At 70.1% G+C, this 57,671-nt stretch carries 34 protein-coding genes and 8 pseudogenes (1 of these 42 only partly in view); 25 read left to right on the top strand and 17 right to left on the bottom strand.

Annotated features, from left to right (window positions below):
- Positions 1–310: the 5' portion of an amidohydrolase gene (locus KI385_RS42830; protein WP_238577380.1), read on the bottom strand. The gene continues 1,331 nt to the left of window position 1, outside the view; the window shows 310 of its 1,641 coding nt (coding positions 1–310); the start codon lies at positions 308–310; the stop codon falls past the left edge of the window.
- Between the two features lie 154 nt (positions 311–464).
- On the opposite strand from KI385_RS42830, the gene KI385_RS42825 reads away from it, so the two are divergent.
- Positions 465–1,685 (top strand): Lrp/AsnC family transcriptional regulator, encoded by a 1,221-nt coding sequence (locus KI385_RS42825; protein ID WP_238577379.1) that lies wholly within the window; start codon positions 465–467, stop codon positions 1,683–1,685.
- 406 nt (positions 1,686–2,091) lie between these two features.
- Positions 2,092–2,938: pseudogene (locus KI385_RS42815) on the top strand (Tn3 family transposase); the annotation flags it as partial.
- A 29-nt stretch (positions 2,939–2,967) separates the two neighbouring features.
- Here the strand turns inward: KI385_RS42815 and KI385_RS42810 are convergent.
- Positions 2,968–4,020 (bottom strand): GlxA family transcriptional regulator, encoded by a 1,053-nt coding sequence (locus tag KI385_RS42810; RefSeq protein ID WP_238577378.1) that lies wholly within the window; start codon positions 4,018–4,020, stop codon positions 2,968–2,970.
- 159 nt (positions 4,021–4,179) lie between these two features.
- Between KI385_RS42810 and KI385_RS42805 the strand changes: the two genes are divergently transcribed.
- The 3 genes from KI385_RS42805 to KI385_RS42795 all read left to right on the top strand — a co-directional run bounded on the left by KI385_RS42805 (position 4,180) and on the right by KI385_RS42795 (position 5,965).
- The gene (locus KI385_RS42805; RefSeq protein WP_238577377.1) at positions 4,180–4,902 is read left to right on the top strand and encodes a DJ-1/PfpI family protein; all 723 of its coding nucleotides are present in this window, start codon (positions 4,180–4,182) and stop codon (positions 4,900–4,902) included.
- 297 nt (positions 4,903–5,199) lie between these two features.
- Positions 5,200–5,361, top strand: a complete 162-nt coding sequence (locus KI385_RS42800) for a hypothetical protein (RefSeq protein ID WP_238577376.1) — start codon at positions 5,200–5,202, stop codon at positions 5,359–5,361.
- A 37-nt stretch (positions 5,362–5,398) separates the two neighbouring features.
- Positions 5,399–5,965 (top strand): NUDIX hydrolase, encoded by a 567-nt coding sequence (locus tag KI385_RS42795; RefSeq protein WP_238577375.1) that lies wholly within the window; start codon positions 5,399–5,401, stop codon positions 5,963–5,965.
- 15 nt (positions 5,966–5,980) lie between these two features.
- Here KI385_RS42795 and KI385_RS42790 read toward each other — a convergent pair.
- Positions 5,981–6,385, bottom strand: a pseudogene (locus KI385_RS42790) (ISL3 family transposase); the annotation flags it as partial.
- Positions 6,386–7,378: 993 nt separating this feature from the next.
- Here KI385_RS42790 and KI385_RS42785 point away from each other — a divergent pair.
- On the top strand, positions 7,379–8,098 hold the full coding sequence (locus KI385_RS42785) for an aspartyl/asparaginyl beta-hydroxylase domain-containing protein (RefSeq protein WP_238577374.1): 720 nt from the start codon (positions 7,379–7,381) through the stop codon (positions 8,096–8,098).
- A 387-nt stretch (positions 8,099–8,485) separates the two neighbouring features.
- Here KI385_RS42785 and KI385_RS42780 read toward each other — a convergent pair whose 3' ends face one another.
- Genes KI385_RS42780 through KI385_RS42770 form a run of 3 tightly spaced genes read right to left on the bottom strand, consistent with a single transcriptional unit; the run spans position 8,486 to position 29,520 of the window.
- Positions 8,486–8,713 (bottom strand): MbtH family protein, encoded by a 228-nt coding sequence (locus KI385_RS42780; RefSeq protein ID WP_238577373.1) that lies wholly within the window; start codon positions 8,711–8,713, stop codon positions 8,486–8,488.
- Positions 8,714–8,773: 60 nt separating this feature from the next.
- Complete coding sequence (locus tag KI385_RS42775; protein ID WP_238577372.1) at positions 8,774–15,985, bottom strand: amino acid adenylation domain-containing protein; 7,212 nt, start codon at positions 15,983–15,985, stop codon at positions 8,774–8,776.
- Positions 15,982–29,520, bottom strand: coding sequence for a non-ribosomal peptide synthetase (locus KI385_RS42770; RefSeq protein ID WP_238577371.1), 13,539 nt, complete (start codon positions 29,518–29,520; stop codon positions 15,982–15,984). Before KI385_RS42770 ends, KI385_RS42775 begins: the two co-directional genes overlap by 4 nt.
- 816 nt (positions 29,521–30,336) lie before the next feature.
- Here KI385_RS42770 and KI385_RS42765 point away from each other — a divergent pair.
- Positions 30,337–30,843 carry a GNAT family N-acetyltransferase gene (locus KI385_RS42765; protein WP_238577370.1) on the top strand — a complete coding sequence of 169 codons (507 nt, stop codon included), beginning with the start codon at positions 30,337–30,339 and terminating at the stop codon, positions 30,841–30,843.
- A gap of 67 nt (positions 30,844–30,910) precedes the next feature.
- A pseudogene (locus KI385_RS42760) lies at positions 30,911–31,362 on the top strand (Tn3 family transposase); the annotation flags it as partial.
- A gap of 66 nt (positions 31,363–31,428) precedes the next feature.
- Here KI385_RS42760 and KI385_RS42755 read toward each other — a convergent pair.
- The gene (locus KI385_RS42755) at positions 31,429–32,364 is read right to left on the bottom strand and encodes a LysR family transcriptional regulator (protein ID WP_238577369.1); all 936 of its coding nucleotides are present in this window, start codon (positions 32,362–32,364) and stop codon (positions 31,429–31,431) included.
- Positions 32,365–32,720: 356 nt separating this feature from the next.
- Here KI385_RS42755 and dnaE point away from each other — a divergent pair, with 356 nt between their 5' ends.
- Positions 32,721–36,317: a DNA polymerase III subunit alpha gene (dnaE, locus tag KI385_RS42750; RefSeq protein ID WP_238577368.1), complete on the top strand. Its 3,597-nt coding sequence runs from the start codon at positions 32,721–32,723 to the stop codon at positions 36,315–36,317.
- Positions 36,314–36,517 (top strand): annotated as a pseudogene (locus tag KI385_RS44855) (DUF6300 family protein); the annotation flags it as partial. The gene dnaE and the pseudogene KI385_RS44855, both read left to right, overlap by 4 nt.
- 13 nt (positions 36,518–36,530) lie before the next feature.
- Here KI385_RS44855 and KI385_RS42745 read toward each other — a convergent pair.
- Entirely contained in the window at positions 36,531–36,989 is a 459-nt protein-coding gene (locus KI385_RS42745) for a hypothetical protein (RefSeq protein WP_238577367.1), read from the bottom strand.
- Between the two features lie 447 nt (positions 36,990–37,436).
- On the opposite strand from KI385_RS42745, the gene KI385_RS42740 reads away from it, so the two are divergent.
- Positions 37,437–37,979: a transposase gene (locus KI385_RS42740; protein ID WP_238577366.1), complete on the top strand. Its 543-nt coding sequence runs from the start codon at positions 37,437–37,439 to the stop codon at positions 37,977–37,979.
- 38 nt (positions 37,980–38,017) lie between these two features.
- On the opposite strand, the pseudogene KI385_RS42735 reads toward KI385_RS42740, so the two are convergent.
- Both KI385_RS42735 and KI385_RS42730 read right to left on the bottom strand, forming a co-directional pair.
- Positions 38,018–38,193 (bottom strand): annotated as a pseudogene (locus KI385_RS42735) (IS701 family transposase); the annotation flags it as partial.
- A gap of 82 nt (positions 38,194–38,275) precedes the next feature.
- Positions 38,276–38,839 carry a phospholipase gene (locus KI385_RS42730; RefSeq protein WP_238577365.1) on the bottom strand — a complete coding sequence of 188 codons (564 nt, stop codon included), beginning with the start codon at positions 38,837–38,839 and terminating at the stop codon, positions 38,276–38,278.
- 270 nt (positions 38,840–39,109) lie between these two features.
- Between KI385_RS42730 and KI385_RS42725 the strand changes: the two genes are divergently transcribed.
- The 7 genes and pseudogenes from KI385_RS42725 (at position 39,110) to KI385_RS42695 (ending at position 47,204) form a co-directional block, all read left to right on the top strand.
- Positions 39,110–40,057, top strand: a complete 948-nt coding sequence (locus tag KI385_RS42725) for a LysR family transcriptional regulator (protein WP_238577364.1) — start codon at positions 39,110–39,112, stop codon at positions 40,055–40,057.
- Positions 40,058–40,512: 455 nt separating this feature from the next.
- Positions 40,513–40,905, top strand: coding sequence for a hypothetical protein (locus KI385_RS42720; RefSeq protein WP_238577363.1), 393 nt, complete (start codon positions 40,513–40,515; stop codon positions 40,903–40,905).
- A 307-nt stretch (positions 40,906–41,212) separates the two neighbouring features.
- Positions 41,213–41,962: a dienelactone hydrolase family protein gene (locus KI385_RS42715; protein ID WP_238577362.1), complete on the top strand. Its 750-nt coding sequence runs from the start codon at positions 41,213–41,215 to the stop codon at positions 41,960–41,962.
- A gap of 10 nt (positions 41,963–41,972) precedes the next feature.
- Positions 41,973–42,293 (top strand): annotated as a pseudogene (locus KI385_RS42710) (IS701 family transposase); the annotation flags it as partial.
- Between the two features lie 271 nt (positions 42,294–42,564).
- Positions 42,565–43,719, top strand: a complete 1,155-nt coding sequence (locus KI385_RS42705) for an FAD-dependent monooxygenase (RefSeq protein WP_238577361.1) — start codon at positions 42,565–42,567, stop codon at positions 43,717–43,719.
- Between the two features lie 25 nt (positions 43,720–43,744).
- Positions 43,745–45,283, top strand: a complete 1,539-nt coding sequence (locus KI385_RS42700) for a hypothetical protein (RefSeq protein ID WP_238577360.1) — start codon at positions 43,745–43,747, stop codon at positions 45,281–45,283.
- A gap of 607 nt (positions 45,284–45,890) precedes the next feature.
- A complete protein-coding gene (locus tag KI385_RS42695) occupies positions 45,891–47,204 on the top strand; it encodes an MFS transporter (RefSeq protein WP_238577359.1) in 1,314 nt (437 codons plus the stop codon).
- A 225-nt stretch (positions 47,205–47,429) separates the two neighbouring features.
- On the opposite strand, the gene KI385_RS42690 is transcribed toward KI385_RS42695, so the two are convergent.
- Positions 47,430–47,867: a nuclear transport factor 2 family protein gene (locus KI385_RS42690; RefSeq protein ID WP_238577358.1), complete on the bottom strand. Its 438-nt coding sequence runs from the start codon at positions 47,865–47,867 to the stop codon at positions 47,430–47,432.
- 49 nt (positions 47,868–47,916) lie between these two features.
- A complete protein-coding gene (locus KI385_RS42685) occupies positions 47,917–48,837 on the bottom strand; it encodes a zinc-binding dehydrogenase (protein ID WP_238577357.1) in 921 nt (306 codons plus the stop codon).
- A 151-nt stretch (positions 48,838–48,988) separates the two neighbouring features.
- Here KI385_RS42685 and KI385_RS42680 point away from each other — a divergent pair, with 151 nt between their 5' ends.
- The 5 genes from KI385_RS42680 (at position 48,989) to KI385_RS42665 (ending at position 53,460) form a co-directional block, all read left to right on the top strand.
- On the top strand, positions 48,989–49,939 hold the full coding sequence (locus tag KI385_RS42680; protein WP_238577356.1) for a LysR family transcriptional regulator: 951 nt from the start codon (positions 48,989–48,991) through the stop codon (positions 49,937–49,939).
- 110 nt (positions 49,940–50,049) lie between these two features.
- The gene (locus tag KI385_RS44850; protein ID WP_425357047.1) at positions 50,050–50,340 is read left to right on the top strand and encodes a DUF6333 family protein; all 291 of its coding nucleotides are present in this window, start codon (positions 50,050–50,052) and stop codon (positions 50,338–50,340) included.
- The gene (locus tag KI385_RS42675; RefSeq protein ID WP_238577355.1) at positions 50,270–50,956 is read left to right on the top strand and encodes a hypothetical protein; all 687 of its coding nucleotides are present in this window, start codon (positions 50,270–50,272) and stop codon (positions 50,954–50,956) included. The genes KI385_RS44850 and KI385_RS42675 overlap by 71 nt, the downstream gene beginning before the upstream one ends.
- Before the next feature lie 325 nt (positions 50,957–51,281).
- Entirely contained in the window at positions 51,282–52,208 is a 927-nt protein-coding gene (locus KI385_RS42670; RefSeq protein WP_238577354.1) for a hypothetical protein, read from the top strand.
- A gap of 130 nt (positions 52,209–52,338) precedes the next feature.
- The gene (locus KI385_RS42665) at positions 52,339–53,460 is read left to right on the top strand and encodes an IS630 family transposase (RefSeq protein WP_238577353.1); all 1,122 of its coding nucleotides are present in this window, start codon (positions 52,339–52,341) and stop codon (positions 53,458–53,460) included.
- A gap of 71 nt (positions 53,461–53,531) precedes the next feature.
- Here KI385_RS42665 and KI385_RS42660 read toward each other — a convergent pair whose 3' ends face one another.
- The 4 genes and pseudogenes from KI385_RS42660 to KI385_RS42645 all read right to left on the bottom strand — a co-directional run.
- Complete coding sequence (locus KI385_RS42660) at positions 53,532–53,909, bottom strand: nuclear transport factor 2 family protein (protein WP_238576850.1); 378 nt, start codon at positions 53,907–53,909, stop codon at positions 53,532–53,534.
- 81 nt (positions 53,910–53,990) lie between these two features.
- Positions 53,991–54,656, bottom strand: a complete 666-nt coding sequence (locus KI385_RS42655; RefSeq protein ID WP_238577352.1) for an NADPH-dependent F420 reductase — start codon at positions 54,654–54,656, stop codon at positions 53,991–53,993.
- Positions 54,657–54,718: 62 nt separating this feature from the next.
- Positions 54,719–54,907 (bottom strand): hypothetical protein, encoded by a 189-nt coding sequence (locus KI385_RS42650; RefSeq protein WP_238577351.1) that lies wholly within the window; start codon positions 54,905–54,907, stop codon positions 54,719–54,721.
- Between the two features lie 230 nt (positions 54,908–55,137).
- Positions 55,138–55,296 (bottom strand): annotated as a pseudogene (locus KI385_RS42645) (Helicase associated domain protein); the annotation flags it as partial.
- 399 nt (positions 55,297–55,695) lie between these two features.
- Between KI385_RS42645 and KI385_RS42640 the strand changes: the two are divergent.
- Positions 55,696–55,817: pseudogene (locus tag KI385_RS42640) on the top strand (IS5/IS1182 family transposase); the annotation flags it as partial.
- A 3-nt stretch (positions 55,818–55,820) separates the two neighbouring features.
- On the opposite strand, the gene KI385_RS42635 reads toward KI385_RS42640, so the two are convergent.
- Positions 55,821–56,378, bottom strand: coding sequence for a TetR/AcrR family transcriptional regulator (locus tag KI385_RS42635; RefSeq protein WP_238577350.1), 558 nt, complete (start codon positions 56,376–56,378; stop codon positions 55,821–55,823).
- 88 nt (positions 56,379–56,466) lie between these two features.
- On the opposite strand from KI385_RS42635, the gene KI385_RS44350 reads away from it, so the two are divergent.
- Positions 56,467–57,549, top strand: a complete 1,083-nt coding sequence (locus tag KI385_RS44350) for a DUF2867 domain-containing protein (RefSeq protein WP_342593512.1) — start codon at positions 56,467–56,469, stop codon at positions 57,547–57,549.
- Positions 57,550–57,671: the final 122 nt, after the last annotated feature.

Genomic DNA, 57,671 nt, shown 5'->3' with positions numbered 1-57,671 from the left:
CCAGCTGCTCGCGGGTACGCACCCGTTCCGGGGAGAGGTCCACATGCAGCATCGCCTCCGCCATCGTCGTCGGGTGCTGATGCGCGTCATTGAAACCGGGGACGACGGTGCGGTCGCCGAAGTCGTGCACGGGGGCCTCGGGGAAGCGGGCGCGCAGCTCTTCGACGGTGCCGGCGGCGGCGATCCACTCTCCGACGGTGGCGAAAGCGGGCAGGGCGGCGCCGTCGGCGGCGAGGGTGTGCACGCGGTCAGCCGTGAAGATCCGCGTGGTGAAGGCCTCGGTGGTCCGGCTCTGTGTATGGGGATGCAAGGGTGCCTCCAGGGCGAGGCCGCGTCCGTGGGCGTACGGGCGCGGTGTGGGGGCACTCGCCGGCTGCGCGGGTGCCCAGGACGTCGCCCGATGATGCCCTTGCGGGCGTGCACACCCCTCGATTCGCCCGATCACGTCACGCACAATGGCCCGCATGCACAAGTCCGTGGATCTGACCGAGCTGGACCTCTCGATCGTGCACGCCCTGCAGCTGGCACCGCGCGCGCCCTGGAACACACTCGGCGAAGTCCTGGGCGTCGACCACACGACGGTGGCCCGCCACTGGGCGCGCCTGGAAGAGCAAGGCAGCGCATGGCTGATGGCCTACTACCCCGCCTGGCACGACGGACTGTGCCGCGCCCGGGTGGAGGTCGACTGCGCGGGCGGAGCGGTGGACGCGGTGGCGCAGGCTCTCGTCCACGACCCGCACGTGGTGTCCGTCGACCTCACGCACAACGGCGGTGACCTGCAACTGACGGTGAGCGCCGGCGACATGGGGGTGCTCTCGCGGTACGTCACGGATCGTTTGCACCGGCTGCCCGGTGTGGAGCGAATCGCCGTGCACCCGGTCACCCGGGAGTACGCGGACGGCCGACAGTGGCGGCTGGACGCGCTCAACGCGGAACAGGTGCGGCAGCTCACCGCGATCAGCCCCGCGCCGCATGGCGGGACGGTGCCACCTGGTCCGGAAGAGCTGCGGATCCTGTCGGTGCTCGGTCCGGACGGCCGCTGCTCCTGGACGCAGCTGGCGGAGCGTACGAAAGCCAGCGCTGCGACAGTCCGCCGGAAGGTACACCGGATGATGCGGGAGGGAACGCTCGCCTTCCGATGCGAGGTCGCAGCGCACAGCGCGGGGTGGCCGGTCCAGGTGCTCTATACCGCGCAGTGCCCGGCGAACCGGCTGGAGTGCGCCGCGCGGGAGCTGGTGGTACTGCCCGGGGTCCGCTCGGTGGCGGCGCTCGCCGGTCCGGCGAACCTGGCGGTGACTGCGTGGCTGCGGTCTGCGGCCGACATTCAGCAGCTCGAGGTGCTGATGCTGCGCCGGGGCCAGGAGCTGGTGATCACTCGTCGCTCCGTCACACTGCGGGCGCTGAAGCGGATGGGGCGGCTGCTGGGGGCGGACGGACGCCGCATCGGCTACGTGCCGATGGACGTGTGGAGCGACCCGGTATGCGAGGGGTCCGTCGAACGAGCGTTAAATCGGGTTGCTGAGGTTGCCCGCCGACGCCGAGGACGTCGACCTGTGCATCTGCGGCACCGAGATACAGGTCCGCCGCCCGCGCGCGGGCCGCTTCGGCCGCAGGGCATTCGCCACAACGGAGTAGGTGCGAAGGGGACGTCATTGCAGGCCGTCACCACCCCGCCCGGACGGTGACCGGTCCCCTTCGGCGGGGCGCGCTGCCCGGCCCGCGACTGGGCCGGGAGCCTGCAATCCCCGGCGCCGCAGAGCCACAATGCCTCGGGCGGCTGAGCACCGCGAAGCGGGATGAATAAGGTCGACGCGACGGTCGCAGTGGCGCACACCCGCCGGGACGAGGGCCCGGAGGCCGGAGGCCGGAGGCCCGTACGGAGCGGCCGCCGCGGCCCACTTCGCCCCGGTGACATGCAGGGAGTTTCACTGACTGAGTCAAGCCGCCTGCACGATCGGTGGGGCGGAGGTGAAGACCCTGTTGTCGCGCAGGAGTGCCCACATCACGTCGACTCGTCGGCGGGCCGGGGCATGCCGACGGCCCGAAGGGCACCCCGCCATCAGCTCCGTAAACAGCGAGGCTGCCGCCGGGCTTGTGGAGGTAGATGGTGTCGCGGTCGTTGTTCCAGATGAAGTCGCAGTTGTCGCGGTAGACCGGTCCCTCGCCGAAGTATTACCACTTCAAGCGCGGCATCACGTGGCTGAACGCAGTAAAGGACCAGGTTGCGGGCATCGGGCAGATGGTGGTGCCCGGCACCCCGCGTGACGCCCTGCACCTCCTGGACGCTCCGCTGAACCTGGATGCCGGGGTGAAGCCGGAGACGGTCGCCACCGACAACGCCTCGTACTCCGACATGGTGTTCGGGCTGTTCGAGATGCTCGCCTACAACTTCTCCCCACGCTTCAAGGACCTGGCCGACCAGCGGTTCTGGCGGGCGGAGCTGCCCGGCATCGCCACCGGCGGCTACGGAGCCCTGGAGGCGCTGGCCCGCGACAAGGTCAACCTGAACAAGGTGATCACGCACTGGCCGGACATGCTGCGGGTGGCCGGCTCCCTGGTGATCGGGCAGGTCCGCGCGTACGACCTGCTGCGGATGTTCGACCGTGAGGGGCGGCCGACTCCGCCGGGGCAGGCGTTCGCGGAGTACGGGCGGATCGGCTAGACCCTGCGCCTGCTGCGCGTGGTCGACCCGGTGGACGCCACCTACCGGCGGCAGATGAACCGGCAGCTGACCGTCCAGGAGTCGAGGCACAGGCTGGCCCGGGACATCTGCCACGGCAAGCGCGGGCAGATCATGCAGGCGTACCGGACGGGTCAGGAGGACCAGTTCGGCTCGCTCGGCCTGGTGCTCAACGCCGTGGTGCTGTGGACGACCCGCTACCTGGACGCCGCCGTCGACAAGCTGCGGGCGCTGCCCGCCGACGAGCGCGAGCACGACGCGCTGGAGGAGGACGACGAGGAGTAGGACTACTCCTGAAGCCGGCCGACGGCGGGGTGGCGTGCTGCCTCTCCCGCAGGGGGGATCGGGCTGCCCGCGGTGGGTGCAACCCGGGGAGCGCTGTGGACGGTGCGGTGCTGGCTGGGTGTCGTTCCGTAGTGGTCCAGGAACACCTGCCTCATCGTCTCGGCGGAGCTGAACCCGCAGCGCCTCGCGATCGAAGCCAGCGGCAGTGCTGTGGAGACGAGGAGTTGTGAGGCCGCCTCGGCTCGGGCGGCCCGTACGAACTGGGCCGGTGTCTGTCCGAGCTGGTCGAGGAACAGCCGGGCCAGATGACGTCCGCTGACTCCCGCGTACGCGGCGAGCGCGGTGGCGCTGAGGTCGCTGCCGAGGTGCTCGGTGATGTGCTCGACGGTCCGTTGCACGGTCCGGTGCTCCGGAGCCGGTGCGTCGACGAACATGCTGATCTGGGCCTGGTTGCCCGGTCGTTGGAGGTAGGTCACCATCATCCGGGCCAGCGTCCGGGCGAGGGCCGGGCCGTGGTCCTCCTCGATGAACGCGAGGGTGAGGTCGAGCGCTCCGGTGACCCCGGCCGATGTGCAGACGTGCTCGTCGCGCAGGTACAGCGGCGCGGCGTCGACGTGGACGGCCGGGTGACGCTGCGCGAGGTCGTGCGCGTACGCCCAGTGGGTCGTGGCGCGCCGGCCGTCGAGCAGCCCGGTCGCCGCCAGCACACTCGCGCCCGTGCACACCGACGCGACCCGGCGGCCGATCCCGGCCAGGCGGCGCACATGCTCGACCAGCCGGGTGTTCTGCGCCGCCGCGGCGTGGCCCGGCCCGCCGACGACCAGCAGCGTGTCGACCGGGCCGCGGGTACGCTCCAGCGCTGCCTGCGCGCCCAGGACGAGTCCTGAGGAGCAGCGCACCGGGCGGCCCTGTGGGGTGACCAGGCGGACCTCGTAGGGCGGACTCGCACCGAGGCGGTTCGCCCCGTCGAAGGCGCTGGTCACGCAGGCGATCTCCACGAGTTCCACATCGTCGTAGGCCACGACCACCACACGGTGGCGGACAGCTGTCGTCATGCCTACGACACTATCGAATCCGTCTGCAGGACAGGTATCCCAGAATTTCGGACATAGAGTCCGGTGGTTCCCTCTGCGGTGGCGGCGGTGGGTGAGGGTTGTCAGGGCGGCAGCTCGCCGCCGGCAACCGGCCACCCACCGACATTCAGGAGTCCTGTCATGACCGAAACCTCGCCCGCGCCGTCCGAGGCCCCGGTGAAGACCATCGCCTTCGTGCTGTACCCGGGGCTCACTCCCCTGGACATCGTCGGCCCGCTGCAGGTCTTCGCAGCGTTGGCTGATCTGGTTCCCGGCTACCGCACCGTCGTGGTCGGCGAGCGGATCGAGCCGATGGGAAGCGACACGCCGCTGTCCCTGGTGCCCAGTCACACCTTCGAGGAGATAGCGGATCCGTACGCAGTGATCGTGCCCGGCGGCCTCGTCCCCACCCTTGCCGCGATGGCCGACGAGAATCTGCTGCGGAACCTGCGCGATACCGCGGCGCGGTCCCAGGTCGTCGGCTCGGTGTGCACCGGCGCGCTGCTGCTCGCGGCGGCAGGGCTCCTGGAGGGCCGCCGGGCCACCACGCACTGGATGTACCGCCACTTGCTCGCCCGCTTCGGGGCGACGCCGGTCACCCAGCGCTGGGCCGAGGACGGGCACTTCATCACCGCCGCCGGGGTCTCGGCCGGCATCGACATGGCACTGCATCTCGTCGGCCGCCTCGCCGGCAACGAGGTCGCGCGCATGGTCCAGCTGTGCATCGAGTACGACCCCGAGCCGCCGTTCGGCCCGATCGACTGGACGGCTGCCGACAGCGGCCAGTACGCCCCCTTCGCCCGACAGCTGCTCCAGAGCGCCCTCGCCGACCACCCCACCCTCCTGGCGCACCTGAGCAACTGAGCACCGTGGGCAGCTGGGCGGGAGCGGAAAGGCGGACGGCGCAGTGGTCGCGATGAGAGGTGTCCCGGGTCGGCCGGCGGCCGAATACTCCCGGCAGGCTGGAATGCGTACTCCGGCGGCGTTCACGGGCTCAAGACGGAGAGGGCCCACAAGGAGCCCGGCCGCCCTGCTGGGCGTCTCCCAGTGCAGGACAATCTCCACCCTGGCCCGGTTCAGCCCCAGCACCTGGGCGACTGCCGACTTCAGATCGTCGTAACGGACCTTGCTCCGTGGGATCCCGCCCAGCGTGCGCAATGCGTGCACCTGCCCTTCGAAGAAGGCTTCCTGGCCGCAGGATGCGAAGACCCGGTGGACGGCCTTGCCCGAGTAGGACAGGCGGAAGGAGAAGAGACAGCAGGTCACGAGCTCGCCGGCCAGCCGCACGGTCACGTCGCCGAAGTCGACCGCGTGAACAACTGACGTCACGACTCGGGTTCTGGCTCAACTTCTGTGGCCAGTGACGGTGAGCTACCGGCTCGGCCACCTGTCCGATCCCATCACCCTTGCACCAGGCAGTTGGCGTGTCCGGATGCCATCCGTGAATCTGCGTCATTCGGTGCGCGCGATCATCCTTGACGAGGACGGCTGCATCCTTCTCTGCCGGTTCGCGATTCCAGAGCCGGCAGGAACGGTGGTGTGGGCAGCTCCCGGCGGAGGGATCGAGCCGGACGAGACGCCGCTGGCCGCACTGCGCCGCGAACTGGAGGAAGAGGTCGGCCTCGCGGTCAGGACCGATCCGCCGCACGTGTGGCACCAGGAGGTCGTGGCGCCGGGACATGCCGCGGGCTTCGACGGCGTCGTCAACGACTTTTTCCTCGTGCGCACTGCCAGGTTCAATCCGCGCGGGACGCTGTCCGACGACGAGCTCGCCGCGGAGAACATCAGCAGTCTGAAGTGGTGGCACCCGCGCGAAGTCGCCAGTTATGACGGTCCCGACCTGTTCTCCCCCCGCGACCTTGCGACTCGTTTGACGGCATTGATCGCCTCTGGTGTTCCAGCCGGACCGGTGCTGCTCGGCCTCTGAGCAGACAAGCCCGCGTCATGGCGCGAGCAGGACTCGCTGTCGCAGGAGGGCGAAGCCCGCGCGGCCGAACATCTGGCGTTTGAGCATCTTGATGCGGTTGACGTGTCCTTCGACGACGCCCGAGTTCCAAGGCAGGGTCAGGCGGGCGATAAAGGCGTCCCGGTCGCGGTCGATGCCCGCGGCGAGCGTGTGGAGGCTGGGCAGGTCATCCTGTCTGACCGAGTCGAGCCAGTTCGGCAGGCGCGCGCCCTGGCGCTCGGTGAGCATCTGAGCGAAGGACCGGACGTGGCCAGTGAGAGCGTCAGGCTCGGGGCAGTTGGCCAGGACGACTTTGAGCCGGAGCTGTTCGATCTCGGTCAGCGATTCCGGGCGGCTGAGAATCCATCTGGTCACCAGGCGGGGTGCCGGGGGCTGTGCGGTCATCGAGGTAGGGCATGTACTCGTCCAGAGCGGAGGCTCGGTTGAACTGATATTGACAGAATGTGCCCGTTGGCGAGGACGGAGATACGCACACCGTCCCCAGTCGCCTGTCTTACGATTTCCGGAAGCTCCGGAAGCTCGGCGAAGAGCAGTGGTTCACCACCGGTGAAGCGCACCGCCCTTGGACGCAGAGGCGGCACCGCCGACAGCGCATTCTGGCCAGGATCGTCCGGATCACGATCTTGACACGAACTTCGGATCATCCGAAGCTGGCAGCCCACCCGCCACTTGCTGTAATGACCAATAAAACTTGAGGGAAGGCATGTGGAATCCGCCATTCAACCCCTTTTCACCGGGCGGAACGCCGGGCACCTGAAAGCGGGACGTTTCCCGGAAGGCGCCAGAGCTGCACCACTCACCCGCTTGTGAATTTCCAACAAATGAGGGTGCAACATCTCGGTCAGGGGTCAGAAGAACCCTGTCGCGAGTCTCGGGATCGCCGAAGGGCCGACGTCACGTGCGCGGCACCGGGTCGTCAACACGCCTGCGGCGAAGGGGAATCGGCGCCCATGGCACAACCGACAGCTTCCACGACGAAGAGGACCTCCCGATGAGCCAGCGCGAATCGCTCTCGCCCTCCGTCGACGAGCCGTTACACCCCGGCGGGAGCAAGCCTCTGATCTTCGTCGGCGGCCTTCAAGGGGCCGCTCGACCCGGTAACGGGGCTTCTTCCGGACCGGCACCGCAGCAGGTACCGCGCCCTCATCGATCACTTCACGGGGGCTGGGGGAAGTGCTGCCGCTCGTCGCGGGAGTGCACACCATTGCACCGGTCGGATATGTCACCGTCCAGGATGGCCGCTGCGCCCCTGACGAACTCAACCGGTGCACAGCCGCATTGTCCGGTCCGGTCGTCCCCGCCGGCGGCCGGGCCGAGCTCGCGATGCCGCGCACCTGAGACCGGCAACCGAACCGACGACGCAGGGGTGTAGTTGTGCCGAGAGTTCTTCCCGCGCTGGTGAAGTGGATCGAAAAGCAGATGGTCCACCACTCCCGCTTCGATGACAGCCCGTTCATCTCGGAATCGGAGTTCCCATGGAGTCGAGGGCTCGAAGACAACTGGCGTGACATCAGAGCCGAACTCGACACCCTGCTGAAGCACCGCGACGCGCTGCCCAATTTTCAGGACATCTCGACCGGCCAACGCCACATCACCAACGACAACCACTGGAAGACCTATTTCTTCTACGGTTACGGGTTGCGTTTCGACGCCAACTGCGAGCGGTGCCCGCGGACAGCTGAACTGCTGGCCCACATCCCCGGTCTGAAAACGGCCTTCTTCTCGATCCTCGGCCCCCACAAGCACGTGCCACCGCACCGCGGCCCCTACAAGGGCGTGGTCCGTTATCACCTCGGACTGAAGATCCCGTCTCCCGAGGACTCCTGCGGAATTCGCGTCGGCGGACAAGAGGCGCACTGGCAGGAGGGGGCCGGGATGTTCTTCGACGACACCTACGAACACGAGGCGTGGAACGGGACCGATGAGGACCGTGCCGTGCTGTTCCTGGATGTCGTACGGCCGATGGCCTTTCCGTACTCCCTGGTCAACGACATGGTGATCAAAGGGATCTCTCGGAGCCGGTTCGTTCAGGAAGCCAAGGGAAATCAGGACGCCTGGGAGCGGCGCTTCGCGCAGTTGCTCCAACGCGAGTAGCGGCCCTGCCCCGCTCAAGAGAGGCGCTGCCCGGTGTCCCGCAGTGGCTTGCGGGAACGGATCGGCAGACACGGACAGCCCTCGAACACCGCCCTCGTACAACGACGCAACCTTCATGCTGTATTCGACCGGCGACGGCGCCGCCCTCGGAGTCGGCGCGCCGCGCAGTCCCGGCTCCGAGGACAGACCGGCCATCGTCGAACAACGCCGGACGCACCAGGCCCGTCTGCGGCAGCCCGTCGGCCATCTCAGCGGCGAGCTTGCGGAACTGTTCCGCCTCCTGTGCCGCCGGCTCCAGCGCCACCTCCTCGACACCGCCGATGGAGGGCTCCTGGTACGCCGGCAAAGCGGTTCTCCCCAGGATCCGGTGTGCCAGTCACCGACGGGTCAGGAACCAGTCCCGCCGGCCCCGTCCATGACCTCGACGAGGCTCTTCGGGCGCATGTCGGTCCAGTGCTCCTCGACATAGGCGAGGCAGGCCTCCCGGGAGTCCTCCCCGTGGGCGACCTCCCATCCGGCCGGGACCTCCACGAAGGACGGCCAGAGGGAGTGTTGACCCTCGTCGTTGACCAGCACCAGGTACGTGCTCTCGGGGTTCTCGAAGGGGTTGGTCATGGTGTGCTTCCTTCTTCCTTCTTCTGGTTTCTCCGGCTTTCCGGCTTTCCGGCTTTCCGGCTACCGACCGCGGTAGCCCGATGCTGCGACGTCGCCCAGCCTTTCGGCCACCACGCGCCCGATCTGGGCGAGCGGCACGGGCTTGCACATCTCCTGGTGGGTGCAGTCCACGGCGTACCGCTCCACGCGACCGGTGACGGCGGGCTCCCAGGCAGCCGCGGTCGGCAGCCCCGGCGAGCGTTCGGCGGTCGCCGTGAAGTGCAGGAGGCTCCCGTCGAACCGACCGGGCACGTGCGCCGCAGACAGGCGTGCGTTGTTCGCGACGATCTCGGTCATGGCCACCACGCGGCGCTCCTCCACGTCCGCCAGGGGCCCGCCGCCGCTCCGCAGAATCTCCATGACGTCGGCGATCCGCAGCGGTACGCCGTCCTCGGCGTGGCCCGCGAAGTCGAGCAGGGCCGAGAGGACTTCCTGCTCGTCCGGAAGCGGAACCGCCCTCTGGGGGTCCCGGGGGTAGGAGTCGAGCAGGGCGAGCAGAGCCACCTCTTCGCCTTCGGCCTGGAGGCGGACCGCGACGGCGTGGGCCGCGAGGCCGCCGAACGACCAGCCCAGCAGATGGTAGGGGCCGGTGGCCTGGACCGAACGGATCTGCGCGACGTAGTCGGTGACCAGATGGTCCATCGTCTCCGGGTACACATCCGGCCGCGCCATACCGCGCGACTGCAGCCCGTACACCGGGCGGTCCTGCCCCAGCTGCCGCAGCAGCCCGGTGTAGCACCAGCTCAGGCCATCGGAGGGGTGTATGCAGAACAGCGGCGGGAGCCCGCCGGAGGCCCGTAGCGGCAGGAGGACGTCGAAGGCGTCGCCCGAGACGCCCAGTCGGAGGCGTTCCATCAGGCGGCTCACCGTGGGTGCCGCGAACAGGTCCCGGACGGACAGGTCGAAGCCCAGCGTGTCCCGGATCCGGCTCACCAGCCGGATCGCCGCCAGCGAGTCACCGCCGAGTTCGAAGAAGTCGACATCGATGCCGGTGGCGACCACGCCGACGCACTCGGCGAACAGGCCGCAGAGGATCTCCTCCTCGGGCGTGCGCGCCCGCCACTTGGACACCACCGAGCGCGGGCCCGGCTCCGGCAGGGCCTGCCGATCCAGCTTCCCGCTGTTGGTCAGCGGAATGGCGTCCAGGACGACGACCGTGGCCGGGACCATGAACTCCGGCAGCACCTGGGCGGCGTGGGCCCGCAGCTCGGCCGGTTGCGGCTCGGCACCCGGCGCCCCGACCACATACGCCACCAGCCGCCGCTGTTCGGGCCGGTCCTCGCGGACGACGACCGCGGCCCGCGAGACCGTGGCGTGCCGGGTCAGAGCCGCCTCGATCTCGCCGGGCTCTATTCGGAACCCGCGCAGCTTGACCTGGTCGTCCGCGCGACCGGCGAATTGGAGAACGCCGCCCTCGGTCCAGCGGGCGAGGTCCCCGGTCCGGTACATGCGCTCCCCCGGCGCGCCGAACGGGCAGGCCACGAACCGCTCGGCCGTGAGGCGACGACGGTTCAGGTAGCCGCGGGCGAGCTGTACGCCGGCAAGGTAGACCTCTCCCACGGTGCCCGGCGGCATCGGGCCCAGGCCCGCGTCCAGCACGTAGGCACGCATGTTCCTGACGGGGCGGCCGATCGGCACCGGGCGGCCGTCCGGTGCCGCGGCCGGGATGCGCTCGCAGGTCCCGGACGTCGCGTGGACGGTGGCTTCCGTCGGGCCGTAGAGGTGGTGCAGGTCCACGTCCAGCACGGTCAGGGCACGGTCCCGCAGGTCCGTCGGGAGCGCCTCCCCTCCGGTCAGGACCCGCCGCAGGCTCGTGCAGCCGGCCGCGGCCGGTTCGTCGAGGAAGGTCCGCAGCATCGACGGCACGAAGTGCACGGTCGTCACCGCGTGTTCGCGGATCACCTGAGCCAGGTAGGTCGGGTCCCGGTGCCCCTCGGGGTCGGCGACCACGACCCGGGCCCCGGTGGTCAGAGGCCAGAAGAACTCCCACACGGACGCGTCGAAGGACGTCGGCGCCTTGTACAGGACCGAGTCGGAAGGTTCGAGTCCGAACTCGGCCTGAATGCCCAGCAGCCGGTTCACGACGGCGGCGTGCGGGACGACCACTCCCTTGGGCGCGCCCGTCGAGCCGGAGGTGTAGAGCACATAAGCGGGGTGCGCGGGCGTCAACGGCGTACCGAGGGCCGCGCCGCCCGGATCCACAGCGGGCCGGTCGCCGGGGTGCCGAACCTGGTCCCGGTCGTCCAGGACACAGACCGGCCCGGCGTCGTCGAGCAGGGCGCGGATCCGCTCGGCCGGGTAGTTCGCATCGACGGGCAGATAGGCCGCGCCGGACTTCAGCACGGCCAGCAGGGCCACGGCGAGTTCGACCGAGCGCGGCAGGGCGACGGCCACCACCTGCTCCGGTCCGGCGCCGCGCTCGATCAGAGCATGGGCCAGACGGTTCGCCCACGCGTTCAACTCGGCATAGGTCAGGTCGACTTCCTCGGCGGACAGGGCGATCGCGTCCGGCGTCCGGGCCGCCTGCGCCTCGAACAGCTCCGGCAGCGTCGAGGAGGACGGCGGCCGTGCGGTGTCGTTCCACTCCACCAGGACCCGCCCGCGCTCGGCGGGCGTGAGGGTGCCCAGCCGCCAGATCCGCTCGGCGGGGTCGGCGGTCGCGGCATCGAGCAGCCGCTCGAACCGGGTCACCAGGTCCGCCACCGTGCCCCGGTCGAACAGGTCCGTGCTGTACTCGACGGTGCCCTCCAGGCCGCCGGGCAGCCCGTCCGGGGTGCGGCGTTCCTCCAGTCTGAACAGCAGGTCGAACTTGGCCGACTGCGACTGCGTCCTCTCGGCTCGACAGTGCAGCCCCGGAAGGTCCACCGCCACGTCGTTGGTGTGGTGGAGCGTCAGCAGCACCTGGAAGAGCGGGTGCCGGGCTGCCGAGCGCGCCGGGTTGAGCACCTCCACCAGGTGCTCGAACGGCACGTCCTGATGCGAGTACGCGGCCAGGCCCGCCTCGCGCACCCGGTCCAGCAGCTCCGCGAAGCTCGGGTTCCCACCGGTGTCGGTACGCATCACCAAGGTGTTGACGAAGCATCCGACGACTTCGTCGAGCGCGTCGTCGGTGCGCCCCGCGGTCGGTGTGCCGATCGGGATGTCGGTGCCCGCGCCGTCCCGGGTGAGCAGCGCCGCCAGCGCCGCCTGGACGACCATGAACAGGCTCGCGTGCCCCGCCTGGGCCACCGCGGCGAGTCGGGCGTGGAGTTCCGGGCCCACACGCAGCGGCACCGTGGCGCCGCGGTGACTGGCCACCTCCGGACGTGGCCGGTCCCGGCGCAGCTCCAGCTCGGTCGGCAGCCCCGCCAGCGTCCGCCGCCAGTACTCCACCTGCCGGGACAGCACACTGTCCGGGTCGTCCGCCTCGCCGAGGAACCGCCGCTGCCACAGGGTGTGGTCGGCGTACTGGACGGGCAGCGGTGTCCAGGACGGTGCCCGGCCCGCGCGCCGGGCGGTGTAGGCGCTGGACAGGTCGCGGGCCAGCGGGCGGTTGGACAGGGCGTCGCCCGCGATGTGGTGGAGCACGAGCAGCAGGACGTGCTCGCCCGGGCCCAGCGTGAACAGCTTCGCGCGCAGGGGCGGTTCGGACGACAGGGCGAACCGGTGCGCGGCCGCGTCCGCGACCGAAGCGGCGAGCCCGGCCTCGTCGACCGCCACTACGGGCAGTTCGACGACGGCGCCGGCGTCGGCGGGGTCGAGGATGTGCTGGTGCGGCACGCCCGCCGCATCCGGATAGACCGTGCGCAGCGCCTCGTGCCGGGCCACCACATCGTTCAGGGCGGCGTGCAGCGCGGCGACATCGAGGTCCCCGGTCAGGCGCAGGGCGAACGGCATGTTGTACGTGGCCGACGGGCCCTCGAGCCGGTGCAGGAACCACAGGCGGCGCTGGGCGAACGACAGCGGCAGTTCGACCGGACGGTCGTCGGCGGGCCGCAGCACCGGACGCCGGGAAGCCCCTCGACCCGACACGTCGATCCGGGCCGCCAGACCGGCCACCGTGGGAGCCTCGAACACGTCCCGTACGGCGAGCTCGACACCGAGCACCGCACGGATGCGCGACACCAGGCGGGTCGCGAGCAGCGAGTGCCCGCCCAGGGCGAAGAAGTCGTCGTCGATCCCGGCCTGCTCGATCCCGAGGGCCTCGGCGAACAGCCCGCACAGGATCTCCTCGGCGGGCTCCCGCGGCTCCCGGCCGCCGGCCCCGTGGAGCCCTGGCCCGGGGGCGGGCAGGGAGCGGCGGGCCACCTTTCCGCTGGGGGTGAGCGGCAGCGCGTCGAGCACGACGACCACGGCGGGCACCATGAACCCGGGCAGCTTCCCGGCGGCGAACTCCCGCAGCTCGCCCGGGTGCACCCGGGCACCGGGCGCGGGCACCACGTAGGCGGTCAGGCGCTGGTCGCCGGGCCTGTCCTCACGCACCATCGCGACCGCGTGCCCGACCGTGGCGTGCCGGGCCAGCACCGCCTCGACCTCGCCGAGCTCGATACGGAACCCGCGCAGCTTCACCTGGTCGTCCGCCCGGCCCGCGAACTCCAACAACCCGGCCGCGGTCCAGCGGGCCAGGTCGCCGCTCCGGTACATCCTGCTCCCCGGCCCACCGAACGGGTCGGCGACGAAGCGCTCCGCGGTCAGGCCCGACCGGTTCAGATACCCCCGGGCGAGCTGTACTCCGGAGAGGTAGACCTCGCCCGTCACTCCGGGCGGCACCGGTCGCAGCCGCGCGTCGAGCACGTAGACCCGCATGTTCTGGATCGGCCTGCCGATCACCGGCCGGGCACTGTCCCGTACCCGGGCGCCGACGGCGTCCACGGTGCACTCGCTCGGCGCGTAGTAGTTGTGCACCTCGATGCCGGGGTACTCCCGCAGCGTCTCCCACAGCGCCGCGCCCGTGGCCTCCGCACCCAACAGGATCACGCCCGGCCGGTGCCCGGGGCCGTCCAGCATCCCCAGGCCTGCCAACTCGCGCATCAGCGACGGCGTGATCCCCAGGTAGTCGATGCCCCGGCCGCGTACGTACTCCAGCAGCGCGGCGGCGTCGCGGCGGGTGTCGTCGTCCACCACGTGCAGTTCGTGCCCGGCCACGAGGCCGAGAAGCTGTCCCATGCTCGCGTCGAACGACAGCGACGCCGTGTGTGCCACGCGCAGTCGTCGCCCGGCCGCCGCGGTCACCTTGGCCGCCGCGGGGGCGAAGACGCGCTCGCGGTGGCTGGCGAACAGGTTCGCCAGGCCCAGGTGTGTCACCAGCACGCCCTTCGGCACGCCCGTCGACCCGGACGTGTACACCACGTACGCTCCCCGGTCTCCCCGCACGACCGGCTGCTCGGTCGGCGCGCCCTGCCCCGTGGCCGCCCGCGCGTCCGTGGCCGGGGGCGCGTCCGTGGCCGGGGGCGCGTCCGTGGCCGGGGGCGCGTCCGTGGCCGGGGGCGCGTCCGCGTCCAGCAGCACCAGTGGCGCCCGGCACTCGCCCAGCCGCCCGGCCAGTGCCCGCTCGGTCACCACCACGGGCACCGACGCGTCGGCGAGCATGAACGCCAGGCGCTCCGCCGGATAGCCGGGGTCCAGCGGCACACACACCCCTCCGGCCTTCCAGACGGCCAGGACGGCGGCGATCATCTCGGTCGACCGGCGCACGCACAGACCGACCAACACATCGGGCCCGACGCCGTGGTCGGCCAGGTGCCCGGCGAGCTCGTCCGCCCGCGCGCGCAGTTCCGCGAACGTCCGCTCCACCCCGTCGGCGACCACGGCCACCGCGTCCGGGGTCCGCGCGGCCTGTGCCTCGAAGGCCTCGGGAACCAGGACGGACGGTGGCTCGCCGACCGTGCCGTTCCACTCCACCAGGACCTGGTCCCGTTCGGCCGGTGCCAGGATCTCCAGGGCGCCGATCCGCCGTCCCGGGTCCGCGACCGCGGTCCGGAGGACCCGGACCACCCGGCCCATGATCGCCTCCGCGGTCTCCTGGTCGAACAGGTCGACCTGGTGGTCCAGACGCAGCCGCAGCGGTTTCCCCGGCATCACCATGAAGTTGAGCGGGTAATGAGTGACGCCGTAGCTCCGGCTCGCCACCACCCGCAGCCCGCTGCCGTGCGCGACGGTGGCCGCCGCAGCGTCTTCCGTCGGAAGATTCTCGAACACCGTTGCCGTATCGAAGAGTTCACCGGCGTCCAGCGTGCGCTGGATGTCGGCAAGGCCCACGTGCTGGCAGGCCATCAGGCGCGTCTGATCCTCCTGTAGGCGCGCCAGCATCCCGGCCAGCGGCTCCGCCGGATCGAGACGGACCCGGACCGGCAGCGTGTTGGCGAACAGGCCGATCATCCTCTCGACCCCGGGCACCTCGGGCGGGCGCCCGGACACCGTCGTGCCGAACACCACGTCGGCCCGGCCGGTCAGCTGGCCGAGCACGATCGCCCAGGCCCCCAGGAACACCGTGTTCAGCGTCAGGCCCGCCCGGCGGGTCAGGCCGTCGAGCGCCGCGGCAAGGTCGTCGGGCAGGTCGCGGAGCACCTGGCCCGGCGGCTCGGCCGCCCGGGACGGGTCCGCCGGAGCGACCCGGGTCGGTTCGTCGACGCCCTTCAGCATGTCGCGCCAGACGTCCTCGGCAGCCGCCCGGTCCTGACCGGCCAACCAGGCCAGGTAGTCGCGGTACCTGGCCGCCGGCGGCATCCCCTCGTCCCGGCCGCCCCGCGTGTACAGCTCGAACAGCTCCGCCAACATCAGCTGCGCGGACCACCCGTCCAGCACCAGGTGATGGGCGGTGACGAGGAACCGGTGGTGCGCCGGCCCGAACCGGACGAGCGTGAACCGCAGCAGCGGCGGGCGGGCGGGGTCGAAGCGGCGGAGTCTGTCCTCCACCGCCAGCCGCTCCGCCTCGGCTTCCCGCGCATCGGGATCCACCGCGCCGAGGTCGACCTCCTGCCAGGGCAGCGCCACCTCGCGCGGGACGACCTGCACCGGCTCATCCAGATCCTCGTGCCAGAACCCGGCGCGCAGGCTCGCATGGCGCCGGAGCAGTGCCCGCGCGGCCGCGCGCAGTGCGACGACGTCGAGGGCACCGTCCAGGTCGAAGGCCTGCTGCACCGTGTAGACGTCGAGCGCCGCCTCGTCGTAGAGCGCGTGGAAGAGCAGTCCTTCCTGCAGTGGTGCCAGCGGCAGGATGTCCTCCAGCTCCGCCTGTGTCTCCGCCTGTGTCAACGTGTTCTCCTCCACGCGGCCTGGAGCCGCTCGAGCTTGTCCTGGCTCAGCCGGACCAGCGGTACGTCGGACGGGGTGAGACCACCCGCGGCGGGGCTCCTCGCATGGGCGGCCAGTGCCTCCAGTGCGCGCGCCCAGGTGTCGGCCAGGTCGCGCAGGTCGGCCTCGGTGAACCACCCCTGCGGCCAGCACCAGGTCGCGGCCAGCCGCGAGCCGCCCGGATGGTCCACGGCGGCAACCTTCACCTCGATCTGGTGCTTCCGCGGCGTACCCGGCTCGGCCGGCCATGAGCCGGTCGAGGGCTGCGGGAACCGCCCGAGATACTGGAATGCGACCTGCGGCGCGGGCAGGCCCGCCAGGGCGGGGGCGGTGTCGGGGTTGACGTGGCGCAGCAGGCCGAAGCCCAGTCCACCGTCCGGCAGGGACCTCAGGTGCTCCTTGACCCGTTTCAGGGCCGCTCCGGCGGCGGCACCGCCCTCCCACAGCTCGTGCCAGTCCAGCCCACCCAGGTCCAGGCGGACCGGATGCGTGACGGTGAAGCAGCCCATGGTGCGGGACAGGCCGACGCCTTCGGTGAGGCCCGTCCGGCCGGGCCGCCGTACATCGGCCACCACGGCGTTGCCACCGGCGTCCCGGGCGTCCGGATTCTTCGATGTGTCCGCACCGCTCGGGCAGGCGGCCACTCGGCGGCGCCGCCAGTCGGCCACCGCCAGGGCGAACGCGGTCAGCAGCACGTCCTCGACGTCGGCGCGGAAGGCCTCCGGCACGCTGGTGAGCAGCGCCTCGGTGCGCTCGGCGGGCAGTGTGAGCGTCAGCACGCCCGCTGCGGCCACCGCATCCCCAGGCACCTCCATCGGCCGGCCGCCCAGGTCCCCGCCCGACTCCCCGGGCCCGGTTCTCGCCCCGGCGAGGATCTCGGTCCACCGTGGAAGCTCCTCGACGCGTCGGACGTCCTGTGCCTGGGCGCGCAGGTGTTGGGCCCAGCGCCGCAACGACGTGCCGACCTCCGGGAGTTCGGGCCGTCGGCCGTCAGCAGCCGCCTCGCAGGCGAGGGCGACGTCCTGCAGCAGGATGCGCCAGGACTCCGCGTCCGCCACGAGCCGGTGCAGCACCAGCAGCAGGCGCCCGGGCCGGCCGGACCCGGCGTCGAACCAGACCGCCTGGACCACTGCTCCCGACTCCGGCGCGAGGCGCGACGACGCGGCCCGCTCTTCCGCGGCGAGCAGGTCTTCGCTCGCCGCGGCACCGACCCGGTGGAGGCAGTCCGCGGCCCGGTTCGCCCCGGGGGGCATCACCTCCGGCAGCCACTCGTCCCGGTCCGTCTCCGGGCCGGGGCCGGGGACCCGGTTCAGGCGCATCCGCAGCGCGTCGTGGTGGTCCAGGACCGCTTGCAGGGCCGCCTCGATCCGCCCCGCGTCCAGCCCCGCCGGGACCTCCATGGCCATCGCCTCGTACCGGGTGCCCGGATCCGCGTCCCGCTCCCGCAGCTCGTGCAGGGCCGGGGTCAGCGGCATCGCGCCGATGCCCGCCTGCGGCGTCTCGGCCTCGGCCGGTGCCGCGTCGAGCGTGCGGGCCGCCGCCGCCAGTGCGGCCACGGTCTTGTGCTGGAACACGTCCTGGGGGGTGATCGCCATCCCCGCGGCCCTGGCCCTGCTGACCACCTGGATGGAGACGATGCTGTCGCCGCCGATGTCGAAGAAGCCGTCGTCGACGCCGACGGCCGGCAGGCCGAGTACGTCGGCGAAGATGTCGCACAGCAGTCGCTCCTGTGCGGTGGTCGGCGGGCGGTGCGCCACGGCGCCGGAGGCTTCCGGCGCGGGCAGCGCCTCGCGGTCGACCTTGCCGTTCGGCGTCAGCGGCAGGGCGTCGATCGCGACGACGGCCGAGGGCACCAGGTACTCCGGCAGCTTCTCCCGCAGCCGGGCACGTACGGAGGCACCCAGGGGCACCGTCGGTGCCACCGCCGCCGGGTCGTTGGTGAAGCCCCGCAGTGTCGACCGGTCCGGCGCCCCGAAGACCACCGGCCGGTACACCCCGGTGACGGCGGCACCGGCGCTGTCCGGGGCGTCGGAGAGCAGTACGTCGAAGCAGTCGTCGCCTTTCTCGCCCGACCAGGTGACGGCCACCTGGAAGCCGAGCCGTTCACCCAGCTCGTAGAGGTCCTCCGGGTCCACGGTCACGGCGTGCGCCGGGGCGGCCTCGCCCGCCAGCCGGGCGTTGGGGATACCGGTGACCCGCAGCCGGTCCGGCCGACGCTCGACCAGCAGCGCGGCGAGTTCCTCCGTCCCTCCGGTCATCTCCGGCCAGCGCAGCACCGGTGCTTCATCGAACGACCGCACCTGTGAGGCCAGCGGCGCGCGGTGCAGGACAACGTCGTAGCGGTAGCGGGACAGCTCGTTGTGGTACCGCCCGCGCTTGAGGCGGACATCCACGGCGCCGATCCCGGACACCACGCCGGTCAGGGCCGGGAAGAAGTCCGGGTCGACCAGCAACTCCCGCTCCTGTGCGGTGCTGCCCGTGGCAGCCTGCAGCATCGGCAGCAACCGCAGGTTGCGGACGTCACCGAGGAACAGGGCACCACCCGGCGCGAGGAGACCCATCGCCTTGACGATGACCTCGGTCAGGTAGTCGGCGTGGGGGAAGTACTGGACCACCGAGTTGAGCACCACGGTGTCGAAGAAGCCCTGCGGCAGCCCGGTGAGGTCGTCGGCCGGCTGCGCCCGCAGCTCGACCCGGGAGGCGATCTCCGGCTCGTCGGCCGCCTGGGCCGCCAAGGCCTCGACCACGACCGCGGACAGGTCGGTACCCCAGTACTGCTCACACTCCGCGGCGAGTTGGGACAGGATCAGCCCTCGGCCCACCCCGATCTCCAGGATGCGTCCGGGCCGCAGTTCGCGGATCCGCGTGACGGTCGCGTCCCGCCACTGCCGCATCTCGCCCTCCGGGATCGGCTGCCCGTCGTAGCTGCTGTTCCAGCCGGTGAAGTCCGCACCGAACGGAGCGGGCGCCGACCGCCCGTACAGCGTGTCGTACAGCTGCCGCCACTCCCGTACCCGGCCCGCCTCGTCCGGCGTGCCGTCGAGGTCCGTGGACGTCGCAGGGTCCGTGGCCTGCGCGGTGCCCTCTGCCGCAGGCACGACGTACCCCACCAGGCGGCTCCCGCCAGGCCCGTCCTGGCGGACCGCCGCGACCGCCTGCGCCACCCGGGGGTGGGCGGCCATCGCGGACTCGACCTCGCCGAGCTCGATCCGGTGGCCCCGGATCTTCACCTGCTGATCGGCCCTCCCGGCGAACTCCAGGTCGCCCGCGCGGTTCCACCGCGCAAGGTCCCCCGTGCGGTACATCCGCGATCCGGCATCGCCGAACGGACAGGCCACGAACCGCTCGGCGGTCAGGCCCGGCCGCCCCAGGTAGCCGCGGGCCAGGCCCGCGCCGGCCAGGTACAGCTCGCCCACCATGCCCGGCGGCACCGGACGCAGCCCGGCGTCCAACACATAGGCCCGCGCGCCGAGGATCGGGGTGCCGATCGGCGGCACGCCGCCCTCGCCGCCCTCGCCGCGCCCGCCGGACAGCGGTCGGCTCATCGTCGCGCAGACCGTCGACTCCGTCGGCCCGTAGGCGTTGACCATCCGTCGGCCCCGGCTCCAGGCCGCCACCGTCTCCGGCGAACAGGCCTCACCGGCCACCACCAGCGTGGTCACCGACGCCAGCTGGTCAGGGGTCATCACCCCGAGCGCCACCGGCGGCACGGTCAGGTGCGTCACCCCGCGCTCGGCCACCAGCGCCGCGAGGTCCGGTCCCGGAAGCAGCCGCTCGGGCGGCGCCACCACCAGCGCCGCGCCGGTCAGCAGCGCCATGCACAGCTCCCAGAACGCCGCGTCGAAGCTCGGCGAGGCGAACTGCAGGACTCGGCTGCCCGGCCCGCAGTCGAAGGCCTGCGTCTGCGTCGCCACCAGGGCGGCCGCTCCGGCGTGGGTGACCGTCACGCCCTTGGGGGTGCCGGTCGAACCGGACGTGTACAGGACGTAGGCGGGGTGCGCGGGCGTCAACGGCCGTAAGCGGTCGGCGTTGTCGGGGTTGGTGTCCGGCCGGCCGGCCAGGTCCGCGGCCCGGTGTCCGTCGGCGTCGTCGTCCAGGTTCAACGTGGGCAGATCGTCGGCGCCTGGTATCCCGGCGCCGCCGGTACCGGATGTCAGCAGCAGCGACGGCCGGGCGTCGCCGAGCAGGAACGCCAGGCGCTCGGCCGGGTAGCCGAGGTCGAGCGGGAGGTAGGCCGCCCCCGCCTTGAGAACGGCGAGCATCGCCACGACCAGGTCCGCGGAGCGGGGAAACGCCAGTGCGACGGTCTGCTCCGGTCCGACGCCCCGCGAGATCAGCAGGTGGGCCAGACGGTTCGCCCGGCCGTTGAGCTCCTCGTAGGTCAGCACGCCGGATTCCGACAGCACCGCCGGTGCCCCGGGTTCACGCGCCGCCCGGCGTTCGAACAGCGCCGGGAGGACGGCGGGCGGGATCGGGTCACCGGCGGCGCCCAGCACCTGGGTGCGCTCGGCAGACGTGAGGATGTCGGCCTCGCCGATGCGCCGTGCCGGGTCACCGCTCACCGCCTCAAGGAGCCGGATCCACCGCGCCACCACGGCCTCGACCGTCCGCCGGTCGAACAGGTCGGTGCTGTACTCCACCGTCCCGCGCACTCCGCCGAAGGAGCCCGTGGGCGCTCCCGGCGGCGCGGGGCGCTCTGTGACGCTGAAGAACAGGTCGAACCGCGAGGTCCCGGAACCGGCCGGTTCGAGTGTCACGTCCACCCCGGGCAGCGTCAGATCCGCCTCCGGAGTGTTCTGCAGCACCAATGCCACCTGGAACAGCGGATGGCGGTTCGCGGAGCGGACCGGATTCAGCACCTCCACCAGATGCTCGAAGGGCACGTCCTGATGGGCGTAGGCGGACAGTGCCGTCTCCCGCACGCGCCCGAGCAGTTCGCTGAACGACGGATCACCCGAGGTGTCGGTGCGCATCACCAGCGTGTTGACGAAGAGCCCGATCGCGTCGTCGAGCACCTCGTCGCGGCGCCCTGCGATGCCGCTGCCGATCGGCAGGTCGGTACCGGCGCCCAGCCTGGTCAGCAGGGCGGCCAGACCGGCGTGCAGCACCATGTACAGGCTGGCCTCCCCGGCCCGGGCCAGACCCGCGAGCCTGCGGTGCAGCTCCGGGCTCAGGTCGAAGCCGAGCGTCTCGCCGCGGTACGTGGACACGGCGGGGCGGGGACGGTCCGCCGGGAGCGCGAGCTGCTCGGGCAGGTCCGCCAGTGCCTCGCTCCAGTACGCGATCTGCCGGGCGAACAGACTGTCCGGGTCGTCCTCGTCCCCCAGCAGCGCGCGCTGCCAGAGCGTGTAGTCCACGTACTGGACCGGCAGCGGCGCCCACGACGGAGCCTCGCCCCGGCATCGCGCGGCATAGGCGGCCGCGAAGTCCCGCGACAGCGGAGCCATCGACCACCCATCGCCCGCGATGTGGTGCATCAGTACCACCAGTACGTGCTCACGCCGGCCCAGGACGAACAGTTCGGCCCGCAGCGGCAGATCGACCGCGAGGTCGAAGGGATAGCGCGCCGCCTCTCTCACGGCCTCGCGCAGCCCGGCCTCGTCGATATGCCGGACGATCAGTTCGGGGCGCACACCGGCCGCCCCGAGGACGAGCTGACGGGGCACCCCGTCCACCACCGGGAACACGGTGCGCAGGCTCTCGTGGCGCGCCGCGACGTCCGCCAGCGCGGCCCGCAGCGCCGCCTCGTCCACCTCACCGCGCAGCCGCAGGGCGACCGGCATGTTGTACGTCGCGCTCGGCCCCTCCAGACGGTGCAGGAACCACAGCCGCTGCTGCGCGAAGGACAGCGGCACCACATCGGGCCTGAGCACCGGCCGCAGGGCCGGACGCAGCTCCTCCTGGCGTGCCTCCGCATCGCTCAGCCGCTCGGCGATCCCGGCGACCGTGGGCGCCTCGAACACGGCGCGGACGGTCAGTTCGGCGCCGAGGACGGAGCGGATGCGGCTGATCAGCCTGGTCGCCAGCAGCGAATGCCCGCCGAGGTCGAAGAAGTTGTCGTCGACACCGACGGCCGCCACGCCGAGGACCTGCGCGAACAGGTCACACAACGCGTGCTCCCGTGGCGAGGCCGGCCGACGCGAGCTGGCGACGGACCCGAGGTACGGGGCCGGGAGCGCCGCCCGGTCGAGCTTTCCGTGAGCGGTCAGGGGAAGCTCGCCGAGAACCACCACTGCGGTCGGCACCATGTACGCGGGCAACTGCTCCCGGAGCGACACGGTGAGCGCGGCGACGAGTTCACCGCGCCGCCGGGAGGTCCCCGGGTCGTTCGCGAACGCCGCCGGTGACGCCCCCGGGGCGGTCGCGGCCGGTCGGTGGACGCCGCTGAGCGCGGCCGACGCCGGGTCCGTGAAGAGCACGTCGAGGCTCTCGGCGTCGCTTCCCGAGCGCGTCACCGCTACCCGGTAGCCCAGTCGTTCGCCCAGTTCGCAGAAGGTGTCGGGCCCGAGGGCCGGCGCCGAGGGCCGCTCCGCGGCGCCGAGAAGGGCCAGCAGGTCCGCCGGCGGCCATCCCTCGTCCAGGGCCCGCAGGGCGGCGGCCTCGTCCGCCAGCCGCGCGTCGGGGACCCCGGTCAGCCGCAGCGCGGGCACCCGGGCCGCGGCCAGGTTCCGCTCCAGGGCATCGAGGCCGGAGACGTCGTGGCCCCACCGCAGTTCCGGCGCCGTCTCCAGGGCCCGCATCCGGGTGGCCGGCCGCTTGTGCAGCACGACGTCGTACCGGTAGCGGCTCAGCTCGTTGACGTAGGCGCCGCGCTTGACTTGCAGGTCGACGCCAGCGACGTCGTCCCGCTGCGTCGCGAGCGCGGTGAAGAATCCCGGGTCGAGCAGCAGTTCCTTCTCCAACAGCACGGCCTGCTCCACCGCGTGGCGCACCACGGCGACGTCGGCGGACGGCATGGCGCGGCGCAGTTGCGCCGCCGTGTGCAGGCACCGCAGCAGCCGCAGGTCACGCACGTCGCCGAGGAACACCGCCCCGCCGGGCGCCAGCAGCTCCAACGCCGTGTCGATCACGCCGGTGAGATAGCCGGCGTCCGGGAAGTACTGGGCGACCGAGTTGATCACCACAGTGTCGAAGCAGCCGGCCGGCAAGCCGTCGGCGTCCGCGGCGGGCTGGACGCGCAGTTCCACCCGCCCGGCCAGGCCCTGCCCGGCCACCTGGGCCCGCAGCCCCTCGATCGCGTCCGCCGAGATGTCGGTGCCCCAGTAGGCCTCGCAGTCCGGCGCGAGCTGCGAGAGCAGCAGGCCGCTGCCCACGCCGATCTCCAGCACCCGCCGCGGCCGTAGCTCGCGGATCCGCGCGACGGTGGCGTCCCGCCACTGGCGCATCTGCCCGACGGGGATCGGCTCTCCGTGGTAACTGCTGGTCCAGCCGGTGAAGTCCTCGCCGAAGGGGGCGGGCTCCGCACCGGCGCGCCCGGCGCCGTACAGGGAGTCGTACACGTCCTGCCACTCGCCCAGCTGTGCCTGTGTCGCTTCGTCGTCGCGCCGCTCGTCGGCCGCCGGAACGACATAGGCCACCAACTGCGTGCCGGACGCCTTGTCCTCCCGGGCGACGACGGCGGCCTGTGACACGGCCTCATGCCGGGACAGTGTCGTCTCGATCTCCGCCGGCTCGATCCGGTACCCCCGGAGCTTGACCTGCTCGTCGACGCGGCCGACGAAGACCAGCAATCCGTCCGCGGTCCACCGGGCGAGGTCCCCGGTCCGGTACATCCTCGTCCCCGGCCCGCCGAACGGGTCCGCCACGAACCGCTCCGCCGTCAGGCCGGGCCGGTTCAGGTAGCCACGCGCGAGCTGGGCCCCGGCCAGGTACAGCTCCCCGGTCACGCCGGGCGGCGCCAGTCGCATCCAGGCGTCGAGCACATAGGCCCGCGTGTTCGGGACGGGCCGCCCGATCGGCAAGGGGCCGTCCCCGGTCGCGGCGCCGGGCGGCACACGATGCGTGAGGCAACCCACCGTGGACTCGGTCGGCCCGTATTCGTTGACCACCATGGCCTGTGGGTGCGCACGGCGCCACGGCCCGAGCAGCTCACCGGTGAGCTGCTCGCCGCCCAGGACCAGGTCCGCGACCGCCGCCTCATGACCGGGCATGGCGCCGAGCAGCGCAAGGTGGCTCGGCGTCGCCTTCAGGAACGTGTACGGGCCCGGGGCCGGCGACCCGCTGGACAGGTCCCCGACCAGCAAACGGCCACCCGAGGTCAGCGACGCGAACAGCGCGGTGACGGTCAGGTCGAAGGAGACCGGCGAGTGCAGCAGCGCCGTCCCGGCCGTGCCCGGGTACGCGCCCCGGGCGAAGTGCAGGTAAGCCGCCAGCGCCCGGTGCTCGACGAGCACACCCTTGGGGCGGCCCGTGGAGCCCGACGTGTAGATCACGTACGCGGGATGCTCGGGCCGCAGCGCCGCCGTTCGGTCGGTGTCCGACGGATCGCGCTCGGGCTGTTCCCCGGTGTCCCGCTCTGTCTCGGCGTCGTCCAGCACGATCCAGCGCAGGCCTGTCGCGGGCAGGTCCGCGGCGACCGCGCTCGAGGTGAGTCCACAGACCGCGCGAGCGTCGTCGAGCAGGAAGCGGAGCCGCTCGGCCGGGTGGGCCGGCTCGACGGGCAGGTACGCCGCGCCCGCCTTCAGCACGGCCAGCAACGCGACGACCAGGTCGGCGGAGCGCGGCAGGGCGACCGCCACAACCTGCTCCGGGCCGATGCCGCGGCCGATGAGCAGCCGCGCCAGGCGGTTGGCCCGCGCGTTCAGTGCGGCGTAGCTCAGATCGGTGACGCCGTCGGTCACCGCGACCGCGTCCGGCGTCCGCGCCACCTGCGCCTCGAACAGCCCCGGAAGCGGTGTCAGGGGGTACGCGGACTCGACGCCGTTCCATGTCACCAGCAGCTTCTCGCGCTCGGTGGCGTCGGTGAGGTCGAAGGCGCTGATCGGCCGGTCCGGCCCGGCCGCCGCGGCCTCCAGCAGCCGCACGAACCGGGCCGCCAGGGCCTCGGCAGTGGCGCGGTCGAACAGGTCCGTGCTGTACTCCAGCACCCCGTCGACCCGGTCCGGGCCGCCGTCGTCGGTGTACCGGTCGGTGAGGCTGAACAGCAGGTCGAACTTGGCCGCGTCCAGCTCGGCGGCGTCGGCGATCACGCGCAGGCCAGGCATGGCGAACTCGGGGGCGGCGTTGTTCTGCAGCGTCAGCATCACCTGGAACAGCGGGTGCCGGGCCGCCGACCTGACCGGGTTGAGCAGTTCGACGAGATGCTCGAAGGGCACGTCCTGGTTCGCGTAGGCGGCCAGGTCCGCTTCCCGTACGCGGGTGAGCAGTTCGCCGAAGGCCGGGTCGCCCGAGGTGTCCAGGCGCACCACGAGCGTATTGACGAAGAACCCGACGAGGTCGTCGAGGGCCTCGTCGGTACGGCCGGCGATGGCGCTGCCGAGCGGGATGTCGGTGCCCCCGCCGACCCTGCTGAGCAGGGCGGCGAGTCCGGCCTGCAGCACCATGAAGAGGGTCGCGCCAAACTCCCGTGCCAGTTCGGCGAGCCGCAGGTGCAGGTCCGCGTCCAGCGTGAACAGCACACTGCCGCCACGGTGGGCGGTGACGGCCGGACGGGGCCGGTCGGTGGGCAGGTCCAGCTGCTCGGGCAGCCCGTGGAGCGTACGGGTCCAGTGGGCGACTTGAGCGGAGATCAGGCTGTCCGGGTCGTCCTCGCTGCCGAGGAGGTCGTGCTGCCACAGCGCGTAGTCGGCGTACTGGACCGGCAGCGGAGCCCAGTTGGGGGCCCGGCCGGAGCAGCGGGCCGTGTAGGCGGCGGAGAGGTCCCGGGCGAACGGGACGTTCGACCAGCCGTCCCCGGCGATGTGGTGGAGCACCAGCAGCAGCGCGTGCTGGTCCGCGGCGAGCGCGAACAGGTGTGCGCGGAGCGGCGGTTCGGTGGTCAGGTCGAACCGGTATGCCGCCGCGGCACCCAGCGCCTCGCTGAGCCCGGCCTCGGTCACCTGGTGGGCCGCAAGCTCCACCACCGCCTCGTCCGGTGCGAGCACCCTCTGGCTCGGGGCCTCGCCGACCTCCGGGAACACCGTGCGCAGGGTCTCGTGCCGGGCGACCACGTCGTTCAGGGCCGCACGCAGCGCACCGACGTCCAGATCCCCCGAAAGCCGCAGCGCGAACGGCATGTTGTACGTCGGACTGGGCCCCTCCAACTGGTGCAGGAACCACAGTCGGCGCTGCGCGAACGACAACGGCACCACATCCGGACGAGGGTCGACCGGACGCAGGGCGAGCCGCCGCTCACCTCCGTCACCCATCCGCGCCAGGAGTCCGGCCACCGTCGGCGCCTCGAAGACATCCCGCACCGAGAGCTCCGCCCCCAGTACCGCCCGCATGCGGCTGACCAAGCGCGTGGCGAGCAGCGAATGTCCGCCGAGATCGAAGAATCCGTCGTCGACGCCGACCCGGTCCACACCGAGGACCTCGGCGAACAGACCGCACAGGATCTCCGCCACGGTCGAGCGCGGCGCCCGCCCCGGGGTCGGTGCGACGGGGTCCGGGGCAGGCAGCGCGGCGCGGTCGAGCTTGCCGTTGACCGTCAGCGGCAGCACATCGAGCGGCACGATCGCGGAAGGAACCATGTACGCGGGCAGGCTCCGGGCGGCGGCCTCCCGCAGCGCGGCCGGGTCCGGTGCGTCTGCCCGTACGCCGACGACGTAGGCCACGATCCGCTGGTCGCCGGGGCGGTCCTCACGTACGACGGCCACGGCCTGGGACACGTCCTCGTGCCCGGCCAGTACCGCCTCGATCTCGCCCAACTCGACCCGGAACCCTCTCAGCTGCACCTGGCCGTCCGCGCGCCCGATGTAGTCGAGTCGGCCGTCGGCGGTCCACCGGGCCAGGTCACCGCTGCGGTACATCCGAGAGCCTGGCCCGCCGAATGGATCGGCCACGAATCGTTCCGCGGTCAGGGAGAAGCGGTTCAGGTATCCGCGGGCCAGCCCCGCACCCGCCACGTACATCTCTCCGGTGACGCCGGGCGGTACCGGCCGCAGCGCCGCATCCAGCACATGGACACGGAGGTCGGGAATCGGCCGGCCGATCACGCTGCGGGACGGACCGCTCTCCACGTCGTCCTCGCCGAGTGGGGCGTAGGTGACATGGACCGTGGTCTCGGTGATGCCGTACATGTTCACCAGCCGTGGCGCATTCACCGGGTGCCGCCGGAACCACTCCGCCACATTCCCTGGTTCCAGCGCCTCACCGCCGAATATGACCGTCCGCAGCGCCAGCTTCGCCGCGCTCTCCGCGTCTTCGGCCTCGGCCCGCATCAATTGGTGGAACGCCGACGGCGTCTGATTGAGCACTGTCACCCCGTGACGCACCAACACGTCAAGGAACTCCGCCGGCGAACGCGACACCTCGTGCGGCACCACCACCAGCCGGCCGCCGTGCAGCAACGCCCCCCACAACTCCCAGACGGAGAAGTCGAACGCAAAGGAATGGAACAGCGTCCACACGTCATCCGCGCCGAAACCGAACCACCGCTCGGTCTCGGCAAACAGCCGCGCCACGTTCCGGTGCGGGACCACCACACCCTTCGGCGCACCGGTCGAACCCGACGTATAGATCACATACGCCGGATGCGACGACACCGACGGCGCCGAACGCTCCGCCTCGGTCACGTCATCACCGGGCTGCGCGGCAAGAGCCGCAACGGTGCTCTCGTCGTCGAGCACCATCACCTTGCCCTCGCCGCAGGGAAGCTGACGCGCGAGCCCACCCGGGGCCACCACACACACCGGATCCGCATCACGCAGCATCAGCTCGATCCGGCCCACCGGATAGCCAGGGTCGATCGGCAGGTAGGCCGCACCGGCCTTCACCACCGCCAGCAACGTCACCACCAAGTCCGCGGAACGCGGCAACGCCACCGCCACCAACCGCTCCGGCCCCGCACCCCGCCCCACCAGCACACGCGCCAGCCTGTTCGCCCGGGCGTTCACCTCCGCGTACGACAACTCCACATCGCCCGCCACCACCGCCACCGCATCCGGCGTCCGCCGCACCTGCGCCTCGAACAACTCCGGAAGCGTCCGGTCCGGGACATCGGCACGGAACTCGCCCGCAGGCGGCAGCACCTGTGCGCGCTCCTCCGGGAGCAGGACCTCGAGCCTGCCGATCGGCAGTCCCGGATCGGCTGTGGCGAGACCGTCCAGCACTTGCAGGAAGCGCTGCTGATGGGCGGCGTTCTCCGCGGCGCTGTACATGCCGGGATTGGCGTCGAAATGCACGCGCATCGTGCCGTCGCCCGACCCGTCGTCGACGCAGATGGAGAGGTCGTGAACCGGCCCGGTCGACAGGTTGACGGGCGTCGCCCGGGCGTCGCCGAATGCCAGCTCATGGGCGAAGGACATGATGTTGACCGACGGGCCCATGAGGCGGCGGCCGCTGCCCACCGTCTTCAGGTCGCGGCTCAGGTCCTCGTACCGGTAGCGCTGATGCTTGAGCAACTGCCGGGCCTCGGTGGACACATGGCGCAGGAGCTCCTCGCCGCTCATGCCGGGCCGGACTTCCAGCAGGAGCGGCAGTTCGTTGGACATCGGCCCGCGGATGCCTCGTCCGCTGCGGGTCCTCCCGGTCACAGGGATGCCGAGGGCCACCTCCTCGGCGCCGGTCATCCGGCTGAGGTAGACCGCCGCGGCGGCCATCAGGGGAACGGGGAGGCCGACCCGTGACCGGCGCGCCAACGCCCGCAAGGCGTCCACGGTCGAAGACGGCAGCTGTGCGGTCTCCCGCTGAACGCTCCGCGAGACCCCGACCGCCCGGTCCGCGAGGCTGCGCGGCTCGGGGCGGCCCGCCAGCCGGCCCAGCCAGTAATCCCGGTCCCGCGCACATCGCTCCGAGGCGCGGTATGCGGCTTCGTCGTCCAGGAGCAGGTCCAGTGAGCCGCCGTCGTCCTCCCGTACCGGCGCCCCGTGCAGCGCAGCCGTGTAGACCTCGGCCAGCCGGCGCACGAACAGCGCACACATGTACCCGTCGGTGACCAGGTGATGGCCGCGCAGATGGAAGAAGTACCGGTCCGTACCGGCCCGCAGCAGCGCCAGGGTGAACGTCCGACCGGACTCAAGGCTCACCGGCCGGCCCGCTTCGGCCCGCATCCAGGCTTCGGCGGCTGCCCGCGGATCCGGTTCCGTGCTGATGTCCAGGACGGACAACCCATCGTCCGCCGGCTCGAATATCTGCCGGATCTCCTGGCCGTCCTGAGTGAAGCGGACGTTCAGCGTGTCGGTCTCCGCCACCACCCGCCGCACCGCAGCGTCGAGCAGCACCACATCGATCGGGCCCTCAATCTCCAGGTACTGCGCAATGTTATAGCTCGGGCTGTCCTGGTCGAGCTGCTGCGCAAACCAAATACCACGCTGCGCAATCGATAACGGCCAGCTGCGGTGCTGAGGACGGGACACTTCACACCCAATCTTTCCAGAAGTCTGTGGCGAACCCTCAGGTCGTCGGCTAGCGGTTCAAGGGCCCCGGCTCGGCAGGGCGGAGGTATACGGACGTAATCGGAGCTCGACGTCAGCGGCGCTGACCTCGAGGGCACTTCGGCAGCTCTGATCAGCGACGTAGGGCGGTCTCGCCGCTGAAAGCTGGAAAGGGCCAGTCAGCCCTTGTCACGAGTGCGTTCACGCTCTGGTGAGGTGCGGACCGGCAGAATTCTCGGTGCTCTCCTCAAGGATCGTGCCCGTTCCGCTTCAAGGCCGTTGTCGAACCGGGCCGTCCACACAGCCGCATTGGCCTTGTCCTCGAAAGAACTGCCAAGCCGGCACGGTGGGGAGGACCGTGGGACTCTCCGCGAGGGAGTACGAGTCTCTGGTGCCCCTGGCGGTCCTCCATCCTTCCCTGACCGCAATGCCACGAGCGCTGACCCGCTCCCGTCACTTTTGGTCTTGCTCTCCTGCCAGAACTTCTCCAAATTTAAAGTGCGTCAATTTCTCGAAGTACTCCACATGCAGACAATCGCCAGCTGGCCAAAATGGATCACTCGCGAAGGCGGGCGAGGCCCCGCCGGAATCCCCGGCCAGAGCCCCGAGGAGATCGTTTCCTCCCACCGCACCGCGTGAACAGCGGGCTCCCTACAGACTCAGCTGTCACTGGACTGTGCAGGCGCCTTACGCTGCACCAGGAGCCCCATAGATGTCATTTCAGCCATCCGCGCCCGCTGTGCCGTCAGTGTTTGTGGCGCGCAATCGCCCCACGCCCTCAGCCGTCCTCCGGACATCGTGCCAGGCACCCGACGCGTCTCGGCCGGAAGATGGCGTCTCCACATCCACGGGACAGCACGGCGGCGCCAGGGCCTCTGCAGCATCTGCGAACCATTCGGTGCTGTCGGATCGCACCACGTTGATCCACGTGCGGGTTGGTTCGAGTACGGCGTCACGATGGGCGCTGGCTATCGGCGCAAAGGCTACGCGTCAGAAGCCGTGGTGATGCTGCTGCGCTTCATGTTCGACGAGCGGCACTTTCATAAGTGCGGAGCACGGATTCTCGCAGACAACGAGGCATCGTTGTCACTTCAACGTCGGCTCGGCTTCATTGAAGAAGGTCGCCTCCGCGACCAAGTGTTCTCTGCCGGTCGGCATCACGATGTCGTCATGATGGGCTTGCTCGCTGACGAGTTCGCCCAACTCCACTTACGAGCGAATGAGCTTTCCCTCAGAGCGCTGATGCCACTGCCAGCGGTCCGGCAACGTCGCTTGGATACGGGGCCTGTTCCGGGAAGAACTTGACAGGGAATCTCGTCGAGGCGCTCGCCCGCACCGGGTACGTCGGCATAGCCAAGATCGCCATCAGGAGCGGATCGGCAAGACTCTACACCTGCTGCGGGTCGTCGACCCGGTGGACGACACCTACCGGCGGCAGATGAATCGGCAGCTCACCATTCAGGAGTCGAGGCACAAACTGGCCCGCGACATCTGCCACGGCAAGCGCGGGCAGATCATGCAGGCGTACCGGTCGGGGCAGGAGGACCAGCTCGGCGCGCTCGGTCTGGTCCTGAACGCCGTGGTGCTGTGGACAACCCGCTACCTGGACGCCGCCGTCGAGGCACTGCGAGCGTTGCCCGCCGCTGAGCGGGACACCCGGGCGACGTCCTGGACGAGGACGTCGCCCGGGTGTCCCCGCTCAAGCACGCCAACCTCAACGTCCTGGGCCGCTACACCTTCCGCGCCTCTACCCCGGCGGGTGGCACGTTGCGGCCCCTGCGTGAGCCAGAGGTGGATGGCTTGTGCGAGGACGACGAGGAGTAGGGAATGAAGCGTCCGGCATTTCCCCCTGACCAGCCGACTCATGGCGTCTCCGGGTATTCGGCGGTTCTAAGTGCGCTGAGCCCACTTCGGCGTCCAGAACCCGCTGTCGGGGCGGCCGGGGTATCCAGAGGTGAGGTGGTTACGCAGTGCAGTGAGGGCAGGGTGCGGGTTGTCGGTGCGCCAGATCAGTGAGTGCGGGTAGACCGGGGTCGGGTCGTGCAGGGGGATGCGCCGCAAGTCGTGGCCGGCAGGCCAGACCAGCGGAGTCTGCTCGCTGACGAAGGTCGCCAATGTCGAGGAGCTCGCGATCGTGTCGAGGAGGGGCTCGATACCGAAGTTGGGGCCGACCGAGTCGATGGTGAGACCGAACGTGGCGGCGAGTTCGTCGTAGTAGGCGGCCCACTCGGTGCCAGGCATGTTGCCAGGCATCCAGATCCGGCGCCCGGCGAGCTGGGCGGGAGCGATCGCGCGGGCGGCCGCGAACTCGTGAGCCGGCCCGGTGAACAGGTGCAGCGGTTCGTCGAAGACCGGAGTGGCCTCGATACCGTCGGGGAGCTGCCGGCCCGGCATGGTCACGGCGCGGAAGGTCGCGTCGATCGTCCCGGACCGGACGGCGGCGATGGCCGTGTCGGAGTCGAAGAGGGTCACGACATCAAGATCGGTCTCGGGATACGCACGGTGGAAGTCGCGCAGCAGACCCGCCACTGAGACCCGGCGGCCGATCACGTCGATGCGCAACGCCCGGCGCCCTGGCCGCACGGAAGCGGCTGCCCGTTCCTCGGCTTGGAGGAGAGCCCGGGCGTAAGGCAGGAACGCCTGCCCGTCGATGGTGAGCCGGGCTCCGCGGGCCGTACGGCTGAACAACTGCACACCGAGGTCCTTCTCCAACACGGCGATGCGCTTGGAGACGGCCTGCGGGGTGATCGACAAGTTGGCGGCGGCTTCTTGGAACTGTCCCGCGTCCACGGCGGTGACGAAGGTGCGCACGGCGATGAGGTCCACGCCGAGCATCCTAGTTGGACAACCAATCGTTGAGTCTGATCGGCGAAATAGTTGTTTGATTCCAGCACGCCACGCTCGCTTTGATGTCTCTAGTCAACATGCGGTTTCGCAAGCAGCGCGGCAGAAGGAGTGCTGCCCGGCAGCCGGGTGGCTGCCGGGCCTGCACTTCAAGGGGCTCGGACTGGTCGCGCGCACGGGCGGTGCGACCCATTGGCCGCCCCGTCGGCGCGACCGCACCTCGACGGGTCGAGCCGTCCACCCATCTGCCGATGCCGGTGCGGTCGGCCACCGACAAGGCCACCATCGCGTCTCGGGCCGGGATGGGGCTTCCTACTCACCCCGGAGGCGACCCACACGTGCCGGATTCCTTCGTTCACCTGCACAATCACACCGAATACTCGATGCTGGACGGCGCGCAGAAGCTGAAGCCGATGTTCGGCGAGGTGGCCCGGCAGGGGATGCCTGCGATCGCGATGAGCGACCACGGCAACATGTTCGGCGCCTACGAGTTCGCGCAGGTCGCGAAGGGCTTCGAGGGGATCAGGCCGATCATCGGCATCGAGGCGTACGTGGCGCCTTCCTCTCGGTTCGTCCGGAAGCAGGAGTTCTGGGGGCCGGGAGGCCGTCGCGCCACGAGCGCGGACGGTGAAGGGTCCAAGGATGTCTCCGGTGGTGGCCGCTTCACTCACATGACCATGTGGGCGCGGAACGTCCAGGGCCTGCGGAACCTGTTCTGGCTCAGCACGCAGGCCAGCTATGAGGGTCAGTTCCCTGCCGGAAAGCCGCGCATGGACCGGGAGTTGATCGCTGAACGGCCGGACGGCGTCATCGCCACCACCGGCTGCCCCTCTGGCGAGGTCCAGACCCGCCTGCGGCTGAACCAGTATGACGAGGCGAAGGCTGCTGCCGCGGCCTACCAGGAGATCTTCGGCCGCGAGAACTACTTCCTGGAGCTGATGGACCACGGCCTGGACATCGAACGTGAGGTCCGTGAGGGCCTGCTGCGTCTGGCCAAGGAACTGAACATTCCCCTCCTGGCCACCAATGACGCGCACTACGTCACCGAGGACCAGGCCAACGCCCACGACAGCCTGCTGTGCATCGGTGTCGGCAAGAACAAGGACGACCCGGGCCGCTTCCGTTTCAACGGCTCCGGCTACTACATCAAGAGCGCCGCCGAGATGCGCAGCCTGTTCTCGGAACTTCCGGAAGCCTGCGACAACACCCTGCTGATCGCCGAGTGCATCGAGTCCTATGACGAGGTCTTCGACTACGTCGACGAGATGCCGCAGTTCCCGGACGTGCCCGAAGGCGAAACGCAGGAGTCGTGGCTTCGCAGGGAAGTCCTCAAGGGTCTGGCGATGCGCTACGGGGACCCGGTCCCCCAGCACATCGTGGACCGCTTCGAGACCGAGATGTCGGTCATCGGTCCCATGGGCTTCAGCTCCTACTTCCTCGTCGTGGCGGACATCTGCCGCCACGCCCGGGAGAACAAGATCCCGCTCGGTCCGGGCCGAGGTTCGGCCACCGGCTCGATCGTGGCCTACGCCACCCGCATCACCGAGCTGTGCCCCTTGGAGCACGGCCTGCTGTTCGAACGGTTCCTGAACCCCGAGCGCATCAACCCGCCGGACGTGGACCTCGACTTCGACGACCGCCAGCGCGACCGGATGGTCCGCTACGTCACCGAGAAGTACGGCGAGGAGTACACCGCCATGGTGAACACGTTCGGCAAGATCAAGGCCAAGAACGCGATCAAGGACTCCTCGCGCATCCTCGGCTACCCCTATGCCCATGGCGAGCGGATCACCAAGGCCCTTCCGCCGGACCAGAACGGCAAGTCCGCCCCGCTGGCTGCCGTCTTCGACTCCTCCCACGAGAGGTATGGCGAGGCCGGCGAGATCCGGCAGATGTATGCCAACGAGCAGGATGTGAAGCGGGTCATCGATACCGCCCGCGGGGTGGAGGGCCTCACCCGCGGCACCGGCGTGCACGCCGCGGCGGTGATCCTTTCCAAGACGAAGCTCACCGACCGCATCCCGCTGCACATGCGTGCCTCGGACGGCGTGAAGATCACTGGCTTCGACTACCCGTCCTGCGAAGACATGGGTCTGATCAAGATGGACTTCCTGGGGCTGCGAAACCTGGGTGTCATCGACCAGGCGATCGAGAACATCCGCGAGAACCGGGGCGTCAGCCTGGCCACCGTAGATCCCCTGGACGGTGCCCCGTCCACCGTCGTGATCCCTCTGGACGACGCCAAGACGTACCGGCTGCTGGCCGAGGGCAACACGTTCGGTGTCTTCCAGCTCGACGGCGGCGGCATGCGCGTTCTGCTGAAGCAGATGGAACCTACCCGGTTCGAGGACATCGCCGCGGTCAACGCCCTCTACCGGCCCGGCCCCATGGCGGCTAACGCGCACACCAACTACGCGTACCGCAAGACCGGCCGCCAGGAGATCACCCCGATTCACCCCGAGCTGCGCGACGCCCTGGAGCCGATCCTCGGCAACACCTTCCATCTGCTCGTCTACCAGGAGCAGATCATGGCCATCGCCCGGGAACTGGCCGGGTACACCCTCGGCGGCGCCGACCTGCTGCGCCGTGCGATGGGCAAGAAGAAACCGGAGGTGCTGGCCGCGGAGTGGGACAAGTTCCATGACGGCATGCGGGGCAACGGGTACAGCGAGGAAGCCATCAAGGCCCTGTGGGACGTCATGCTCCCGTTCTCCGGCTACGCCTTCAACAAGTCCCACACCGCCGGCTACGGCCTCGTCTCGTACTGGACCGCCTACCTCAAGGCCAACTACCCGGCCGAGTACATGGCCGCCCTGCTCACGTCGGTCGGCGACGACAAGGACAAGGCCGCGATCTACCTCGCCGATGCCCGCAAGAATGGCGTCCGCGTCCTCCAGCCAGACGTGAACGAGTCCGTCGCCGAGTTCACCGCCGTCGGCGACGACGTACGGTTCGGGCTGCGGTCCGTACGTAACGTCGGCGACAACGTCATCGAGGCCATCGTCGATGCCCGCCGCAGAAAAGGGAAATTCACCGCCTTCTCCGACTTCCTCGACAAGGCCGACCTGCCCGCACTGAACAAACGAGCTGTGGAGTCCCTGATCAAGGCCGGCACCTTCGACTCTCTGGAGCATTCCCGCAAGGGCCTCACCGCCATCCACGAGGACGCCATCGACGCGATCATCCCTGTGAAGAAAGCGGCAAGCTTCGGACAAGACGATCTCTTCGCCGACCTGGGCGGCGAAGGAAGCGGCGAACCGGCCTTCGGCCTCGACTTCCCCATCGACGACTCGGAGTGGCCCCGCAGGCAGCTCCTGGCGACCGAACGCGAGATGCTCGGCCTCTACGTCTCAGCCCACCCGCTGGACGGAGCCGAGCACATCCTCTCCAGGGCACGGGACTGTTCCATCGCCGAACTGCTTGCCTCCGGCCGCACCACCGGGGACGTGCAGCTCTCCGGTCTGATCACTGGCATCCAGCTCAAGATGACCAAACAGGGCAGCGCCTGGGCCATCGTGAACCTCGCGGACCGTGATGCCGGCATCGAGGTGCTCTTCTTCCCCGCCGCCTACCAGCTCGTGCAGCACGCGCTGGCCGAAGACAACGTCATCTCCGTCAAGGGCAAGATTGAAGACCGGGACGGAACCGTGAACATCTTCGGCAGAGAACTCGCGGTACTGGACGTGTCCTCCGCCGAGCACGGCGGGAAACCCCCCGTGAGGCTTGTCTTCCCCGCCCACCGGATCAACGAACAGACCGTCAAAGAACTCAAGCGCATCCTTGCGGACCATCCAGGTGACAGCCCAGTCCACCTCAGCGTCCGCAGCGCACGCAAGACGACCGTCTACGCCCTGCAAGCCGAAGTAGACGCCACCACCGTCGCATCCGATGTGAAAGGCACCTTCGGGGCTGACGCGTGGGCGGGGCTCGCATGACGCCGAGGACCGACGAGACGGCCGCTAGCGAACTGCGGACCTCCGGGACGCCCCCTCCCTGTCCACGCTGCGAGACGCCGGTGCTGCTGGTGGCTCGCTATCCATGCACCTGGCGCAACCGGGCCGGAGAACGGATCGATGGCCTCAAGGAGTCGGTGCTCTGCCGATGCTGCGGCATCAGTAACCCTGCGGCGGGAGAGCTACTGGCACTGCTCATCCGGATTCCTCGGGGCCGTCTGCCGAGAGCCCGGCTTCGAGTCGCGCGGTGCGACACAGCGCCGTCTCGGGCCGGTGGACGCAGGTCATGCCCTGGCCGTGATGGACGTTCGGGTCGGCTGTTTTGAGGAGTCGTTCGGTGTACAGCATCCACTTCACCTGCCGCCGCGGGGAGCCCGCCGGCCGAACCGGATCCCGGCGCCTGCCCGGGTCACCCCATCCCACCACCGTCGGCTCGACGTCCCGGGTCGTCACCGGATTCGCCACGCCGTAGCGCTGCGAAGCCCACGTGTAGAAGGCATTGAGGCCGGCACGGTCAGCATCGAAGGACGGCGGCCGCACCCGGCCCACATTGCGGTCATCGGTCATGCGCCAGTACTTGAAAGCCTCGAAATCCTCAGCAGCAGCCTCATCCCACTGCCGTCCGTAGGCTTCCAGGAACTCCGGCCACACCACCAGGGAGAAGGCGTACCGACGCCATGTGCGAGGACGCCGCGCGACCACGGGTCCGACCCGGAAGAACCGATTGATCCGCGGATCCGCCCTCCCATCCGGGGCAATCAGAAAGGGTGTCCCCTGACGGGCCCCGTTCCTCCTCGCCCAGTCGTGCACGTCTCCATAGGTGCTGAGTAGATCAGAATCGGGACATCTCAGGTCCCGACGGAAGTCGTAGAAGTCGACAGTCCATGACCTCTGCGAGGCGCGCAAAACTGAGCTCTCCCTCCCGAGAACCGACAGTTCAAGGAAGGCTGCAGAAGCTCTGGCAAGACGAACTGCGTGAACCGGGCGACCTCGCCCCCGCCGCGCCAGTCACGGACCGGGAGCTGGAGCTCGCCGAGGTCTTGATCAGGGTCGGCATCGAGCAGCTCGGTGACGAGCGGCACGATCTGGTCCCGGGGGACCATGTCCCCGCTGCCCTTGGGCTTGCCGCCCGTCGAGCTTTGCCCATCGACGCGGCGTCCGTCCGCGCGAAAAGGGGGGTGGGCGACCGGGCCGAATCCGGTCGATCGCGGCAAGAGCGGCAGTAAGTTACACGTACTGTCCGAGGCCCAGGGCATCCCACTGGCCCTCGCGGTCTCGGGCGCGAACGTCCACGACAGCCAGGCGTTCAAGCCGTGGATCCTCGGCATACCCGCCATACGCTCCAGGCGCGGACCGCGCCGAAGACGGCCGGTCAAGATCCGCGCAGACAAGGCGTACCACTCCGCTGAGCACCTCGCCTGGCTCCGCAGCCGGGGTCTCATCGCGCGGATCGCACGCCCGGGCATCGAGTCCGGTGAGCGGCTCGGCCGTCACCGCTGGAAGATCGAGCGGTCGATCTCCTGGCTGTTCGGCTACCGCCGGCCAACCGTCCGATACGAACGAAAGGGCAGCCACTTTCTCGCCTTCCTCGGCCTGGCCTCAGCCCTGACCTGCTACAAGCAGCTCGCGAAACTCACCACATGAGACAAGTCGTAGAGGCGCTGCCCTTTCGCGCCGCGTCCGCCGAGCCCGGCCGCCCGGCAGCAGTCCGGGTCGCAATGTCCAGGAACGCAGGACGTACGGCTCCCGGTCCACCGCCGCGTGTCCCCGCTCGCCGGCGTAGACGAGGTAGGCGGCGACCTGGGAAGTTCTCGATCCGGCCGGAGCTGCCGGTGTCCTGGCGCTGGACACCCACGGTACGGCCCGGTCCGGCGCGACCCTCCGAGGGCACACCGGACCGGGCCGGTTGGGCGGGCACCGACACTCGCGGCTACCCTGGCTCAGACCTTGAGGTACCCGAAGGTCACGACCGCCTGGTAGTACTTTTTGGCGACCTTCAGACATCCCTTTCGCTGGAAGTCGGGGTAAGGACCCCACTGCCTCTTACATACGTGCTGCATGTCATCGAGGAAGGTCTTGTCGACATGCGACTTGTTGCCCTTGCTGAAGGCGTGGAGCTTCTTGAAGTTTCGGTAGCCGAAATCATGCCGCATACACGCTGAATAGAAATGAAACCCGCCCGGACTGTCCGGGGCGTTGCTGCATCCGTCAGTCGACCAGTCGAAGCGGTACTTGTCGTGCCCTTCTTCCGCCGCCCACTTCGCCTTCCACCACATGGGATTCATGTTGCCCTTGGCGGTCAACTCCCAGAGGTGCTCCAGCTTCTGCTGCCTGGTGACTCCCTGGGCCTTCTGAACGTGGGCCGCTGACACCGCGGTACCGGCGGTGGAATCCTTCGATTCCGCCGCGAACACCGGTGATGCGGTGGAGAGCATCACGACGCCAACGAGCCCGACACCTGCCGAGCGCACGCCTGTCTTCTTCACGTTGTCCCAATCCCCCATTGCCCGGAGCTTCTCTCCGGTGGTCAATGCTTTGGCCCGACACGACAGTTGGCCGACAGCGGGTGCCGCCCTCGCATCTGGAATCCGATTGCCTGTTCCGGGTTTCGTATGAGATCCCACCAAACCCGGCTGGCGCCTCTTTTCGCATTCCATCCTGACGGGCCAAGAATTACTTGGGAAGGGTTTTTTGATGTGACAGTACAGCCAACTGATACCCTCCCCTGCATGAGTCTCGGGCGGACGACCAACCGTCCCGGCGGGGGAGGATTCATGACCACGGGTCCGAGCACGCATCAGTTGCGTCTGCTCCTGGCGCTGGCTGAGGAGCTGCACTTCGGCCGTGCGGCCAAGCAGGTGTTCATCAGCCAGCCCGCGTTCAGCCGGCAGATCCGCTCACTTGAGGAGAACCTGGGGGTCGTTCTTGTGGAGCGGTCCACGCGGCGGGTGGAGCTGACACCGGCCGGAAAGGCTCTGCTGCCGCGAGTGCGTGCCGTGGTGGACGCCGTTGACGACCTGTGCACCGCTGCGTCGGCGCAAGCACGCATGCCTTTGGAGCGGGTGGTGCTTGGTTCCTACATCACCGCCCTTCCCGCGCTGCGGCTACTCCTCGACGACCTGAGTGCGCGCCACTCGGGCCCCGAGATCGAGTGGCGGGTGGTGGACCATGCCGAGCAGGTGGATGCGCTCCTGGACAGGCAGGTTGACGGGGTCATCTGTTACGGGCCCGTACCCGAGGCTCTTCACACGCTCTGGCTCGGCACGGAGGAACGGTTCGTCTGCATGCCGGACACCCACCCGCTGGCCGAGTGCGAATCGCTGACCCTCGCTGACCTGGCCGGCGTTCCCGTCATCGGCTTCTCGCCTCACGTGGACCCGGAATACCGTGCCTTCTGGGCCGCCGACCCGCGCCCCGACGGGACTCCGGTGCGGTACACCGACCACGCAGCAACCACCCTGGAGTCGTATGTCTCCCTGGCCAGCTTGGGGCACGGGATCCGCTTCGTCAGCGAGACTTGCCTGGACCTGATGCCCCGGCCTGGCGTCCGCTTCGTGGCCGTCACCGACTTGCCTCCATGCACGGCAATGTTCGCCTGGCCGGCCTCCCGCCCCGTCACCCCTGCCTTCACCACCCTTCTGCGTTTGCTGCGGAACCATGCCCGTACCACAGACCCGGACACCCTTCGCAAGTCCAACAGGCGTTGGTGGAACGCATCCTGACCGCCGCGGACCCGTCTACCGCAGGGATTCTTTCAATCAATAGCTCAACAGGCACTCGCACCGAGTGGGCCGGTCTCCAAAGTGGAATTCACGGTACGCACAGATCATCCACAACCATGACGACCCCGATGCCGAGCCACGGATCTGGATCACCCCGCCCCGCTACGTGGTGCAAAGCGTCGACGAGCTGGCCGAAGCCATCGCTGTGGCCATCGCACCGTACAGCCCGGTGCCCCCGCCCGCGGTGTTGATCAAGAGCAGGCCGACCCGGCCGCCCACGCGTTGACCACCGAACACCGCACCGTAGGACGATCGCACAGCGGTGAAGGGCATCGTCTTCGCGTGACCACGGCAGCAGGCTCGGCCAGCGGCTCGGGCCTGCTGCCGTGAAGCGCTTCGGGCCTCGCGTCGGAAACTGCCTGCGACCATCTGTAGGCGCCGGTAACGCCCGAGGCATGGCATCGACCATCACGTTCGAGCAACTGCTGTCCGGCGCAAAGGACTTCGCACATCTCGCCTTGAACGCCCATGCGGAGGGGCACACCGACGTCTTCCTCCTGGAAGCGGGAGTAGCCGTCGAACGGCTGGCGAAGGCAGCCCTGGTCCGCGTGCATCCGACGCTGCTGTCGGAGGTGAAGGGCAGCGACGACATGCTGGCCAGTCACGCGCACACCCTTGCCGAAGGCGCCGGCGCAGCCGCGCTGCCAGCCGTACTGGCCGACCCGGACGGCTTTGCCGGACAACGCATCGCGGTGGTGTGCACCGGAGGCAACGCCTCTGCTGCGGAGATCGCCGTACTGGGCAGCGGTGCCGAACCAGAGCTGGCACCTGATCAGGCGGGATCGTAGAAGCCTGGTGACCCTACGCCGCCAGGCGAAGTAGTGCATGCTCCGCTCGCCCGCACCTCGTTGTATCGCTGAGAATGATCATGATTCGGGTCAACCTGGAGATCTTCTACAGCCGTAGCCGGCATGAAGAGGGCGCTGATCCGGATGGAGCCACCCGGCCAGCCTCCCGGTATCGGCTGGGTTGACTGTCAATACTCTGGTTCATGCCGGTTTGCCCGGTGATCGTAGGTCATCACCGGGTTGATCTCTAGTTGACCTCACCCCTGATAGAGGCTGTGCACTGGCATCAGCCCAAGGAAGGAAGAACTTGCCCACCAAGACACTGCAGATTCCCACCACGGACGGCCGGGCCGACGCTTTCGCCGCCTTCCCCGACCGTGGCGAGCGGCACCCGGGGGTGCTGCTGTACCAGGACGCCTTCGGCGTGCGGCCCGTGCTGCGGGAGATGGCCCGCGAACTGGCCGGGCACGGGTACTACGTACTCGTCCCCAACCTCTTCTACCGGCACGGCCCGGCACCGGTGATCGAACTTCCCGAGCACATCGGAGAAGAGGTCCGGCCCGCGGTCTTCGCCCAGCTGATGCCCTTGATCGAGGCGCACACCACCGAACGTGCCCTGAGCGACGCCGACACCTATCTCAGGTTCCTCACCACCCAGCCCGAGGTCAGCGCCGGACCGGTCGCCGTGATGGGCTACTGCATGGGCGGCGTCTTGGCGATGCGCACCGCCGCGGCCCACCCCGACCAGGTGGCCGCCGTCGCCGGATTCCACCCCGGCAACTTGGTCACCGACGCACCCGACAGCCCGCACCGCCTCGTCCCCAAGCTCACCGCCCAAGTCCACCTTGGCCACGCCGAAGGCGACATGACGCCCGAGGCCATCAGCGAGCTCAACCAGGCCCTGGATGCCGCAGGTGTCGGCCACACCTCCGAGATCTACCCCGGCACCGTCCACGGCTTCACCATGTCCGACACCGATGCCTTCAACCCCGCCGCCCTGCAGCGCCACTGGGACCGCCTGCTCCCCCTCCTCGACCGCACCCTGGCCAACAGCTGAGGCTCCGGCCCGGCCCGCTGGACGCGAGTTCCGCAAGGCCGTCGACGGCCCTGAACTGCCCGCGTGCTGGCTGCTGGCCGAATGGCCCGCCACCGAGTCGGAGCCGGTGCAGTTCTGGCTCTCCAACCTGCCCGACGACACCCCGCTCACCATGCTCGTGCGGCTGGCCAAGCTCCGCTGGCGGATCGAGCACGACCACTGCGTGATGAAACAGGCCCTGGGCCCGGCCCATTTCGAGGGCCGCACATGGAACGGCTGGCATCACCACATCCCCCTCGTCTCCGCCGCCCACGCCTTCTGCACACTCCAGCGTCTGGCCCGGACCCCATAAGAAACGGCGCTGGCCTGACTCTCTATCAGGTCGTCCGCGAGATGCAGTTACTCCTGGCCGTCTGGACCGGCGCCTGCCCCACCTGTCACCGCGACATACCCACGGCGATACCAACCTGGCCGGTCCGCCCCTCGGCACGTTGACAGGCGTCTGTCGACATGTTGCTATGAGGCGCTGCTCAGCCGGACCTGCATCGCGTCGCATGCCGCTCGGGCACCGGATCGACGGCCACTTGACCGGGGCGGCGCCCCCGAACCCAGAGCGAGGACCCATGCCGCAGCGCGCCGCGACCATCGTCGGCGGCGGGATCGGCGGACTCGCGGCGGCCATCGCCCTGCACCGCCGGGGCTGGCGCGTCGAGGTGCTGGAACGGGCCCGGGAGTTCACTGAGATCGGCGCCGGCATCTCCCTGTGGCCGAACGCGCTGCACGCGCTTGAGGTGCTCGGCCTGGCCGGCGCCGTCCGGGCACTCGGCGCCGTCGAGGCCACAGGCGGCGTACGCGACCGCCGGGGCCGCTGGCTGTCCCGTACGGACAACGCGGAGCTGACGCGCCGCTTCGGCCATCCCCTGGTGGTCCTGCACCGCGCGGACCTGTTGCGGGTGCTCACCGAGGCGCTGCCCGCCGACAGCCTGCGGTCGGGCAGCGAGGTGTCCGCGGTCCGCGACGACGGCCACCGTGTGGTCGTCGAGCACCGTGAGGGCGAGTCCCGGCCCGACCTCGTGGTCGGCGCCGACGGGCTGCGCAGTGCGGTCCGCCGCGCCCTGTGGTCCGACGCGGCCGGCCCCCGGTACGCCGGTTACACCGCCTGGCGCATGGTCACCGAGCCCCTCGCCGAGCCGCCCTCCGAGGGCGCCGCGACCTGGGGCCGCGGGGAGAGGTTCGGCTACACAGCGCTGCCGGGCAGGCGGATGTACTGCTTCGCGACCGCGTCGCTGCCGGCGGGAGCAGCCTCAGGCTCGTCCGAGTACGCCGAACTGCTGCGCCGGTTCGGGTCCTGGCCGGATCCCATCCCCGCCCTGCTGGCCGCCGTCCCCGCCGACGCGGTGCTGAGACACGACCTGTACGACCTGCCGCCGCTGCCCTCCTTCATCCGCGGCCGGGTCGCGCTGCTGGGCGACGCGGCCCACGCCATGACCCCTAATCTGGGCCAAGGCGCGTGCCAGGCGCTCGAGGACGCGGTCACCCTCGCCCACTGCCTCGACGGCCACCCGGACGTTGCTGCCGCGCTCCGCTCGTACGACCTGCTGCGCCGCCCGCGGACCCAGGCCATCACGCGCCGCTCCGCCCGGCTCGGCGCCGTCGGCCAGCTGTCGTGGCCGCCCGCGGTGCTGCTGCGCGACACGGCCGCCCGGCTGACGCCGACGCGGGCGACGCTGCGTTCCATGACGCCGGTGCTCGACTGGACTGCGCCGGTGACCCGGTGACCGCGACGGAGAGCGAGGGACACTGATGCCGGACTGGACGTATCACCCGCTGCGCGGCTTGGCCGCTGCCGTCCTCGGCCGGCGCCGTTCGCAGCGCACCGCGCTGCGGCTGTTGGCCTCGATCGGCTCCCGTCCCGCTGGCGCGCGGCTGATCGCCCGGGGGTTCGGCCACCGCCATCCGCCCAAGCGGCTCGCCGGCGAGATCGCCGGCGTGCCCGTCACTGTCCGCCTCGGCATATCCGTCCCGCCCTCGCTCGCCCGCGACGCGGTACGTGCCATGCCCCCGCTCGGGGCCGGTGTCGTCGAGGTGGCGCCCGTCTCGGCAGCCGACGCGGAGACCGTACGCGAGGCCGCTGCCGACCGCTCGATTCCGCTGGTTGTCCGCGCCTGCGACCCGGAGGCCGAGGCCGCCCTCAAACCCCATGTCGACGGGTTCACCGACAGCGAGGACCCGCACATAGTCCATGTCGCCGACCCGTCGGTCACCGCCGCGGCCGCCGCGATCGAGGAGCCAGGCGCCGTCGTGCTCACCCGGCCCTGGGTGCTCGTCGCGGCCGGACCCGGTTGGTTCGCACGGGTCACCGAGGCAGTCACACCCACCGCGCCCGCTCCGCTGCTACGGGACGTCGGCCGCGACCCGCGCCGCTGGCCCGCCTGGTGGTGGGCGCTGCTTGTCGGGCTCGGTATGACGGGCGCCGGACTCGGCGCTGCGGCGATCACACTCGGGCCGGTGCTGCTCTGGTACGACCGCGACTACCTCGGCATGACGCTGCACGAACTGCATGCCGCCAACCATCACCTCGTGCACTTCCTCCAGCACGACCGGATCACCATGGCCGGCACGATGGTAGCGATCGGCGCCCTCTACACCGGCCTTGCCGTGGGCGGGATCAGACGCGGCTGGCCCTGGGCTCGTGAGGTGTATCTGCTCTCGGGGGTGATCGGCTTCCCCACCTTGTTCTACTTCCTGGCCACCGGCTTCGTGGAACCCCTGCACACGGCCACCACCATCGTGCTGTTCCCGATGTTCGTGGCCGCGGTCCGTCGGACCCCGCACGCACCGCGGTGGCGCCTGGCGCCCGAGGGGCCGGAGCCGGAGCGCCGACGGGCACTGGTCGGCCAACTGCTGCTGATCGTCACGGGAGCTGGGCTGTTCGTCGGCGGAGCGGTGATCTCGGTGGTCGGTCTGACCGGTGTCTTCGTGCCGACCGACCTGACCTTCCTGGGCACCAGCACGCAGACGCTGGAAACCGTGAGCCCTCGGCTTGTGCCGTTCGTCGCCCACGACCGCGCGGGGTTCGGCGGCGCCCTGATGGCCGCCGCGGTGGCGATCGTCCTGCTCAGCGCGTGGGGCTGGCGGCGGGGTGAAGCCTGGGTGTTCTGGACCCTGGCCGCGGCGGCGGCCGCCGGCTTCCTGCCGGCTGTCGTAGTGCACGGCGCGATCCACTACATGGACTTCATCCACCTCGCGCCGGTCTACTTCGGCATCGCCATGACCGGCACCGGCCTACTGCTGGCGCGTCCATACCTCTGCGCCAGGGCGTCGGCGAGGCCGAAGGACTGACGGGCCGCCCCGGCGAGCGCTCCACCACCGATCCAACGGACTGACAGCTGTACGTGGTTGGCCTTCTGGGCCCCGGCGGAGGCCCGATCGTCGGCGAGAGCGGGCGGGCACCGCGCGCCCGGCCGGGATCCCCTCCCCCGGCATACTCAGGTCGCCTCCGAATTTCGACCGCGAGACATGGAGACTCGCTCCGGTCGAATCCCCCGGGGGAGCGCCGGTGACCACCGCGCCGGCCCGCTCCCCGCGGGCGACGCTCGCCACCCTGCACCGCGACCCGCGCGACCAGTGGCCCGACCACGCGCGGAAGCTGTACGACTTCCCCGTCACCGTCTACGGCGAGGCAGATCCGCTGCCCACGCTCGCGGCCGGGTGGGTCGCCCGCAGTGGGAAGACCGTCTCCCTTTGCTGGGGCCCAAGTTGCACTCGCGCCGGCACCCCTCGTTGCAGGAGACCGTGCTGGGCCGAACGAGGCACCCCCGCGACCCGTTCGGGTTGCCGAGGACCCTGCGCTCCTCGCAACGCACACCTGGCACCCGCTCCTGTCGTTGGACGTAAGCGACAGACGGAACGCGGCACCAGGTGACGCAAGGAGCGGAGGCGGCGACCGATGGCAGCGAGCGCGGACGGGGCTGTCGGCCAGCAGGCGGTGCACACGGTGGCGAGGAGGCTGCTGCCGCTGCTGTTCGTGCTGTACGTGGTCAACTTCCTTGACCGCGCCAACATCGGCGTCGCCGCGCTGGCCATGAACGCCGAGCTGCATCTGAGTGCCACCGCCTACGGTACGGCCGCGGGGATCTTCTTCGTCGGGTATGTCGTCTTCCACGTCCCGGCGGCCGCGGCCCTGGGCCGGTTCGGCGCCCGCCGCTGGCTGGCCGGAGTGGTCACCGCGTGGGGACTGTGCTCGGCCGCCACCGCGTTCGTCACCGACGCCCGTGGCCTGTACCTGGCCCGGTTTTTCCTTGGACTGGCCGAGGCAGGCTTCTTCCCCGGTGTCGTCGCCTACTTGACCGCCTGGTTCCCCGCCCGCGAGCGCACCCGCGCTCTGGCCCTGTTCCTGCTGGCCATTCCGCTCGCCACCGCCGTCGGCCTGCCATTCTCCGGCCTGCTGGTCGAGCACTCCCGCCTCCTCGGCCTCAGCGGCTGGCGGGCGATGTTCCTCGTCGAGGCAGCCCCCGCCGTCGTACTCGGAATCGCCGCACTGCGCCTGCTGCCGGACTCACCACTCCAGGCAGCCTGGCTGACGGCCGGTCAACGGCAGTCCCTGGCCGCCGAGCTGGCCAAGGACGCGCCACCCACCGTCGGGGACCGCGCCGTGTTCGGCCGCGTCGCGCACTTCGGGCTGGTGCACGCGGGACTGTGCTTCGCCGCCTACTCGCTGCACTTCTTCCTTCCGCAGGCCCTCGCCGGCCTCTTCCCCGGCGTGGGCACCTTCGGTGTATCCGTGCTCGCCGCCCTCCCGTACGTCGTCGGGGCGCCCGTCATGCTCGTCTGGAGCCGCCACGGCGTCCGGAAGGACCGCCGGGCGTCGCTCATCGCCATGCCCGTCGCGGCCGCCGCGCTCGCCGCCACTCTGGCCGCAGTCTCCCACCTGCCCTTGCTCACTCTGGCCGCCCTCACCGTGGTGGTCGCCGGGGGCCTGGCCGCGGCACCCGCCTTCTGGAACCGGTGCACCGGCGCCCTGGGCGGCCGCCACGCGGCGACCGCCATCGCCGGGATCAACGCGCTCGGCAACATCGCCGGCTTCGCCGGCCCCTCCGTGACTGGACGCCTCGCCGATGCCACCGGCGACTACCGGGCGGTCTACGTCGTGATCGCTTGTGCCTTGGCGACCTCAGGGGCGGCGGCCCTCCGGCTCCCCGCCGCTCCGCCGACTCCGGCCGTCCGGCCGACAGCCATGGTGCCGGACCGTATGGCCGGGTGACGGGAGAGCAACAGTCCGGCGACCGGCGCACCGGTGACGCCCATTGCCGCACGGGACGGCGGCTTCCCCGCACCGCTCACAGTCGGTGCGTCCTCTCGGCCATGCGGCCACGGGCGCCCGGCTCGGAACCCGACATCCCGCAGGCCACGCCGGTTGAAAGCCACTTCCTGGGCAGCCGGGCCTCGCAGTGCCTGCCGGCATCCCGGCCATCCGGCGGTGTGCGGCTTACGCGTCGCCGACGGGCCGGGGGGTGTCGTGGTCCGGGAAGAGGGTGGCGGCGACGTGGTGGGTGTCGGTGTATTCGATGACGGAGGTGATCTTGCCGTCGCGGACGGTGAAGATGCCGAGGCAGCGGTTGTCGTAGATGCCGCCGTGCACGGTCGTGGCGCTGGAGGTCCATTCGGCGACCACGCGGTCGCCCTCGGCGAGGGTGCTGACCAGGGCTATTTCGAGGCTGCCGGGGACGAAGGCGGGCCCCAGGCCGCCGAGGAAGTCGTTGATGATCGCGTCGCGGCCGTGCCACACCTTGGAGACCGGCAGGCTGCCGGGGTAGTGCCAGGTCGCGTCCTCGGCGAAGCTGTCGTGGATCACGTCGGCGTCGCTGTCGCGCACGGCCTCGACGTAGCGGATGACGACGGTCCGGGGGTCGGGGGTGCTGCTCATGGTCGTGCTCCTTGGTGTGGTCCGCGGGGTTTCCGGTCGGGGGACGGGTTCAGGACAGGGTGAGGACGGCCTTCCCGCGGATGCGGCGATCGCGCAGGTCGGTCAGGGTTGTTGCGGTGGCGGCCCAGTCCGTGACGCGGCCGATCTCCGGGTGCAGACGGCCCTCGTCGGTCAGCCGGACCAGCGCCGCCAGGTCGTCGTCGAGGCGGGAGTCCGCGTCGAGGTAGTGGAAGTGGCGGATGACGGCCGACTCGGGGCCGCTGAAGAAGTCGAAGAAGTCGAGCGTGGCAGGGGTACGGCTGGCCTGGCCGAACCAGATGAGCGTGCCGCGCTTGGCGAGCCGCGCCAGTGCGAGCGGGAGGGCCGGGCCGCCGGTCGACTCCAGCACGACGTCGTAGGGGCCGCGGGCGTCGGCGACGTCGTGGACGATTTCGGCGGCGCCGAGTCCGGCCAGCCGGGCGCCTCGTTCGGCGTCCCGGGTGACGGCGGTGACCTGTGCGCCCGCCGCGGCCGCAAGCTCGGTCACGTAGTGGCCCACACCGCCGGATGCACCGGTCAGCAGGACCCGGCGGCCCGGCACGGGCCCCGCGGCGCGCAGCAGCCGCAATGCGGTGAGCCCGGCCAGCGGCAACGCCGCGCCCTGGAGCACCGAGACGCCGTCCGGTAGTTCCGCGAGGGAGTCCGTCGGCACCGCCACGTATTCCGCCCAGCCGCCCGCCATGGGGTGGCCCACGACCCGGGTGATCCCGGCCGGTCCGCTTCCGTCGGCGGCCGGCTGCACCACCAGCCCCGCGATGTCCTTGCCGGGGCGCTCGCCGGGCACGGGCTTCTCCAACTTGAACGTCTCGCCCCGGTTGACCGAGAACGCCTCGACCTTCACCAGCGCCTCATGGGGGCGTGGGGTCGGCTCGGGGACGTCGGCGAGCACGACCGGCTCGGCGGGATCTCCTGTCGGTATCAGGGCCTTCATCGTGGTTCCCCTCCTCGTTGGCCTCCGGGGCCCTCCCCCGGTGCGGCGCCTGGTGCGGCGTCGAGGACCATCTGACCGGGTGGCGGGGCGGCCCGGCCAACAACGCAGTCGCTCGGCCGACAACGTGCGGTTGTCGCATAAGGTCAGCGGCATGGATCTCGACCTCGCCCTGGTCCGCACGTTCACCACGACCGCCGGGACGCTGCATTTCGGACGCGCGGCCGAAGAGCTGAACACCAGTCAGCAGGCGCTGTCCAAGCGCATCGCACGGCTGGAGGAGCTGGTGGCAGCCCGGCTGTTCGAGCGCGAGGGCGGCGTCCGGCTGACCGAGGCGGGCGAACGGTTCCTGCCGGCCGCGCATGAGGCGCTGGCGGCGGGCGAGCGCGCGATCGCGGCCGTGGGCGGCGCCGGTTCGGTCGTGCGGATCGACACCTGGGGGCACCTCTACGCTCCGATGCGCACCGTCGCCCAGGCCGTGCAGGCGCTCGGGCCGGTGCGGCTGGAGCCCGGCCCGGGACGCGACTGGCCCTCGGTCGCGCAGGCGTTGCTGCGCGGCGAGAGCGACCTGGGCTTCGGCCGGGTGCACCCGCTACCCGACGGCCGCGATGCGGGCCTCACTCAGCGGCTGGTGCGGCTGGAGCCCGTCGACGCGCTGGTCGGCCCGTCCCATCCGCTGGCCGGCGCGAACGCGCTGCGCCCGGCTGACCTGCGCGGCAGCACCCTGTGGTGCCCGGCCGAACTGAGCCGCCTGGACTTTCTCCGCCGCTTCGCCGACCACTTCGCCCTCACCCGACGGCAGGACGGCCCCAACCTGGGTCTGGAGCACCTCGTCCAGCACCTCCGCGGCGACGCCGGGTGCTTCACCCTCTTCCCCGCCGACGCGCCGCTCCCCGACCACGCGGGCCTGCGCGCCATCCCGCTCGTCGAACCGACCCCGCTGTACGCCTGGTCGCTGGCCTGGCGCGAGTCCGCCCGCCATCCGCAGCTCGACACCCTGCTGCACGGCTTCACCGAAACCGGCCGCTCCCGGCGCTGGCTCGACTACGCCCCCCAGCGCGACTGGCTCCCGGACACCGACCACGCGAAGCTCGCGGTTGGCTAAGGCTTGTCCGATGGTTCCCGCCCGGCTCGCGCCGAAGGAACAAGCACGGGACGCGACATCAATGGACAGGGCTCGCACCGCTGTCAGTCGTCATCGCTACGGTGCCCGTCATGACCGACATCTCTTTCTGGACGCACCCGCCCGAGACGGCCGTCCGCAGTTCGAACTCCGACGAATACGCCATCCCCCTCCTGGACCCGCCGCTGCCCAAGAGCACCGCCGAGTTGTCACCTCACGACCACGTGCGGGCACGCGCGTTCGCAGAAGTCTTCCCTACGGTCGACGCGGTGCCGGAAGAACTTCCTCCCGAGCCTGGGTCCGAGGCTCTGCATGCGGAGACGCCCTCAGCCCGGTCAGGGCAGCGCTCACGACCGCCGCACGGCGCTGGAGGACATCAATGACGGGCTGAGTCAGCGCGAACTCGAGCTCAGTTACAGCGTTGAGGTCGGCAGTGATATCGGGACGCTCGTTCCGGCCCTGCGTGTCGAGTGCTTCCACCAGGAACTGTTCGGTGTCATGGGCCTGACCGAACGGGCCGCCACCATCGGCCAGATGCTCCAGCGTCTCGGGAACGCCACTGCCGCGGAGTTGACGTCCGTGGAAAGCATGGAACGGCGTGCCGCTGACCGTCGGCGGGTCCGTACCATCGTGTCCGTCACCTTTGTCACCACCATCACAGGCACACTCAGCCTGCTGTTCGGCTTCTTCGGCATCAATGCACGGCAGGTCGACCAGCAGCGGTCGATGTTCGACGACCACTACACACCGATTTACGCGCTGATCACCGCTATCTTGCTGTGTGCGGTGGCGATCTTCGGTGCGATGCGTCTCCAGGAACGGTGGGAAGAACGACGCGATCGCGGCAGGACACGGACCTGGGAGGGCACCCACCGGCTTTTGGCGCGCGAAGTCGGCACCGTCATCCTTGACCCAGCAGATGCGCCTGCGGCCCGCCGCATCCCCGGTTCACGCCCTGCGGGCGGAGCTGACCGGCGAATGCGCTCCGCCGCTCGCTGACGTGCAAGCTGAGTGAGCAGAGCCATTGCTGACGGCCAGTGGATGGGTGGTGGCGTCGTGGGTCAGCGAGACCGGCCCGGCCGGGATGGTGGGGCCGCGAAAAACCTGCGCGGCGTTCTGTTCGTGCTGTATATCAGCGGCCGAGCACGGCGCTCTGCGCGCTCGGCCGTCCTGTGTGGCGGCGCCTATGTGGGGCGCCTGACACGGTCCAGGGGGCCGGTCAATGGTCGGCGTCGTCCCGAGGCGCAGGCGGCAGCACCGAGGAACGAGACGTCACCTAGGGAATCGATCCGGTCGAGTGTGGGTCGGCAACTAGGCTCCGCTCATGTACGAGGACGGGACGGACGCGCGGGCACTCTTCCAGGCGTTGCATGACCACGATGGTCCGGACGCGTACGGGAAGGTCGCGGTGCCGTGGCTGGAGCACGCTGGGGACGACTACCGCGCGTGGCTTGCTGGGGCCGCCCTCCACGATGGTTGGTGGGCCGGCGAGGCGGCAATTCACGGGAGGAGGTTCCTCATCCGAGAGCTCTACGCCCTCAGCCGTGTGAGCGATGTGTTGCTCCTGGGGTTCCAGCCTGCCGCTGACGCTCCGTCCGGGCCGTCGTGGCCAGTCCGCCGTCTCCAATGGCCAGGGGTCTCCCTGTTCGAGTACCTCGCACTGTTCACCGGGCTGGGAATGACGCCGTTCGACCATGGCGGGTTCGACCCGTTCTTCCATGAGATCGTCGACGTCGAGCAAGCCGACGACCCGGCGGCCCCGATCCAGGTCACGCAGGTCGTGTGGCCGGGGCTGATGCTTGGCGACCTGCTCTTCAGCCGGGCCGGGGTCCGTGTCCGGGCCGGGAGAAACCACGCCCAGCGCGGCGTCGCCGACCGCTTCCCGCTGTACTGGACCTTCCGGCGCAACTACCGGCCGACGGTCGATGAGTCCCACGGATGGGGTTCCCACTCGCAGTGGGCCAACGACTTCCGCCTCGATTACCGTACGTCGACGTCCCTGCAGCTCAATGTCGCCGGAGACGCGGGTATCGACGTTCCGGGAGACCTCAATGAAGAGGCGGCGCAGTTGACGGCCGGTGAACGGCGTGAACTCCTGCGTCACCGTTGCCTCCTGCGGGCACCCGACGCCGCCAACGTGCTTGCCGAGATGCCCGGTTGGGAGAAGGAACTCAGTCCGTTCGCATGGCGGCTGCCCGGCTCGGACACCGGCGTCGCGCGGGCCGCGGTGGGCGGAGAGCGACGCGGGTGAAGCATGCCGTCGGGGTCGGCGGACTCCCTCACCGCGCCTACGCCTAGTGCTGTGACCGTGAAGGTTCGCCGGGTTGGTGGTCGCGACGGTTGGATGTGCGGTGACGTCCGATCCGATCGCTGGAGGCGCGGTGGCTGAGCCTGTCCGTGTACGCAGACTGACCGACCAGGAAGGCCAGAAGCTGCAGCAGATCGTGCGCCGGGGCAGCACGAGTTCGGTGCGCTACCGGCGCGCGATGATGCTGCTCGCCTCGGCGGGCGGGAACCGGGTGCCGGTGATCGCCCAGCTGGTCCAGGCCGACGAGGACACCGTGCGCGATGTGATCCACCGCTTCAACGAGATCGGCCTGGCCTGCCTGGACCCTCAGTGGGCGGGAGGCCGTCCCCGCCTACTCAGTCGTGACGACGAGGAGTTCGTCATCCGGACGGCCACCACTCGTCCCAGCAAGCTCGACCAGCCCTTCACCCGCTGGTCGATCCGCAAACTCGCCGCCTACCTGCGGAAAGTGCACGGACGTGTCATCCGCATCGGCCGTGAAGCCTTACGGTGCCTGCTCCGGCGCCGCGGCATCACCTTCCAGCGCACCAAGACCTGGAAGGAGTCACCCGACCCTGATCGCGATGCCAAGCTCGACCGGATCGAGCAGGTGCTGGACCGCTTCCCGGACCGGGTCTTCGCCTTCGACGAGTTCGGGCCCCTGGGGATCCGGCCCATCGCGGGCTCCTGCTGGGCGAAGCAGGGCAAGCCCAACCGGCTGCCGGCGACCTACCGCCGCACCCACGGCGTCACCTACTTCCACGGCTGCTACTCCGTGGGCGACGACCGCCTGTGGGGCGTCAACCGCCGCCGCAAGGGCACCGCCAACACCCTGGCCGCGCTCAAGTCGATCCGCGCCGCCCGACCCGACGGCGCCCCGATCTACATCATCCTGGACAACCTCTCCTCCCACACCGGCGCGGACATCCGCCGCTGGGCGAAGAAGAACAAGGTCGAGCTGTGCTTCACCCCGACCTACGCTTCCTGGGCCAATCCGATCGAGGCCCACTTCGGCCCGCTGCGGCAGTTCACCCTGGCCATCTCCCACCACCGCAGCCACCCCGCGCAAACCCAGGCACTGCACCGCTACCTGCGCTGGCGCACCACCAACGCCCGCCACCCCGACGTACTCGCCGCCCAACGCAAGGAACGTGCCCGCATCCGCAGCGAAAAGGGCATCCGCTGGGGCGGACGCCCCCTCAGCACCGCAGCCTGACAAACTGCGAACCGCAGCCCCCGAGCGCCGAAGGGGCAAGTTCAGGAGAAGGACAGCGACAGAAGGATGACTCAGGAGGCGGACGCCTCGATCTCCCCCGCAAAGACGATGACCTGGTCGATGAGGCTCCGCCGCAGATGGACGACGTCCGTTCCCGCCAGGCGGGGGCCTCCATCCGGCGTGGTGAAGACCCACTTGTACCGGGCCCACTCGTCAGGCATGTCCACCGCTGAGCAGCGCACCATCGTGCCGGTCCCCGCTGGGTGGCGCCGGATGTCCAGCACGAACCGCTCGACCGCCGCGATTCCTTCGCTGCGGCCCAACGGCCCCCAGAAGACCACGTCTGAGGTCAGGGCCTGGGAGAGCAGGGCAGTCACATAGCTGTCGTCCGAGGCGTTGAACGCGGAGATGAACGTGTCGATCGCGGAGCGTGCGGTCTCTTCCTGCATGCTCCAGTAATACCAGCCGTTTCGCGTGCGCTCGTCCCGCGAGCCGCCTTCCGATCACGGTGAACCATCCCGGTCACAGCACTAGGCCTGCGCCCGGAACGCCTCCGGTCGCTCCGGGGACGCCTCGGCCAGGGCCTTGGTGACCTCTTCGACGCCCGCCCGCAGGCCGTAGACAGGGGTGTCGGGCTGCTGGCGCCAGGACGTGTCGATGCCGCCCGCGTCGACGGTGTCGAACCCCAGCTCGTCGATCAGTTCGCGGACCGCGTTCTTGGCTGTCTCGTCGTCACCGGACACCGGCAGCGCGATCCGCTCCGGGTGGTCCGCGGGGCGCGGCTTGTCGAGGATGTCCTGGGCGTAGGTGCCGTTGAACGCCTTGATGACTCGGTGGCCGATGTGCTGCTCGGTCCAGCGGCTTTCGGTCAGGCCGTCCTCGATGGCGGCGATCCGGCCGTCGCGTTCGTTGGGGTAGTAGTTGCCGGTGTCGATGACGGCCACGTTCTCGGCTGCCTCGTCCAACAAGCCGGACGGCAGGTGTGGGACGGCCTTCAGCGGCACGGTGATCACCACGAGCTCGGCACCGCGTGTCGCCTCGGCCACGGTGGTGGGGGTGGCGCCGGTCTCCTCGGCGAGTGAGGTCAGGGTGTGCGGGCCGCGCGAGTTGGCGACGGCCACCTCGTGGCCGAGCGCGGTGAGGCGCCGGGTGAGGTTGCCGCCGATGTTGCCCGCGCCGATGATGCCGATCTTCATGGACCGTCCTCCTACAGGTGGCGACCGTGTGTCGCACCTGGCCAACCTGCCGGCCACCGGTCCTATTCCGGGCTCGCGGCCCGCCCTCGCCTCGCCTCGGCCCGGGCCGGGACGGGACGGAGCGGGTGTCTGCCGTGGGCCTCGGTCGTGCTGTGGGCGGGACGTGGCCAGTCCAGGACTGGGTACTTGGTGTCCAGGTAGGTGTCGATGCCCTTGCGGACGCCGTCGCGTCCGCGTCCCAGCTGGTTCATCCGCGAAAGGGAGCCACTGGGTTGGGGGCGGAGATGGCGGCCTGGTTGATGCCGGCCGTGCCGCTTTCGAGCCGGTCCGCGCTCTGCAGCGGCCACCGAGGCGAGCGCGTTCGTGCGTACTTGGCTGGGCTTCGCAACGCATACACGGGCGGTGCCGCGCGGGGAATTCTGTTGCTGTGCTGCCGAACACGTCTCTAGGGCCCGTTGCTTGGATACGCCGGCCTCACGAGTCACCACTGCATGCCGATCTCTTCAAGTTCGGTGACGCGTTCTGACTGGAGTCGTTCTCTGCGGCGACGGAGGCTGCTGATCCACTGCCCCAGGTATACGGGGTCTCCGTTCAGGCCCTCGACATGGCGCTGGGGAACGCGGAGGTGTCCCTCTCGGGCGTGAAAGGCGCGAGTCCACGCTGGAAGGCACGCTCACGGCGCAGCTGGGTGCGGGTGTTGTACTCGTTTCGGAGCCGGGCCGGTTCCTGTTGAGCGGTGGTCAGCAATCCTGCCTGGTCGCAGACGGCTTGGTGGGCTGCGTGAGCGGCAAGGAGCTGCGACTCGAGCTCTGTGACTGGGGTGGTTCCGGCGGCTCCGGTTGCTGGGTGTGCTGTTCGGCGAGGTCGCTGCGCGTGTGTGTGGCTTGGCCATGCGTAGCCTCGGTGGCGTGTCCTGTTGAATTATTGTCCCGTTGATCGGATGTGACACCTGGGGAATTGGCTGCAGTCCGGTGTGGTCTGGAGGACTTCCCGGAGGACGTGTTCGAGCCGTTTGCGCGGGAAGCATGCGGCTCCCGCCCGCAACCGCCGCGACCTTCGGCGTCGGCAGATCAAGCACACCATTTCCGAGCGCAAGGACCAGCGGGCCAACCGAACAAACTCCGCGGCAGCGCGGGCGGCCAACCTGCGGGCTTCGGCCGGCGTCTACTCGAGCATCCGTTGCAGCACCATGTGCTCGACATCGTCGTGCGTTCGCGTCCCGTGGTCGAATGCTATGAAGTGGGCCGCGATCCGTACCGATGTCACGATGGTGCAGCGAACTTCCACCTCGTCCTCGTCGCGGCAGAACTCCCGGAACAGCTCACGTAGGTAGTTCATCTGCCGGTTATCGACGCGCTGCAACCTATGCGCGACAGCAGGGTCGCGCCGCGACCAGTCTCGAATCGCCAGCTCTGTGCTCACATCGGTGGTCACTCCTTTTCGGCTTCCCGCGATGCGGAACAGATTGCGTAGGCGATCTCGCCCCTCGCCACCCTCGGCCTCGACGCTTTTGATGATGTCGTCGGTGACATCGCGCTCCCACGCGTCGAGCATCTCTTTGAGCAGCGCGTCACGGTCGGCGAAGTAGCCGTAGAACCCACCCTTGGTCACTCCGAGTGACCTTGCCAGGGCCTCGATCCGCACCGCATCCGGCCCCCCGGTCGCGAGGGCGCGCAAGCCGGCGTGGATCCACGCTGTGCGCGGCGTCGTGGCGTTTGCCACAGGAAACCTCCAGGCCTGTCTATACGGTGTCGTATAGAAGCAGTTAGACTCCTTCTATACGGCACCGTATAGAAGGTGGATGCCCATTATGACCCGACTTCCTGAAGCAGTCCACAGCGCCCACCCGTGGCGAATCCACGAACTCACCCGCGACTTCGAGCTTGAGGACGTGTGGGCAGTCCGCATACCTGGCGCCGGGCCGGACGACTTCCCCACGATGCTCGCCGCGATGCAGGCATCCGCCGGACCCGCGAGGGAACCCTTGCTGTCCCGGTTCCTGTTCGCGGTGCGCTGGAAGCTCGGTGCTCTCTTTGGGTGGGACAGGCCCAAGGCGGGCATCGGGACGCGGGTTCAGCCGCTGCGCGATCGCCTGCCCAACGACCTTGGCGAGGCCCCACGCGGCTCGGACGCCGGGCTTTCGCCACTCACCTCGGTGTACGAACTCAACAACGAGTGCGCCTTCGAGCTGGCGACCAAGACCGTCCATGCGGTCCTGCACCTGGCGTGGGCCCCGACCGCTAGCGGCGAACACGAGCTCCGAGTGGCGGTCCTCGTGAAGCCCAACGGCCTGTTCGGACGGCTGTATATGGCCGCCATCACGCCGTTCCGACGCCTCATCGTCTTCCCGGCGTTCATGCGGCAGTGGGAACAGGCGTGGCGGGACCGTGGCCGCCCAGGTCCAAAAGGCGGCAGCGCGGGCACCGTTGACAGCGCCGTGGGGGTGCACCACATCCCCGAGTCCATCCGCGCTCTCAGCTCGTTGTCTCACATCGACTACGTCGACGTATTCACCCTCCGCACGGACGCGGACGCAGGCACAACACCGGAGCAGTGGGCTCGTGCGATGTTCGGCGACGTCCCCACCGTCGCGGAGCAGCTGATTTGGCGGGGGCTCCTCGGACTCCGACTCAGCCGAGGGCGGTCGCCCGAGACCGTGGCCGGATGGCAGATCACCGAACGTGGCGAGGACTGGATCCGACTCGAGACCTCTTCCTGGTTTCTGACCGGCAACCTCCTCGTACAGGCAACCGAGGGGCGGGTGTCGTTGGGGACCTTCCTGCGCTATGACCGGCGCCTGGGCCATGGCGTGTGGCCCCCGTTGTCCGCCGTCCATCGCCGGCTGGCACCCGGGCTGCTCCGCGACGCCGCGTCAAACGTTCGAGCGGCTTGACTCGGAAACCGGTGGCCACCTTGGGCACCGGGCGCCTGTGCAACGTAAGGTCACGCCACCCGGCCGACGGCTCGGCGGATGCGGTGACGTTGCCCAGGCGCGAGGGATATCACGGGGATGCC

Source organism: Streptomyces inhibens (genome assembly GCF_022221585.1).
Lineage (GTDB): Bacteria > Actinomycetota > Actinomycetes > Streptomycetales > Streptomycetaceae > Streptomyces > Streptomyces inhibens.
Note: the sequence above shows the minus strand (reverse complement) of the source record. Positions and strands in the feature narration are given on the sequence as shown.

Excerpts from the sequence above, each read along its gene's own strand:
- KI385_RS44350 (WP_342593512.1), top strand. The coding sequence starts at position 56,467 with ATGACCCGACTTCCTGAAGCAGTCCACAGCGCCCACCCGTGGCGAATC.
- KI385_RS42675 (WP_238577355.1), top strand. The coding sequence starts at position 50,270 with ATGCGGAGACGCCCTCAGCCCGGTCAGGGCAGCGCTCACGACCGCCGC.
- KI385_RS42780 (WP_238577373.1), bottom strand. The coding sequence starts at position 8,713 with ATGACCAACCCCTTCGAGAACCCCGAGAGCACGTACCTGGTGCTGGTC.
- KI385_RS42705 (WP_238577361.1), top strand. The coding sequence starts at position 42,565 with ATGCCGCAGCGCGCCGCGACCATCGTCGGCGGCGGGATCGGCGGACTC.
- KI385_RS42655 (WP_238577352.1), bottom strand. The coding sequence starts at position 54,656 with ATGAAGATCGGCATCATCGGCGCGGGCAACATCGGCGGCAACCTCACC.
- KI385_RS42685 (WP_238577357.1), bottom strand. The coding sequence starts at position 48,837 with ATGAAGGCCCTGATACCGACAGGAGATCCCGCCGAGCCGGTCGTGCTC.
- KI385_RS42825 (WP_238577379.1), top strand. The coding sequence starts at position 465 with ATGCACAAGTCCGTGGATCTGACCGAGCTGGACCTCTCGATCGTGCAC.
- KI385_RS42740 (WP_238577366.1), top strand. The coding sequence starts at position 37,437 with ATGTCCCCGCTGCCCTTGGGCTTGCCGCCCGTCGAGCTTTGCCCATCG.
- KI385_RS42805 (WP_238577377.1), top strand. The coding sequence starts at position 4,180 with ATGACCGAAACCTCGCCCGCGCCGTCCGAGGCCCCGGTGAAGACCATC.
- KI385_RS42720 (WP_238577363.1), top strand. The coding sequence starts at position 40,513 with ATGGCATCGACCATCACGTTCGAGCAACTGCTGTCCGGCGCAAAGGAC.
- KI385_RS42810 (WP_238577378.1), bottom strand. The coding sequence starts at position 4,020 with ATGACGACAGCTGTCCGCCACCGTGTGGTGGTCGTGGCCTACGACGAT.
- KI385_RS42690 (WP_238577358.1), bottom strand. The coding sequence starts at position 47,867 with ATGAGCAGCACCCCCGACCCCCGGACCGTCGTCATCCGCTACGTCGAG.
- KI385_RS44850 (WP_425357047.1), top strand. The coding sequence starts at position 50,050 with ATGACCGACATCTCTTTCTGGACGCACCCGCCCGAGACGGCCGTCCGC.
- KI385_RS42730 (WP_238577365.1), bottom strand. The coding sequence starts at position 38,839 with ATGGGGGATTGGGACAACGTGAAGAAGACAGGCGTGCGCTCGGCAGGT.
- KI385_RS42670 (WP_238577354.1), top strand. The coding sequence starts at position 51,282 with ATGTACGAGGACGGGACGGACGCGCGGGCACTCTTCCAGGCGTTGCAT.
- KI385_RS42660 (WP_238576850.1), bottom strand. The coding sequence starts at position 53,909 with ATGCAGGAAGAGACCGCACGCTCCGCGATCGACACGTTCATCTCCGCG.
- KI385_RS42700 (WP_238577360.1), top strand. The coding sequence starts at position 43,745 with ATGCCGGACTGGACGTATCACCCGCTGCGCGGCTTGGCCGCTGCCGTC.
- KI385_RS42650 (WP_238577351.1), bottom strand. The coding sequence starts at position 54,907 with ATGAACCAGCTGGGACGCGGACGCGACGGCGTCCGCAAGGGCATCGAC.
- KI385_RS42680 (WP_238577356.1), top strand. The coding sequence starts at position 48,989 with ATGGATCTCGACCTCGCCCTGGTCCGCACGTTCACCACGACCGCCGGG.
- KI385_RS42695 (WP_238577359.1), top strand. The coding sequence starts at position 45,891 with ATGGCAGCGAGCGCGGACGGGGCTGTCGGCCAGCAGGCGGTGCACACG.
- KI385_RS42725 (WP_238577364.1), top strand. The coding sequence starts at position 39,110 with ATGACCACGGGTCCGAGCACGCATCAGTTGCGTCTGCTCCTGGCGCTG.